Raw genomic sequence first — 57,671 nt, 5'->3', positions numbered from 1 at the left:
AATGACATTGCTGGCCTGCAAAGGTTTCGGCCAGAGTTTTTCGAAAGTAAAAATTATAGACAGTGCCTCCGGCTTGCCCGTTAGTGGGGTAGAGGTGAAAACAGGGGCCAGGTTAATGGCCATTTCTGATCAGGATGGTGTTGCGGTCTTGAATGAAAAACCCGGGATATACAACTTTACTTTTAAATTTTTGGGTTACAAACTCCTGGAGAGGAAAATTGAGCTTCCGTTTGATCAGTTGTTGGTGGTCTCGTTGATTGCGGAGGTGAAGCAGCTTGAGGATATCCAGATTAATACGGGCTACCAGAATTTGCCCAAAGAAAGAGCCACGGGTTCTTTCACCCAGTTGAACAATAAAATCTTAAATCAGCAGGTAGGAAAGGATATTTTAACGCGGCTCGAGGCGGTTGCTTCGGGCCTGATGGTCGATCGGTCGACCAATGCAACCGGCAAAATTATGATCAGGGGGTTAAGTACCATCAGGGGCCCGAAATCTCCGCTGGTTATTTTAGATAATTTCCCCTACGAAGGCGATATCAATAACATTAACCCGAACGATATCCAGGACATCACTATCCTTAAAGATGCTGCGGCATCGAGTATATGGGGAGCAAGGGCTGGCAATGGGGTAATTGTGATCACGTCTAAAAAATCAAAATTCAATAATCCGCTACAGGTTGATTTTAACCTGAATACCTCAATTGCAGATCGGCCCGATCTTTATAAACTCCCGCTGGTTTCGTCTGCTGATTATATCGAAAATGAAGTTTTTTTATTTGATAAGGGATTTTATAATTCGCAGATCAATGCGGTAACCAGGCCGGTATTAACCCCTGTTGTAGAGATTTTGGTGGCCAGGAATAATGGTGCATTATCTGCCGCCCAGGCACAACAACAAATTAATGCCTTAAAGTTGCTCGATGTTAGGGACGATTTTTTGAGGTACAAATATACCAACAGCGTTAATACACAGGGCAGTTTAAGTTTAAGTGCCGGAAACGAAAAACTGGCCTGGATTGCATCTTTAGGTTACGATTACGGCAAATCAGATCTGTCTGCCTTATCTAAGCGCTTTACAAACCGGTACCAGATCACCTTCCGGCCTGTTGCCAGGCTTGAGCTGAGCGGCGGCATAAATTATACCAGGAATAAAAATGCATCAGGCAGGCAGGGATTTGGATCAATTGGTTTTATCGGTAATTCTTTATATCCGTATGCCAGGCTTGCTGATGAAAATGGCAATGCCCTGGTTTTGCAAAAAGAAAGAAGACTGAGCTATCTCCAGGCTGCAGCAGGTGGCCAGCTTCAGGATTGGTCGTATTACCCGCTTAACGATGACCGGCACATTATAGGTAATTCTTCCCTGAATGATATAAACCTGAACGCAGGAATAAAATACAAACTTCCTTATGCTTTTACCGCCGAGGTAAAATACCAGTACGAAAACCAAAGTTTTGAAAATAAAAATTTATATGATAAGGATAGTTACTTTGCCCGGAACCTGGTGAACGATTTTGCCCAATATGTAAATAATGTAGTGATATACAAATTGCCCAAAGGCGGCATACTGGATAACAGCAGCAATAACCTGGAAGTACATAATCTAAGGGGGCAGCTAAACTATAATTTTACGGGGGGCGACCACCAGGTTGATGCTTTTATTGGAGCAGAAGGAAGACACGCAAAACTCTCAGGCAGGTCTTCCAGGTTATATGGGTACAATGAGGAGAACTTATCTTTTGGCTATGTAGATTATACCACCCAGTTTCCTTCTATTATTACAGGGGCCGGTTCATTAATTCCTGACGGAAACAGTATAAACGAAAATACAACACGGTTTGTGTCGCTTTTCGGCAATGCAGGTTATACCTACAAGGGCAGATATACGCTTTCGGCAAGTGCCAGAAAAGATGCTTCTAACAACTTTGGGGTAAACATAAATAACAGGTGGAACCCCTTGTGGTCTTCGGGCATGAGCTGGAACCTAGGCAGCGAGCCTTTTTTTAAATTAAAATGGGTGCCCCAGCTTAAAATCAGGATGACTTATGGCGTTTCGGGCAACATAGACCCTTCTATGACAGCGGTTACCACGATTTTTTATACCGGAACCTCTGCATACCTTCCTGAACCATCGGCCAGGTTCAGCAATTATGCAAATCCGGAGCTGCAATGGGAAAGCCTGGGCATGTTTAATGCCGGGTTAGACTTTGTACTTTTTAATGGGCGCATTTCGGGAACGGTTGAGTATTACAGGAAAAACGGCAAAAAATTGTTTGGCAACTCGCTTTTAGATTATTCTGGTGGCGTTGGCGCATCAATTCTGAAAAATGTGGCCAGTATGAAGGGTACCGGATACGAAATTCAATTGCAGTCGAAGAATATCGACAGGGATTTTAAGTGGGGCACCGATCTGAGTGTGAGTCTCTATCATGATCAGATTACCGGTTATTTTATCTCCAATTTACAGGGAAGCACTTTGGTGGGTAACCCGGGCAGCCCGCCGATATCCGGAATTATCGGGAGCCCGGTATATTCGGTGTTCGGATACAAATGGGCAGGGCTCGATCCTGTAAACGGAGATCCGCAGGGTATTTTGAATAACCAGGTCACCAAAAACTATAGCGCCTTAACAGGTAGTTCTACACAACTGTCCGACCTGGTGTATTTCGGTTCGGCATTGCCTACCGCATTTGGGCTTTTCAGGAATACCTTTTCATACCGGCGTTTTGAGCTGAATATCCAGATGAGTTTTAAGGCCGGTTATTATTTCAGGCGAAACTCAATTACCTACAATACCATGTTTTCTGGCCTGGCTGCCCATAGCGATTTTTCTAAAAGATGGCAAAACCCGGGTGATGAAAACTTTACAAATGTTCCTTCATTGGTATACCCAAACTCAGTGGCGAGAGATAATTTTTATAAAGGTACTGAAGTATTGATCTCAAAAGGCGATCATGTACGATTTCAGTACATCAATTTGAATTACACATTCAAGCTGCCACAGGGATTGATCAGATCGTGCACAATATTTTGTGTTGCATCAAATCTGGGCTTGGTATGGAGGGCAAATAAAGATGGTATTGATCCTGATTATGGAAATAACTTAACAACGGTAGCGCCCGGGAAAACATTTTCTGCCGGTTTTAGGATGGGGCTCTAAAAAATAATAACATGAAAAATATAATAATTATCGGTCTGTTGGCCGTATGCTGCCTGGTTGGCTGTAAAAAATTCCTGGATGAGAAACCGGATAAAAAGCTTTCTGTTCCGCAAAATTTATCCGATCTGCAGGCTTTACTTAACAATGTGAACATCACTGCAGCTGCAGACCCGATTTCCGGTGAAATTAGTGCAGATGATTACTATGTTGCAGATGCTGATTTTAACAGTTTGCTTTACCAGACCGAACAACGGAAATACACCTGGGAAAAAGACCACTTGTTTGAAAAAGGGGCAGATGCTAACGATTGGTCTGTGATTTACAGTTTGATCTACCTGAGTAATACCGTTCTGGAGAAAATTGCAGCGATTGAGCGAACCTCCCAAAACGCGGTAGTTTATGATGATATAATGGGGCAGGCCTATTTTTTTAGGGGAAAATCAGTTTTTAATGCACTACAGATATGGTCGTTGAGTTATCAGGCAGCCACAGCAGAAACAGCCCCCGGGGTTGTATTGAGGGAAAGCACAGATTTCAATGAGCCTTCAGAAAGGAGCAGTGTACAAAAAAGCTACGCGAAGGCAATAGATGATTTAACGAGGTCGGCCAGGCTGCTTTCCCCTAAGTTAATCCACCCGACAAGACCCTGCCAACAGGCGGCTTTCGGTTACCTTGCCAGGGTGTTCTTGTCTATGCGCGAATATGACCGGGCGTTTAATTACTCGGATTCGTGTTTGAAGGTAAAAACGGCATTGATTGATTTTAACAACTTGTTGCCATCAAAGTCTTTCCCTGTAGATCGCTTCTCAAGCGAAGTTATTTATGAGTCTACCTCAAAGATTTTACAGATAATGGGAAATACCAGGGCCAGGATTGTTCCGGAACTCTATAATATGTACGATCCAAATGACCTAAGGAAACAGATCTATTTCCGGAATAACAATAATGGAAGTTTTGGCTGGAAGGGCAGTTTTAGCGGGGCAGCATCCATATCATCAGGAATCACAACCGATGAGCAACTGTTAATCAGGTCAGAGTGTTTAGCCAGGGCGGGCGATCTGGCTGCTGCAATAGATGATTTGAATACGCTGTTGGTTAAAAGATATGTGAAGGGAAGTTTTATCCCCTATACCGTAACATCCGTTCCATCAGTTTTAAAACTCGTGCTGAAGGAAAGAAGAAAAGAATTGTTAATGAGGGGGTTGAGGTGGATTGATTTAAAGAGGTTAAACCTGGAGGGCGAAAACATTTCACTTTCAAGGGTGTTGAACGGTAAAAATTACAGCCTTGCACCAAATGACCCTAAATATGCATTGGAAATTCCTGAAGATATTGTTTCCCTTAGCCAGATACCGCAAAATGTGAGGTAAAAAGGGGGGCATTTTGCTGCCCCCTTTTTTGGGTTAAGGTAGTGGTTGATAATTATGTGCATAATCACCCTGAATTTCCGAGTAAGTTTTGCTTTCCATAAAACTTTCAAGTTCGACGGGTTGATCGATGTCCTGGTCCACTATGATTTCGCAGGGCAAAGCGGCCTCAACTGGTTGACAGTTTTCAGAAGGTGTACCATTAAGCACGTATTTAGTGTAATCGGTTACGTCAGCGGTTGATGACCCGTTAAACCTCCAGGTTTGTGTTCTTTTACCTGTAAACGCACTTGTTGTAAAGATAAGGCCGAACCCCAATACGAGGGCTACAAGGCCTAAATTGATTTTTTTTAACATGGTATTTAGTTTAATTTTCTCCCTTGGTTTTTGGGGAGGTTAAAGTTCTGATCTGGCTCCTGTGGTCGTACGATCGGTTGATTTTTTGTATTGGATGGGACTAGTATCCTGTGGGTTTATCGCTCTTTGTCACGTACCTCCTGTTTTAGGTGAATAGTTAAAGTAGTTATTGTAATTGCGGTGAAGATGACGTTAAAAATGAGGTGCGATTTCCAGCCGAGCAGTTTTAGTACCCCGCCACAGCTGCAGGGTACTTTGCTGAAATAGCCAGCAAGGATGAGTGCGATGTAGATAGTGAAAGCAATGATTAACAGGAGCGATGCGATGATGCCATATAACCTTGTTTTCGAAAAGGCAAGCAAAGCCGCGGTAACAAGTTCTGAGACTGGTACCGCAATAAGTAGAAATGCAGCTAAGTTTTCAGAGAAAACCTGTTTAGCCAGTTCGGTTTTAAATTCGTTAAGGTTGCCAAGTTTACTTGCAGCGGTAGTGCCCCATAAAATAATCAACAGGAGGTAACCTATATGATATGCGCTTTTACTTGAACCTACTTTCATAATAAATTATAAATTTTTAATGGGGATATTTTACAATCGTTAAATCTTGTATAAAGTTCGGTTCAAACTATTCAAAATGCAGGCTATATATATTGCCAAATGGGCAATTGTAGAAAAAAATGAAGTAATAAATATTACCTTTTTACTGATTTTGACCTTAACAGGCTTAAAACTTTTGGATGGATGCCTAAATAATCTGCAATTATTTTGAGTTCGCAGATGTTAAATAGTTCTGGTTTTGATTTCATCAGGTTTTCGAAACGGACCTTGGCATTTAAATGTGCAAGGGATTCTGCATGGAAGATTAATTCAGAGATCTGCTCTTGGTATAGTTTGTTGATAAACTCCCTATAGTCACGGAACAATTTGTTCATGTTGGCCGTATGTATTTCCGGATATCCGATTATAATAGCGTCTTCCAGAAATTCGATATATATTTCTTTTTTTATGTATTTACCCAGCATGAACAGCGGCGGAAGGAACTGGTCTTTTTGCCAGAACAGAATGGTTCTTTCTGTCCCTTCCTTAACAGCATACAGCCTTAATGTGCCTGTACTGATATAGGCCAGGGTGGAGAAATATTCATCAGTGATTTCTATGGTCTGTTTCTTTTTGAATATGCGTTCATGCAGGCTGTAGTTCAGATAACTTTTTAGCCCGGCAGATGGGGTTAGGTAATATTCAATTTTTTTAAAATAGCTTTCTTGTTCCATAACAGATAGTTTTATTATGTAAAGAAAAAAGCTTTTCCGCCGTTGTCAAGTTGCTGATTTGGCAACCATGAGCAACCTTTGTCAAAAAAATATTTTTGTAGAATTGGTCAGTAAATTAAATGGGCTCGTTTTTGAGTTTTATATCAAAAAGTCTTTTACTGTATTTGTAACCAGAATTTAGTCTGTTAAAACGGAATAAAGATGCATGGGTATTTATACAATGAATAAAGAATTAAACATTTTTATAGAAGTAATAATTGATGTAAATAAAACACTTTAGAAAAGCGATTAGGCTGAGTATCGAAAATAATTGTGTCAGTCAAGTTTATTTAGCTACAGCAATATCATAAATTAGCCCTCAGACAGAGGATACACGTTCTTTATGGGTTTGAAAAAATATTTTTCCTATTTTAGATGGATTAAAATTCTGAAAATTATTTTCCTTATGAATAAAAAGCTATTATCTATTTTGATGTTAAGCTTAGTGTTAGGTTTAAAATCTAAAGCACAGCACAAATCGATGATTCCATCTGATGTAATTCCGTTTCAGGTAACTGTCGAAAAATCTGTCTATAAAGGTAAAAATGCCTTAGCCCTGGAAATAAAAGGTCAGACTGATGGAGATAATACACTTGCAATTTTGAAAGATATTGAATTTCATAACGGCGTAATTGAAGCGACAATTAGTGGGCAACCACTTGCAGATGCCGGAGCAACAGCTCGTGGGTTTGTAGGTATTGCGTTCAGGGCGGCTTTAGACGCTTCTAAAATGGAGGTTTTTTATTTACGTCCTACCAATGGTCGGGCAGATGATCAATTACGCAGAAACCACTCCAGCCAGTATATTTCTATTCCGGGATATCCCTGGGAAAAATTAAGAGAAGAAACACCAGGACAGTATGAAGCATATGTTGATATATTGCCTGCAGAATGGATCAAAATAAAGATTGTAGTAAAGGATGAAACTGCCAGGCTATATATTAACGGCGCAGCTCAGCCTACTTTAATTGTAAATGATCTAAAACAGGGTAAAAATATTCGGGGAAGCATTGGGCTGTGGATAGGGCCAGGAACATTAGGACACTTTACTGATGTTAAAGTAACTAAAGAAGATTGATAAATATATAAATCCCAGTTCGAACCTACAATTAAAAATCTCATGAATCTATCCAATATCCAAACACCAGGCGTTTATATTAATGAACTTAATGCTTTTCCTAATTCGGTAGTATCGATTGCAACCGCTGTTCCTGTAAGCGAAGATTTATTAGTTATTGAACCAGGAATTTCGTGTTCGGTTTCTTAAAAAAGGGATAACCAAATTAATGGTTATCCCCAATCTAAATTAACGCTCTCAGGCTTTCACCGGATGTAGGACTCTCACCCCCTACATTACCATATACGCAAAAATATATTGCCTGGTTTTTTTCTTTCTATTTAATCTTTATGTACTAATAATTTTGATACTGTATAAATATCCTTAAATGAAAATCAATTGCGCTCAGGCTTATTTATGCCATCTGAAAAGCGAGAGGACTCATCACTTGTCAAAATTACATCAGCAATTTTGATACTACTAATAGCAAATCCTTTGTTTTGTTATTCTATGTTCATACCGTTATTAGCAACTACTGATTTTTGCTGTTCTTGTCTTCTTACCCAATAAGGATGGTCTTTCCAACGGGTCTCCTTACGGTATAGATCTGCACGTTGCGCTCCATACAAACGGAAGGCGAGTTGAATCTTTTCATCATAATGAGTTCCGGCTGCTGAAATACCCGCTAGTTCATCTTTCGCAGCAAGTCCGGCATCAATGCCACTGCGCAGCGCAAAAGCGATACCATGGGAAGACAATGGGTCGAAAGCACAGGCGGCATCGCCAGTCGCCAACCAACCTTCGCCAGCGTAATACTCCAAATGATGGCTTCCAGCTGAAGTATATTGGAGTGGCAATACATCGCTGTAACGACTTACCGGCAGCCGATGTTTTACAAAGCGCGTTTGCGTACTCTTCCTGCGCCAATATAGGGGATCCAGCCAGTCTACCCGATCATGCAGGTCAGGATCTGTAAAAAAAATGCGGACTACCTTTCCTTCTCCACCCTCCGAAACATACCACCAGCCGTCGGGAACTGCTTCAATAAGACTTTGTTGACTCCTTAAGGGATTAGGGGAGCCCAGCAAGCTAACCACCGCTATCTGATTATCCTTGCGAATGCGTTTTATACCAAGTTGCCTGCTCAGCCAGCTGTTCCTGCCACTGGCATCGATTATTGTAGCAGCGTTGATGTGGGAATGGCCTTCCGTATATTGCCAACGCATCCTTTCCCTTATAAGCCCGAAGGCCCGGTTCGTTTCGATGAACGTGACTCCGGCGGCTACTGCTTTTTGGAGCAACATAGACTGAAAAGCTGTACGATTCACATACCAGCCCTCTCCGAACGATGATTGGATAAAATCATAGAAGAACAGCCGGTCATCTCCCCAGCAAGAGGAATTGCCATAACAGGGTGGGTGCGCTGCAGCTAAAAAGTCATCCCATAAATCAAGTTCGATAAGTGAGTAACGGGCGGAAGCCGCGAGGCTTTCTCCCGCCCGGATAGCATCCACTGCAGGCCGGTGCACCACCGTTACCGATGCACCGTGCTGCCGTAAAGTGATAGCTGAAGCCAAGCCAGCAGGGCCGTTGCCTATAATCAGCACATCTGTTATCATCCTCTTTTTCTCTTTTCAGCCCGCTCTACCATCCACAGGTAACCTGAATCTTCTGCTGGTTGTCCATGCTCTGGCGCAGCCTTCAGCAGTGCGTCTGCAGTAACCTGCTCTTCTCCTATGGTTCGTCCATTCTCTACCCACATCTTATCGGGGAAGTTGGCATCGCCAGTACCTTCTTTCTGGATCAAAATACCTACATCGGGCCATTGGGTGATAAAATCATTAATGCCTTTGGTATAAGGGCTCACCTTTACCGATGGATAACCATACTCATATACCACACCGCGCAGCCACTTCACCCGGTTGCCAAAGGCAGAATTCTTCTCTTCCAGGCTGCTGCTACCACTTATCATCACTTCGTAATCTGCTTCTGTAAGCACATCGTTAGGCACTCTAACCGGCCAGAAAGTTGGCACATACTGACCCATAATTTCTACATAGCCACTTAAGCAGCTGGAAGTATCCGTTTGCCAGGGCACGGCCATCCATTTGGTAATATCGCCGGCAGCGGAGCCATCCAAAGGACCTCCCGGTGCCAGCGCAATTTTAGAATTGAGCACTGGTCCGAAGGTTAGCGGATCATCCAACCTGCGTTTGATCCGAAACGGTGCCGAATACAGGATAGGTTGCCGCATTGGCCAGGTATATTCGCATCCCGGGTGAAAAGGCCCGCCAATGGTTTCATCAAGCGTGGTGCGATCCAGCTGACTGGCCTGTTCGGCAGGAGAAAGGTCATCATAACGAACAGTTCCAGACTTGTCGCTCAACGTAAAGTTACCGTTTGCCCACTGTTGAAGATATTCATACTGGAACGGCATTACAGCCATAAAATTACGCGGATCGGTATCGCTGCTTTTAAAACCCTGAAGCCCATCGCCATAAACCGGCGGGAAAAGCTCTGCCTGCATGGTTGCGTAATCAGGATTACGGAATTGCCGGAAAATGGCTTGCCGCAGTTCAAAGTATTGATCAGATGCATCAGAAAGCTTTGCTACCATTTCAGGAGTGGAAAGATTCCCCGGGCTACCCCAGCCATACTGCTTAAAAATACCCGCATTCACCCACCCGTTGAGTGGCATGCGTTGCAGCATCGGATAGATGTTCGCCCAGAACTCCGGCGTTTCCGGTAAAACAGGCTGTCCCATTTCGCTGGCCGTTTGTGCCAGCAGGTCGTAGCCGGTTACAAATGCCTGTATCCCAGGCGAATAATCTGGTGGAGCAGTGAGTACCCATGCGCCGGTCGCCTCGAGCACTTCTCCTGTATTCAGTTTAATTTTTGCATCAACCGGACCGTCAGAGGTATCATCATGCCAGGTATTGTTATTGGCAAAAGTAGTTGCCATCTTACCATCGTATGATGCAGATAGGCCACGCCCACCAAGGAAAAGCAAACTACCATTTTGGTCTGTACGCAGTTCGCCAAGGTAAACCGGCGTATCCGTACCATGCGGAGAATAAAATGTGCCTTTATCGAAGGCGAATTCGGGATCATTGCCACCAGAATTGGTATTGATGCCGGAAATCGTCACTACACCGCCATCAATCACCAGCCTCGGGCGGTGGGAATCGGCGACGTTAACATTGCGTAACTTGCTTTCTACCGGCGGGTATTTCGGATAAACACCAGTGGCCTGTGGAATATCCAGTGCAAGATCGAAATCGTACCAGGCGGCTTTTTTGTTGGCCACGTGTACGGTCCAGGTGATATCGCCATCTTCCGCAGTAAGTTCCCGGATGATATTGCCTTGCTCATCGGCACCGAAAAGCCGGAAACGGGCCGCCTGACGTTTAATACGCCCCTGGCTATCCCTGAAATTGCCAGGATCGGTTATTGGTTCGTTAATAAGATCAGGCAGGAGAAAATATTCATCCGGACTATTGCCTACCCGGGCAACACCGATGGCCGGGTGAATGATTACTTGTTTAATGTGAGACATATTGTATAGGTTTTGGATTTTATAGTGTATTTATGGAGGATCAATCAATCTGGTAGTTAGCAAGGGACAAAACATCGCCCTGGAAACGTTAGTGTGCCTGAATTTGCGATGGTTACCAAAAAATGCATGTTGTACCAGTTTTGCCGGGGAAATTTATTCCATCAGATAATCGTTTTGCGGCTGCTGAACAAATTGTCAGGATCATTGCAATACGTTTCTTTTATTTCTTTAAGCTGGTCATAACTTTCCTGAAAATAAACACGGGTTGGAATGCTGCTGTCTTTGAAACTGATGAAGGCTCCGTAAGTAGCAGGGATCTCATAATCCCGGCAAGCCTCCAACCAATCCAAAGCCCGGTTTACATAAGGTTGCACTTTCGGGTTTTCGCGACCGTCATTGTTCCACCAGGCCTGATATTGGATCGTGTAAAAAGTTTTTTTGTATGCAAAAGAACTGCCTTGCGGAAACTGGTTGGCATTAAAATCATAATCCCGGTAATAGCTCCCCGTAATAGCGCCCAAAGTAAAATAAGTATTCATGCCTTGATTTTCACCCTCAGTAATTAAAAGGTTTGATTCCAGGCTTTCAATCAGTTTCTTTCTCCGCTCCGAAGCAAGTTTTTCATCATCGGTAACCATGGCAAACCTTGAAGTAATTTTATGAGGGGCAGGTTTGTCTATTTCAGGTGGAATAGCCTGAAAATGAGGAGGCAAACTATCGGTATCGTATATACCTTCCAACAGCGGATGTTTATCTTGTCCGGTATCCCATTTCACAATTCTGTCCCAGGCTGAGAATGTACTCCATTGTCGCCTGTTGTCATCAGGTATCGCCGTCAGTTTACCGGAGCCATTGGTTACATTATTGGATAATACGGCCTCGATACTGTCTTCAAAATTAACATTGTACTGTCCAAACTCATCCTCTGGAAACCAATTTTCTTCAATAATCTTTCTCAGGTTGGCTTCAAAATCCTGCTGATTCAGGAAATTGTCTTTATTACCCATGAAATATCCATAGAAATAGCAATCATGTAAAGATTTATCCACTGGAGTGGTATCCTGTATATCTTTAAATTTGGCAACTATTTTAAGGTTGGTACCCAGCAAGTCAGGATTTTTATTATACCCTATAAGCGCTTCCCAACGTTTAAGTATATCAACAGCTGGAGGAATATCCTGACCAAATTTTTGCTGCCATGCAACAGTGAATTTAGTCGTATAATCGGGCAAAGTGAAAGTTTTATAAATGAGTTCAGTAACAATGCCGTAACTCATGCCGCCGCCACCGCGTAATGCCCACAAAAGTTTGCGGTCTTCTTCGTTAAGGTCTGCCACTGGTTGGCCTCCATACTCCGGGATAAGCTTATTATCTATGATTGTCCGGTATGAGCCATCGCCCAATACAAGGGTTACTCCGGCAAGGCTTTCGCATCCCATTCCCTTTTGACGGGTCCAGGGTCCCCATCCGCCACCAAATGTAAAACCAGCGATGCGTACAGAATAACATGTGCCGTGCGGCAATCCCACATTACTGGCATTCATCTGTTTAATCAGGTCCATAAACATAATGCCGGGCTGGATGGTTGCATAATTGAGTTCTGCCTCAATATCAACCTTTGTCATTTTTGAAAGGTCTATTACAAGGGCATCAGTAGCCGAACATTCTCCTTCATGATCATGGCCACCAGAACGGACGCTCAAGGGGCCTGTGTAATTGTATTTTCTGATACATTTAATCACTTCCGAGACCTGTTCTGTATTGGTACAGAATACAATTGCGGTCGGACGGAATTGGAAATAGGTATTAAATATTTGTCTTTTGTCGTTGTACTCTTTATTTGTTAAAGGCGAATCAAACAATATTTCAGGCATATTATCCTGTGGGAGATGTTTTTTTAATATCTCTACGATATGGAGCAGCGTTACTTTCATAAAATTTGGTTTAATGGTGTTTAGTTATAATGGTGTACGATGGGGGAGATACTGATTACGAAGTATGATCAATCGTAATTCAATCTGAATTTATTAAAGCATTATTTACCCGGAGTCCTTTAAAGAGAAGCAGGAAACGGATGCGAATGGATGAAAAGTGGATCTTTCAGGCAGGAAATTCCAGGAAAGCCCTGTTGGGCCTCGAAAGCTAAGGAGAGCGTTTTTTTGAGCATGGTTTTAATTTTTGATGTTTAAAAATACTAATTTACAGCATATAAAACTACAAAATATATATTTTAAATCATACGTCGACTAAAATCTTATATCAGAGGCTATGAAAGCAGATTGATGTTTTTGCAAGGAGTATAATTAGATATTCCTTTCCTGGATCACCATTAAAATATATTGAAGTAAAGGGGAAGATGAGTGATGCATAATTACAATCCGCTAATAAAAATAAACGGCAGAAATTATGCATAATCTCATGGAAAGATGATTCGATGAGCCACCCTACATCGTTCAGGGGTGGAGATTGGGAAGCCAATACTGAAAGTTGGGTGGCTTTTGACTTATATTATACTTTATATTGGCCAACCTTTGGTTGTCAATGCAATGTCTGGTGAAATCAGCTACCTTGTGGCCCCAAAAAAACTGCACATCGTTGACAGGGCATTGGCATGGTGCATCATTTCCCCGTTTTTCAATGATTCCATCGCCATTTCTGAGGCCCTTTTCCGCATCGCTGTTTCATATGATACAATGGCTTCGTATATAGAAACATGATGGCTGCCTGTCAGGCTTTCACTCAATTCCAGGGCATCAAGCATCGCCATATTAACGCCTTCTCCTGCAAACGGCGGCATTAGATGGGCGGCATCGCCGATCATGGTAGTATCAGGAAGGCTGTTCCAGGTTTGATCTAAGGGCATGCAGTTGATTGGCCTCGGAATAAAAGGAGCCGAAGTATTTTCAAACAGCCCGTACCAAAGGTCACTCCATCCGGTATATTCTTTCTTAAACCATTCCAACACCTGCAACCGGCTCGAAAAATCTAAACCGCTTCTTTCCGCCCAATTTTCTTCAGTTTTAAAACTTGCATAGAATCCGATTTCTCCACCTGCTTTCTGTCCCATTAGAATATTCTTTTCATTTCCGAAGGCCATTAATTTACCGCCACGGAGAAGTCTGGTAATTCCGGGTACCCGTTGGTCAGCATCATCTATATTTCCCTCAAGCATCGTAATACCCGAATAAAACGCCTTAATGCCAGTGATGTAGGGCCTGATTTTTGAGTTGGCACCGTCTGCTCCAATCACCAGGTCAGCATACGTTTCCGATCCATTTTTAAAATGTAACAGCCAGCCATCTTTTTGTTTTTCCATAAAGAGGAATTGGCTGTCCCAAATTATATTTTCAGGATGCAATGAGTCCAGTAATATCTTCCGTAAAGCACCTCTGTCTATTTCAGGACGGAAATGTTCATGCCCGAAATCTTCTTCTTTCATGCGTTCGAGGTCATGGTCGCTAAAAACCACTTCACCGTTTTCATCGGTAATCGTTGTTTTGTCGGCTTCAGGCATATAATTGTTTTTAAATGCATCCAGTAATCCTGCTTTCCGTATGGCGGCCAGCCCCGAATGTTCGTGCAGGTCAAGCGGAGCACCCTGTACCCGTGCACTTCGGTTAGCATCCCTTTCATATACTTTAACATCAATGCCCCTCTGTTGTAAAAGCCTTGCCAGCGTAAGTCCGCCAGGGCCACCGCCTATAATGGCCACCTGCTTGTTTTTTAGTAACATATCTTTAAATTAGACTACAAAATTACTTTTGGTCGTCAACTAAAAATTGTAAAAAACGGTCGTTTTTATTTTTATACAACTCTTTGGGTGAAACCCCCGAAAGGCGTTTAACCTCTTTAATAAAATGAGACTGATCGGTAAAATTAAGTTGGGGATAAAGCGTTCCGGCTTTGATATGGGAGAGGGAAGCCTGAAAACGAAGGATTTTGCAATACGCTTTCAACGGAAGTCCGAACTGTTGATTAAAATACCGGTTAATCTGGCGCGGGCTCCACAAAATCTTTTCACAGAGTTCAGCAACGGAAATCTCGCCGTCCAGCGCAAAAACCAGTTCAAACAATTTACGTTTCCGTACATCCACGTCTTCAGGTAGGAGCGCAGTGATTTTCCTGGTCATCGAATCACAAAAGGCATCAAAATGATCGAGGTCTTCTATTTTCAAACCCCAGAAATCATCAGGCATCAGCCTCCCGCTATTGATGATATCAGCCACCGGAAAGCCGAAAATATATTCTATGGCAAGTGGATTAAAACTGACCGAACAGAAATCCGATATTTCCTGATCCAGATATTTAGGTTGGGTTTCCAGCCCCAGTAATGCAACCTGTATTTTGTTATTATTGGTTTTTGAACAAATCAGGTCAATTCTTCCATTGGGAGTAACTACCGCCTTGTGGTCATTGGAAAAGTTCTGTAGCGAGGAAAAACAATAAACAAAATCTTTTATCGATTCCTCAGGTTGAACGAGTTTAAAATCCAATGTGCCTCCCATGGTTAAAAAATATTTCTGGTAAAACTAAATGTATTATTTCACCCTGCAGCAAAAAACGCGCTCTAATAGCGATTATATTTTTCGCCTGTTTCTGGCTGTTTCCAATGTCCGTTAAGTTAAGCTATTGGTACAGGTAAAAATAATTTAAGCACAGATCTAAAAATCTGTGTAGATCGGTGGTTAAAAACCTTATAACCTTTACTCTTTTATTAACCCGGCTCTTTGGCAAGATCCAAATTATCCCTGTCCGGCAGTTGCCTTTGCTTCCTCTTTAAAAGGTAATGCGCATTGAAAACAACAACCGATATGAAAATGATACTATAGGCCGCCATTTGTAATAGACTAATGGACTCATGGAATACCAAAGCTGCTATCATAAATCCAATAATCGGATTAATATTAAGCAACATTCCCACTGTTGACGAGTTTAACCGCTTTAAAGCATACAAATTCAAAAACAGTGGAATCACTGTAAAACCAACTGCTATCACTTCTATGAGCAACCAAAAAAGCTTTTCTGTAGGTACAGGCCTGCTGTAGGCAGGGTAAAAGGGCAGCAGCAGGAGTGCGGAAAGCGAAATGTGAAAGGTGAGCAGGATGAACTTATCAAACCCAACATTTTTACGCTGGCTTACCAGGTAAGCGGCGTAGCTAAACCCAATCACAATGCCATAAACCATATCCATAATATTGGCATACGATAGCATCAGGCAGCCAAATATACTTAAGCCAACGGCCGTCCATTGTACTTTGTTAAGCTTTTCATGCAAAAGCCAGTAAGCGAGTAAGGTAGTAATAATAGGGCAAACCAGATAGGCAAGGGAGGTAGCCTTAATGCTTACCTGATTAAGCACGTAAATAAAGGAGAACCAGTTGATGTTTAGGAAGATACTCCCTCCAATATTCAGCAAAAGCATATTTCGTCTCTGTTTGGAAGGTAAGGCCTTAATAGTTGAAAAAGTTTTAACTAATTCGGCACGTTTAAACAACGCGGTGATTAAGAGCATCAATATCGCGCAGCTAAAAATGCGGTAAAATAAAATATCTACCGAAGAATATGCGCTTAAAGGTTTTAAAACTAAACTAAAAAAGCCCCAAATCGCATAAGCGAATATAGCGGCTAAGTAATATTTTGCGGTTTTCACAGGTTGTAAGATCTTGATCTGACAAATATCATAAAATCCCGGGGCTTATTAAGCCACACCATTAAAAATACTAAAGCGCCGCCTGTAAAGATAGTGCCAATATAGCTGTTTCGGGTGCTGATGTTTTTGTAGGCCGGTACCGGGATGGGGGATCAGGAACAGCCCAATACTGGAAAAATGGTACGGTTGTACCGCTTACTGATGGATCACGTGCTGCGCTCGTCCACAAAATAGTCGTAGTTAGGAAGTAAGTAGTTAAACCGGTTTTATGGCCCTGTTTGCTGTTCGCATCCTATCTTTTTTCTACCTTTTTTAACATTAGGTTTTTAAACCTTAGAAGAGGGTGTTAATAACCCAACTCAGGTTTAGAAATGCTAATTATCGTTTAGCGTTAATTAGCTTAAAACAACATATTTATAAGGGAAATAGCCTCTTTGCTAAAAGCATCAGGAATTTCACCACAAAGTTATCTACTGTATCTAAAGTGCTGTGTCATTCAAACTATTCGCTGTGTAAAGCAGGATACATTGGGGTAAAAATATCTGCTGAGCACTATGGCCTGCGCTTGTTTCTAAGTTGGACACCTTCAAGTTCCAGCACCTTTAGAAACATAGGATCCTTTTCATATAGGAATTCACGCCCGAAAATATCGTCTGATGAAGTGACCCTTTGGTAAAGTTCCTCTATGGAATAGCTTACCGGATGTTCCACATGATTTTGAAAAGCATCCACAACGGATTTTGCTCCGGTAAAATCAATCTGTGGCTCGATCCTAAAAATAATCTTACTATGAGGCAACTGCAGAATCGAAGGATTCGTCTGAAGTCCGCCCAAAAGATTTGGTGTTTCGCCGATGCTCACCAGCTGATCATTCCTGGCTGCAAGATTGGAAAGGTTGGAGGCAGAGGAATAGATATATCTGTCCTGGAGCACATAAACCTTCCCCTTAAAGCTATAGTTCAGGCTGTCAGGCAGTACAAAGGTAAAGTTCGGAATAGAAATAAAATACATCTTGGGCTGCTTAAGCGTAGCTACATCAACGTTGAAGGAAAACCCCTTTTTACTCTTTACCGAATCTGCATTGACATTAAACTGTTTTTGGTTGTATGGGCTGAAATTCCTCCCAACCACAACATCCTGCTTCAGGGTATCCTTCATAATCCGGCCTAAAAAATTGGCGTAGGTATTGTCGCTTCCACCACCATTCCCCCTTATATCGAGAACTATAGACTTTACAATACTTCTTTCGATAAAAGGCTTTAGCTGCTTTGCCAGTGAATCGCCATAGGCCTCCTCCATCAGCGGCATTTTCGCGTAAAAAATACCTTCCTTTTCAAAGTAATGTGTTGTCAGGGGAGCTGATTCGTTATTGTAGCCAAATGGGTGCAGAATTTTTTTAGCGAAGCTAACCGTGTCTCCCAAGGATACATTTAGTTGCCTCCTGTTGCCCTGTTTATCTTCAAAAACTAACCGGAGACCTCTTCTTTTAAAGAATTCGGCAGATTTATAGAAGGCCTCATGGTAGACCTTTCTGTTGGCTCTATCCCATCTCAGCGGAGAAATATGGGCATATTGCTTTTTCACAAACGCATGTACCTTTAAACCATTGCAGCTCCTGAGCTTCATCGATGCCGGAAATTTAGCCCCTTTGTAGGAGAAGGGCAGCATGTTATAATAATCCCCATTGGTATACACCAGGTTCAGCTCCAGTTTATTAGTAAAATTACGGTTGGCAAACTTTTCGTACGCATGTCCGTACACCATAGAAATGCTGTCAATATGTTTGATGATTCCATTGGGTATCCAATTGGTCCTCATGATATTCAGCTGCCAGCTTCCAAGCCTGCCCGAATGCCCATCCTGTGCCACATTCAGTGTCATGTCTACAATATGCAGAAAATCTGCCATCGTCGTTTTAGGGGTGATGCTCTTCCTTAACCGGCGGGCATAGCGGTCAAAATCTATTCTGCGAACCTCTTTGTTGAAATAAATAACGGGGCTTACCTGATGGATAAGGGAGACTAGTGAATCATGGTCCTCCAGCATCTGCGCGTGGCTTAGCTGAGGAACCGTTTCCAGACCTGCCAAAGGGAAACCTGGTCTGTTAGTATTTCTTAAGGCACACGAAGTGAAAAAGCAGATCGCTGAGAGAATGATAAGTTTGCGCATAAAAATCTTTATTTTGCACAAAGAAATACATTAGTTATACCAAATAATTGTAAAAATCATTCATGTTTGGATTCTTCAAAAATCCAGGCCAGCTGGTCCTGGGCTAACGATATCTTTCCTTGCAACTTCTTTGGAGCCAGCCCGGCAAAAGCCCTGAAATCTTTTATGAAATGTGCCTGATCATAATAATTGTGATCCAGACCAATCTGAGTAAGCGGGGCTTCCTTGCCGAGTAATACTGGCAATGCTCTCCTGAACCGAACGGTCTTAAGAAACTGCTGGGGGTTCTGGCCTAAATGGGTTTTGAAAAGGCGGTACAGCGTAGTGTCACTGATACCCAGCTTCTTGCAGAGCAGTTCGATAATGGTATCCTGACCTGAATAACTGGCCAGTCTGATGTGTTCGAGCGCTTCCCGTAGCCTGTAAGGAATACGGTCGTTAAGCTTTCCAAGCAATGCTTTTTCCAACAGCCTTGCCCTCAAAACCGGATGATGCTCATCAAAAACCTGCTCTAACAGAAAGCCATCTTTAAACTGCAGGAAATCCTCCATGGCCCGATCGGCGGTACCAATCCCATCCAGACTCTCACCTGTAAATGCACCAAGGGCAGCGGCGCGGAATATAATGCAGACCTGGTCAAGTTCCCCTTGTAGATTCACTTTAAAGGGGCTGGTATGAAAACCATATATCCGGCTTGAAAATCTGTTTCCCCCCACAGCTATACTGCAAATATTATTTTTACCATCGTTAACATAGGTTACTTTATTCTGTTTATAGATGGCCAAACAAAGGTTGCTATTGGGAAAAGTGGTGTAGTTGATCAGGTTATGGTCTGATTTTTTCAAAAAAAGAAAATATTCTACATATTTTTTCAGCAGCTCATTTTCAGGTCTTAAAATAATCGTCTCCATTGGCAAATTTTCTAGCGATTCATAACGCTAACAACGACAAAGATAGAATTTGGCCTCACGAATCAATAATACAATCACCTCCAATTAATATTCTTGCCTTAATTTCCCATGGGTAGTTCAACGCTGAATGTGGTTCCTTCGCTGTTACTTTTCTCAACGCTAATCTGGCCATCATGTAGCGCTATAATTTCGCGACAGAGATAAAGACCAATCCCGAAGCCGGCAATTGATCCGATTTGAGGATTTTGGACCCTGTGGTAACGTTCAAAAATAAGGTGCTGGTCTTCGCTTGCAATTCCTATACCTTCATCACTTACGGTTAACTTCAGCCTGTTTTGATCAGGTGCCGAGCAGGCAATGGTAATGCGTGTGCCTATTTCAGAATATTTAACGGCGTTTCCTACCAGGTTATGGATCACCTGCGAGATTTTTTCGCGGTCTGCGTATAATGTTAACGCTTGCACAGGTTCGAACACAATGATATGGGTATGTATAGAGGAAAGCATTTCTTCCTCCAGCTCAGCAACGAGTTGCTGTAGGTCGATTTTTGATTTTTCAATCAGCATTTTTCCAGAATCCAGCCTTGAAATATTCAGAAAGCTATTGATCATGGAATTCATATTGCGCACCTGTTTGATTGATTTGGCCAGTACGTTTTGCTGAGCGGTGTTTTCTGTAAGGTTGGCCTGTCGCTGGAGCACCTGCAGATAGGCCTGCAGGGATGTTAATGGCGTTTTAAGTTCGTGGCTTACCATACCCATAAAATCGTCTTTCCGCTGTTCGTCTTTTTTCTGCTCCGTAATATCTCTTAGTGTACCGTTCAGGGTGGCTGCTTTACCGTTCGGATCATAAAACACTTTTCCCCTTGCCTGTACCAGTCTGGGGCCTGGCTCCTGTGGGTTGTTTATACGGTATTCGATCAAATATTGTCCGTCCGATCCATCCCTTAGCGATTCCTTTATCGCATCAGTTACCCTTTCCCTGTCTTCATCATGGATGGAACTGAGGGCCAGCGAAAGGTCCAGGTGTTCTTCGGCTGAAAGTCCGAACCAGGATTTTAGCAGTGCATTGCCAGAGAAGAGGTTGCTCCCGGGTTCATAGTAGAAGGTAGCCAGTTCGCCCGCATCTATGGCCAGGGTAAGCATCTGCTGGTCTTTCTCATTTTTACGGCGGTCAAGCACCTGCTGGGTAATTTCTTCCAGAATAACCAGTATTCCGGTAACTTTACCCGAAGAGATAATGGGTTGATAGATCGAGTTTACGATGGCCTCCCTCATTCCGCCTTCATCACGGAGCTTTACCAAAAACTCCTTATTAATCTTTGGCTTTCCTGTTGCATATACATCATCCAGCCACACGTTTACCGGCTGGCCTTTGAGCTCCGGCCTGGCTGTATGATGAGCATGCCCTATTACTTCTTTCCCTTCGCGTCCCCAGGTTTTTAGTATCGCCGTATTGGCCATTTCAATAATATGGTCAGGGCCCTGTAGTACCGCAATACCTACCGGTGCCTGTTCGATGATGGTCCTCACATGTTCCCGGCTTTCCTCCAGTAATTTCATAGAAATGTTGAGGTCTTCATTAGTAGAAGTGAGCTCTTCCATGGTGGTAGCCATTTCTTCAATAAGCGCCTGTTCTTTTTCTTCTTTTTGCTGTATCCGCTCCAGATATGCCCTTCTTGATGTAACCTCTTTGGCGGTATTTAAAATGCACCAGGTTTTGTTATCTCCTGCAAGCAAAGCTTTGTATTCATAATCAAAGTAATCCGTTACCGGCATCCCGTTTTTAATCAGCCTGGCAGGGGCGTCAGTTACCGAGTAGCTGATGCCGGTACGCCATACCTGTTCAAGGGTGGGCAGAAAGGGCTGGCCTGCAAGTTCGGGTATTGCCTGTATTAACGGTTTCCCGATCACCGAAATGTCTTTGCCCCATAATGCCAGCATTCCTGCGTTCGCAAAACGGATAATCATTTCTTCACCGGTATATATGGCGGTTGGATCTGGAGAGGACTGGAGAGCCAGGATAATCAGCTCTTCGCTAAAATAGTTGTCGTGCGGTATTTCTTCGGCATTCATCGATAATCCAAAGATAAAAAAAACGGCATATTTTTTCTCCCTTTTCTACTATTGGGTTTAGTGTTGTAACGCAATGAAAATAATGTTTTTAACAGTCACATTGATTTTTTTGTGGTAGGGGCAGGCTTTTCTCAGGAAAATGTCTGGACGAAACAGTGTAAAATTTCTGAGGTGATCGATTTTGAAAGGAAGCTTAATCCGGATGCAAAATTTCTTTCTTACTATGTATCGCTTCTAAAGAGTACGATCCTCTTGAAGACCGTTATCAGACTGTGAATCCTGTTATTGTGCAGTGTAAGGCGGTTGGTGCGCTCCCGGTTTATGCCTACTGTGTGAACACAACTCTGTTAATTTCCATTCATTTTTAGCACATTTGTCCAGGTCGATCGTCATGCTGAATTTATTTTACAAGTAGAAGTAGTGTTTTCAATCGCCTTGTAGCTACTACGTGGTCAGCATCTTTCCAGCTAATAAAAGACATTTATTTTAAAAAAAAATTAATTGTGCAAACATTGTCTTTTCCGCTCTATGCCGCGGCGGCATGGTACTTTGGAGCGCCAAAGTACCCAAAACGCTTTGTCAATCCAGCAATGGGCCCTTTACACAATCTCACGCACATCAAAAAAACAGCGGCACTTTGTTTTGTGTTCAATTCCCCTTTGAACTTTTAATTCAGTACTTACGAACACAAAACCACTGCGTTTAGGTTTGGCAGTACTACTTATTCTTTCCTACAACTGTTTTTTTGATTTCTCTGGCCCTTGGTATTGACGGCGTTCTTCGGTTAAAACATGTGTATTATTAAAGCAAGTCAGCATACTGCATAAAAACCCATACATCAAAAATGTGTCCACACGATAGGGGTTTATGCAGAATATTTTTATACGGCAAATGATTCGCTACTGCGCCTGGTCGCATCTGTTTCCTTATACGTTAGTGAAGATTTTATTTGGTTGTATTTATTTAGGTGCTTAATGTCCATTTCACCACGGTAACCAACGGTTTTACCACGCTAATCCTCGGGGTTTAATGGCGTGCCTAATTGATCCTCTTACAATGAAGCGCAAACATTTCGGGTCTCACGCCCTTGCAGGTTACAGGACTCATGGTTAAAATATCTTTTGTAAACCCATTCCAGACTTCCGACCCTGGACTGATCAACCGGCCAGGCACTTAAATGAGCTTGTATTTTATATGGTAAAAACTCAAAAACGGCTCAATCTTTGCTCCAACCGAAGCTTAAATTTAATAAGGAAAACCATTCAGATCATGAACAATTTACAAGCACTATCCCAAAAATCAAGATTCGCTATTTTAGTCCTCCTCACTCTTTTTGTCTCCGCCTGCTCCGAAACCCCTGAACGTTTCTTCGACATCGCCATCCTGAACACCAATATGATCAACGATTTTGCCAGCGAAGATCTGGCCCGTCATATTAACGATGAAACTAAAGAATATCCTGATATTCCATCCAGTAAAAAGAAGGGTGACGAAGCTGCAGTTAGCCTCAATAACAAAATATTATACCTAGAACAATCGCTCGAAAAAGTGAAAAAACTTTCAGCTTCAGGAGAAGAAGAAAAAGAAATTAAAGCCCTTTCCCAGCAATTATATGAGCTCGTTATCCCTGTTTATAAAAACGAATATCTTACTTACGCTAAATTGTGCGATAGTAAAGGCAGCCAAAGTGCCAAAGATGAAATTATTAACAGCATCGACCAGAAATATGGCGCCCGTTTTGAGCAAAACTTTAATGCCTTAATGGAAAAAGGAAAGGCTTATGCGCAAAAAAACAACATCCAGGTAAACTGGGGCCAATAAAATAAGAGCCTGTTTAAAAAATAAATAAAATTAATTCGTATGTCAGTCTGAGGGATAATTTATTATATAAAAATCAATATGATTGACAGATAAAATTTAATTAGGTAATATCCCTCGAGAAATCGTCATTCCCAACTTGATTGGGAATCTTAAAACGCTTGCATTAAGATTCCCGCATGCGCGAGAATGACGACCGAACTAGTGGGTTCTGTCAATGGTAGCGTAGTCGAAGACCCTTTCAACGCATTAATAAAAGCAATCCATTACGCTTAGCGTGACAGCAAAGTGCTTTGTAATATTTAATATAAAAATTTAAACAGGCTCTAAGTAATGGTTTAAATCAGGTGCGATGCATTTGGGTTAAACCATGGCTTATCTTACAAACCATGAAGATTTTGTGAAGTTGCATCTATTTCGGTGCTTAATGTGCATTTCACCACGGTAACCAACAGTTTCACCACGTTAATGCCGGGGTTTAAAAAAATAAAAGAGAATATCACACCTATGAATAAACTGATTCCTGTTATCATACCATTTAAAGCCTTAGCTGAAGATTTAAGAATCAAGGTATTTTGATGCAATGTCATCAAAGGCCAGCGCTAAACTTTCAGGCTGACTCAACATTACCGTATGTCCCGATTCGATTGAAATTACTTCCGCATTAAGATAAGAAGCAATTTCTGATTGTTTTTCCGGACTGAGTGTACCCTTATCCTTTAACAATCGTATATATGTAGCAGATCTTTTAGGTGTAGCGCTAAAATTGATTTTCTCCAGAAGTATAGGTGGCTCCGGGTGAATACAAGAAATGACCTTAGCAGTCATTGCAGTATCGAGGTCGTTACACATCTTTTTTTTGACGTACTGTTCCATATGCTTAGGATCAATTTTAACGTTTAATTTCTCCAGTAATAAACCAAAATAAAAGTTTAATCTGTCAGAAAACTTAAATGTAGAAAGCGAATTCTTTCCGTTCTTAGGTATCGGACTTCCTATATAAACCTGATGCACGATCCTGTCGGGAAGCATTTGCGTAATTTGAGGAATCAAAAGTCCTCCCATAGAATGCCCTGCAAGAATTATTTTTTTTGCCGGTAGCTCTTCGATCTGAGCAGATACATATCGGGCACATGCTAAGATGGTTAATTTTTTTAAATCGATACCGGGTGGAATCCTTTCTGCGGCAAACGCCGGGCATTTCATTTTATCAATCACACCTTGCCATATCTCAGGATTAAGCGATCCACCGTAAAGCAAAACAAAACAAATATTTTTCATTATCTGGTTTTTTAATTGAAATTTTATTGATAGCATTATGGTTCGATTTCCCGAATAATGCAATTTTTTAAAAATATCTCTGCTGAAAATGCAAAAGCCAAATATAGATTTTTTTCTATTTTCTTAAAAAATCAGTTTCTTTAATGCCGGGCATGGAAGATATTGCCTGATCTTAGTTTTTATCCCTCCTAACCTGGAGCCGTAAAGATTTTTTTGCCGTCAGCCAAAACATTTTGATAAATTTTACCAACGGCAGCTTAATTATGATTTGGCATCATATCCAAAAAGTAACGAAGAACCTCTTTTAGGTATTCAGTAAACCCGACCAATTAAAGTGCGGATGATCAGCTTTTTATTTGGCTTTACTAACTTCTTTATTAGTTTTTGCGGTACGATCTGTGCAATGGGGCAAAATATCAGGTTCCGATATTGTGAAAATCGTGTCCAAGGGGTTATGGTTAATGTTTGTGGTTGCTTAAGGAAAAAGAGGATAAAGAAGGACTTTGAGAATTTATCTGGTGGAAGGATAGGGGGGCAATGTCATTATCTAAACCATTCACACACGTTAAATAATTTAACCACAGATAAAAAGGATGCACCCAGATGTAAAATCTGTGTTTATCTGTGGTTAAAAACCTTAAATAATGACATTGGGATAGGGGCTTGTGAGAGCAGCCGATTTTGGTTCTAAAAAAAAGGGATAACCAAATTAATGGTTACCCCCAATCTAAATTAACGCGCTCAGGCTTTCGCCGGATGTAGGACTCTCACCCCCTACATTGCAATTATACGCAAAAATCTATTGTTTGGTTTTTTCTTTCTATAAATATGAAAAATACCTGTTTACCCAATAGCTATTCTGATTTCGGGCTGCGTAAAAGGAATTCGCTGCGTGAGCGCTTCACTATTTATTGGTCACATTCGTTAGTTAAAACTATGCACTTTAGTGCAAGACTTTCAGTTTCTAAAAATTTCATCATTCTAGTATAATGACATCACTATCATTATTTTCTGGTGCTCTGTGATGCTCCAAGTATTGTTGAACCATTTCGTCCGTTATATTTCCCGTGCTCCAGGCACCATATCCGATAGCCCAAAAATGTCTTCCCCAATACCTTTTGCTAATATGTGGGAACTCTTCTTGGATACGTCTTGATGTCCTCCCTTTAAGTTTTTTAACTATATCACTTATTGTTTTGCTGGGCAGGTATTCTATATGCAGGTGTACGTGGTCCGAACTTACGACGCCAGATAATATAACTACATCTTCCGCTTCGCAAATTTGCTTTATCAAAGTTCTGCATCTAATCTTTAACTCCCCCTCAAGAACTTTGTATCGATACTTTGTAACCCAGACAATGTGTGCTGTAAGTCTGGAAACAGTATGTCCATTATGTCTTTGTTTGTTCTCCACAAGTTAAAATTACGTTTTTGCACCTTGAGGAAAGAATTCCATTCTTTCTTTACCCAAACCTATGCACTTTCAGTGCATAGTGGTTTAGTTTACGGTTCTTGTCCGATTTTATTTAAAATTCCTGCCTACATGAAAAGCATCTTTAGCTTCCTTGTTTACCTCTTCCTGTACCTGCGATCGTTTATTTTGTGCCGGGTAAGGCGCAGTTTTTTCATCACTTCGCGATAAGGTCAATATAGGCAGATCATCCGCCTCACGCTGCAATAACTTGCCCAGCATTTTGGTAAAATCAAAACACTTGCTCACAATCACATGCACCACCTGACCTTCACGTTGCAAACGCCCTTCTACCATCAACAGCCGTGAATGCAGAATCTCCTTACGGTAAGTCTCAAAAAGCTTTTCAAATACCACCAGATTAGAATAACCCGTTTCATCTTCAATCGTGATAAAACATACCCCGCCGGCGGTACCCGGTCGTTGCCGTACCAGCACCAATCCTGCAACTTTTACCAGTTGCCCCTCAGTTGCCTCATGGTTAATTGCATGGCAGGAACGGATGCGTAACATATCTAACTGATCCCGTACAAAACTTACCGGATGCGCCTTTAAGGATAATCCAACCGTAGCATAATCCTGTACAACATGTTCACCTTTTCCCATCAGTGGCAATTCTACCTGTGTTTCCAGGGCTGTTTCAGAGGGTTGGCCCTTAAACAGTTCTGTTGGCATGTCCTGCAAAGCAGAAACTTCCCATAGTGCTTTTCTACGGTCAAGCCCCATCGACCGGAAAGCATCTGCATCGGCCAGGCGTTCGAGCGTAGCAAGTGAAACACCTGCATCTCTAAGTCCGGTAATATTGCGGTAACCATTGCCCCGGCACGAAACCAAAACTTCCATTTCTTCTTCTCTGATGCCTTTAATCTGGCGAAACCCCAATCTGATTGCAAAATACCTGGCCATTTTTTCCTCCAAAATGTTATTCCAGGAAGAATAATTTACATCCACCTCCCGTACTTCAACACCGTGTTTCTGCGCATCGATCACAATTTGTGCAGGCTGGTAAAACCCCATGGGCATACTGTTTAGTAAAGCAGCCGCAAAGGCATCAGGATAATAGTGCTTTAACCAGCAAGATACATATACCAGTAGTGCAAAACTCGCTGCATGGCTTTCCGGAAAGCCATAGCTGCCAAATCCCTCTAACTGCTTAAAAATCCTTTTGGCAAAATCCAAAGAATAACCTTTGGCCAGCATCCCGTTAACGAGTTTCTCTTCATACTGGTTTACCAGCCCCTTAAATTTAAAAGTGGCCATGCTTCGCCTCAAGCCATCTGCTTCAGCAGGGGTAAAGCCTGCCGCCACAATGGCAATCTTCATGGCCTGTTCCTGGAACAGCGGTACCCCCAACGTCCGGCCTAATATTTCTTCCAGTTCGGGCGAAGGGTACACCACCGGCTCTTCGCCATTCCGCCTGCGTAAATACGGGTGCACCATATCACCCTGTATGGGTCCGGGCCTTACAATGGCCACCTCTATCACCAGGTCGTAAAAACACTTTGGCCGTAACCTGGGCAACATCGACATCTGGGCACGGCTTTCAATCTGGAATACCCCTAAAGTATCGGCTACACTGATCATGTTATACACCTCAGGATCATCCTCCGGAATATTGGCCAAAGTAAGTTCTCTGCCATAATGCTCCCGGCATAAATCAAATGCCTTGCGGATACAGGTTAACATCCCCAAAGCCAGAACGTCCACTTTTAAAAAGCCCAAAACATCAATATCATCTTTATTCCATTCAATGTTGGTTCGGTTTTCCATCCGGGCATTCAAAATAGGGCAGAGGTCGGTTAACTTACCCTGCGTTACCACAAATCCCCCGGTATGTTGTCCTAACTGCCTGGGGAATCCCATCATCTGCGCGGTTAGCTCTAGTGTCTTTTTCAGGTGCGGGTCGTCCGGGTTCAGTCCCTGTTCAACTACGCGTTTACCCTCAAACCATTCGTTGGTATATTCCCACAACGAGCCCGAAAGCCTGTTGATCGTATCTACCGATAAACCCATTGCCTTACCCACATCTCGCACCGCACCCTTTTGGTGCTGCTGGGTAACCGTGGCCACAATGGCCGCCCGGTCTCGCCCGTACTTGTTATAGATATACTGGATAATTTCTTCCCTGCGTTCGTGTTCAAAATCAACATCAATATCGGGTGGTTCGTTACGGTCAGATGAAATAAAGCGCTCAAAAAGCAGCTCAAACTTCATGGGGTTTACCGAAGTAATGCCTAAACAATAACAGATGGCCGAATTGGCCGCAGAACCACGTCCCTGGCATAAAATGCCCCGGCTGCGGGCTTCCCGTACAATGTCTTCCACAAAAAGGAAATAGTTGGCGTAATCCATCTTTTTAACGAATTCCATTTCATAGCGTACGGTATTCACCACTTTTTCAGGGATCACCTCACCATACAACGCATGCGCCCCTTTCCAGGTCAGGTATTCCAGCTCCTCCAGTGGCGGTCTGCCACTTTTGTTAATTTCTTCGGGATAAACGTATTTCAGCTCATCAAGCGAAAAAGTACAGGCTTCAGCAATAGCCAGCGTATTTTTTATCGCCTCAGGGTACCGTCTAAAAAGCCGTTTCATTTCATCTACGGGCTTCATGTAGCGTTCGGCATTCTGGTGCAGCCTGAATCCGGCTTCCTCAATCGTGCACTTTTCACGCACGCAGGTTAATACATCCTGTAGTTCCCTGCGCGAAGCATCATGGTAATGTACATCACCTGTTGCTACCACCTTAAGCCCATACCTCGAAGAAAGCTGTGCAATCCTGAAGATCAGTTTATCATCATTCCCTGAATAAGTTCTTGTGGCGCCTGCATAAAGCTGGTTGCCCAAAGCCTCGCGGTATTCTGCTACCGCAGCAATAAAACTATCCTCAAAAGCAAACTGCCTGTTCAAAACACCAGGCATTACTATCGTAAAAATTAATCCCTTCGAATGTGCATACACATCTGCACGAGAGAGATGGCATGAACCTTTTTCTGCCCGTATATTGCCCAAAGTAAGCAGTGCAGATAATCGCCCGTAAGCTTCCCGGTCAGTCGGGTAAGCGAGTAAACTCGGGCCATCCAGTAAATCAAGCCTGCAGGCCGGAATAATCGAAATGTCTTTTTCCCGCGCTGCGGCATGTGCACGTACAATACCTGCCAATGTATTCCGGTCGGTAATGGCAATCTTTTCATAACCAAAAGCAGCTGCCTGCTCTACCAGTTCGTGCGGGTGCGATGCCCCGCGCAGAAAGCTAAAATTAGAAGTTACCTGTAACTCACTATATCCCATAAATATTTTTTAGGCAAAAAATCCATGTATAAACCATTTAAACTGCTTTTCACTGTCATAATGTCCCGATCTGAACAACCAGTACCTGCGACCCTGTTCATCCTCAACCTGGTAATAATCACGGTGTTCTCCCTCATCCAGCCACCACTCGCGCTCAATCCGCTCGGGGCCATCTGCTTTTACCACCTGGTGCTGAACGCCCTTATATATAAAAAACCTTGGCGGATGATCGGGGATAAGCGCCATTACTTCAATTGGGGCAGGGGCATGGAGCAACTCGGTTGGCCTGGGCATATCTAAACGCCAATCGGCAGCCGGCTTTTCAGTAAGCAAAAAAGTGTTTTTTACCGATCGCTCCGGCCAGTAATGTGTAGCAGGCAGGTAGCGGTGAATCACCTGCGGGCCAACCTTTCCGGCCACCCGGTCCAGTAACCTGATCACGCTCTGGTCATCCAATCCGGGTTTTGCGGTCCAGATGGCTTCCTGCTCCGGTGTTACATCATCTACTTTAGGTACGTCTAAAATAAACAGCTCTATCCCCAGGCCCGGGCGCAGCTGGTCTATCTTCAGCTTAAAAAGCTTTAGTAAATGGCTTACACTATGGCTTGCTGCATTGGTGCCGATAGCGATCTGTACCAATTGCCCATCCAACCGGTAACCCGTTAAAATACCTTTACGAAGGCCTTTACCCTCTGCCTGCAGTTTAGCGCAAAGACGCTCCAATAACTTTGCAATCGCAATCTCAATCGCCGTACGTGTTCTTATCGGTTCTAAACAGGGCAATCTTTCCTGGAAAGCCACCGGCACCTGCACAGGTATCAAAGTTTCCTGTTCGGTGCCAAGCGCCTGGGCCAGGCGCAATAAAAACCCTTCACCAAAACGCCTGCGCAAAACAGACCGTGGCATCCCGATAAAACTCTTGATCTGGTAAAACCCAAGCTTGCGCAGTTTAGCCAGTACCGTTTCTTCTAACCGCAAAGCTTCTGGTACTAAAGGGAGTAAAGCCTCTGCATGTGTACCGCTTGCCACCAAAGGTGTAACTTTTCCAAACCTCGATACTGCCCAGGCAGCACCAGGCGTATCGGCAATGGCTAGCCTTACGGTATAACCCTTACTTTTTAACCTCGAAACAATTTCTTTTATATACTCGCACTCGCCGCCCCAAAGGTGCGGACAGCCGCTTACCTCTAACAGCAATCCATCCTTTCCAAATTCATCTATAGCAACAATAGGCGCGTAGCGGATACACCATTCTGCAAGTCCGCGTAATAGTTTTTCACACCTGTCTGGCTTATCATCAAGCATCTCCAAACCCGGGCAGATTGCTCTGGCATCTGCTGCACGCATGCCCTGCTCAATTCCGGCTTCTGCTGCCAAATAGCTTACCGCCGTGATCATCATCCTGCCATGATCGGGCGCCGCAAATACAAAGGGAACTGCTGAGAGTTCAGGACGGCGGATCAGCTGCCAATCGGCCAAAAGCCGGCGAAACCATATAGACATAAAACGCCTTTGCATATCTTTTACCCGATCTGTCTGTTTTCATCTGTGCTCCAGCCATCTTGCTGCAATACCCGTTTTACTTCTAAAAAGCCTGTGTCAGCCCATTCCATTATCCAGCTCCCTGGCAACCCGTTTCTTACTTTCAGCAGGTTTACCTGCCAGCGCGGAAAACCAAGGCCTGGCATGCCTTCTTCCAAAACACTCGGCAAAGGGCTAATCTGCCAACGGGCAGTAGCAATGGTACTAGCCATCCTTCGCGCATCTTTGCGCAGGATAAATCCGGTAACGCCACTTTCTTCTACTGCAAGTTGCAATCTTCTCGATTCGATGATGCTCAAGGCATCAACCTCAGCCACCACAGCAGCTAAGCCTTCACATCGCAATGCTTCCTCCATAATCCAGAGGGCATCCTTTTCGGTGCTCACATCCATAAAAATGATCCGTTCAGGCGCTACATTAAAAGCACTGAGCGCTGCAGGGAACAAACGCCTGGCCGTACTAATCCATACGCAGGCCGCTCCATCTTTCATTAAAGCAGCAAGCAGCCCGGCAATAAAACCATCGCTGGCAGCGGCATCTTCAGGGAAAATAGTAATAAACTCGTGAATAGCCCGTTTTGGAAATACCCCGCCAGGAAAAGCATCTTCAATCGCACCAAGGCCAATCCGCTCCGCGCATGCCGCAGAAGCGGGCTGTAAACCCTGCCACATCAGGATATCCTGTTGCAGTTTGCGTACCAATTCGCTTTTCGTTTCCATCTTAATCACTAAAATTATTAGCTATTTTAATCTGCTAGTATCATTTAATAACAAACATAATACTAAAAATGTTAGTAAAAAATGAAATGTGGAAAAGATTGTTATTTTGGTGGAGAATTAAGATAAGAGAAGGTTACGAGACGTCCAGAAATACGGTTTACATCTTTCTCATTCCTATAATAATGAATTTCATCCGAATAAAAATATAAGCTTCTAATGCCGCTTTCCTAAATTAAGCCTGGTCATCCCCTTTCCAATGCCAAAGACGAATCGGATAACCGTGTCCCCATGCAAATTACCGAGCGCAATATCTTGCTTCTGGATGATACTGCTTATCCTAAACAGAAGAACCTATTGTAAATGGCATTTTGGTGCAAGGGGTATTTAGCCCTATAAATGCTATTGCAATGATGCCGATGCCGGATGCTTCGAGGGGAATGCACGATATACCGTCACGCCGAAAGATTTTTTGTATCGATCCGCCACAAGGCAGAAGCAAAGAGGGCAGGGGAAGCCAACGTGATAAAAAAACAATCCGGCAGCGAGGAATAGTAATTAAAAAAATAAAAGCCGCTGGCCCATGATGGACCAGAGGCTTCTTTCCTGATGTATACTTGACTTCAGCCGCGATACCGCACCCGCTACTTCCTTGTGGAGGTGAGGTTATAGGTTAGTCCGATAAAAAAGCTGGATTTCAAGCGCTCATAGGTCGGAATGGCCGTCGAAGCTGCGGGAAGATAATGGCCCTGGGCATCCTGCTTGACCTGGTCTGAGAGCAGTTTGGATTTGGCCCATGCCCAGCCTCCGATAATACCGATCATCTTTTCCCGGCCTAGCAGAAAGCCTCCTCCGACAAGGTACCTGGTCTTTCCGTCAAAGGGCGAGACCGAAAGGCCGATGCCTGGTCCGAAGCGCACAACCGGGGTGAACTTGTAATAGAGCTGACCGAAAGCGCCCACCGACACGTCCGACACCATGGGCCTGTCATGAAGTACCGCCATGTTCCCGTCAGCACGGGCCTGCAGGTAATACGGCTTTTCTGAGATCGCCTCACTGTAGATGAAGCCCGTGGAAAAACTCAGCCCGAATCCGCCGAAATTATACAGCGTCTCGGTCGCCTTATACAGGGTATCCTTCGCATAACTGTCAAAAAGGATCATCCTGAGCTCAGTGAGGTCCTTTTCTGATTTAAAAGGCTTTGTGGTGATCGAGCCTTTGGCTTTCTCCGAGCGGATCAGGTAACGGGCAAATGAGAGGTAATCATTTTTCTTTAGGTCATCCGCCCTAGCGCTCGCGATGGCAAGGTTCTTCACCAGCTCAGGATCATAACGCCTGGAATTTGCAACAGCACCCTGGAGTGATTCGGCCACCGCATTGAGCAGATAAATATCAGCGCTGACCAGCTCTAGCAGTTTGGGGCCGACCCCCGAAGCGTAGGTGTTTTGCAATGGTGTGTTCACCTTTGACTGGAAAAGCGATGCAGAAAGTGGCGCATGCTCTGAGTTTTCGTAAAGCGCATCGGCAATTATTTTCAGATCAATGAGTCTCTGCATCCTGACCTGCAGATCGGCCTCCATGGCCTTTGTATCCATATTTGCCGACCTTAAACTCCCCGAAAGACCGGAGAGCAATGGCTTAAGTGCCTCCGGCAGGGGCGAATACAGCTCGAAAGACTTTGCCTCAAGCTTGAACTGGTGATGAGCGGTGTTGATCCCGGAAAGGGTCACCACATACTGTTCCCCTTTTCTGATGCCTTTCTTCAAGGCTTTCACCTCCATCTCATCCTGCGCATTGAGGATAATCGGGAGGGTATTGGATGTCTGGCACATCGCCTCCGGGGCAATTACCGCGGAAAGGGGTATGCTAAGTAAAAAAGTCAGCTGTTTAATGTATCGGGTTCTCATGAAGCTCATATTTAGGTTAACTGTATTTTTTGATGGTATCAGTAATGAAATTGAGATGGCTGTCCACCCGGCTGTAAATCCCACCGTCCCCGCAATCTGACATCGAGTCTAGCGAAGATCTGGAGGTTGTTCCGGCCAGCTTGAGTTTTCCCCCAACATTGATATAGGCCGGTCCACCGCTGTCACCCGTGCAGGAATCATAACCATCCCCGCCGGCAACGAACTCAATATCAGACTCGTATCCATACAGGTATTCCTGCTGCTGGAGATCTTGGGTGGGGGAGGTACGGATACTTTTGATGGGAACGCTGACCTCCCGCTTGATCCCGAAACCTATCGTGCCCAGCGGATCGGTATTGCCGAATCCCACCAGCCTTACTTCTACTGCCCCGTTGAGCTCCGTACGGCTGGCCAGCTCAATAGGTACCGTCTTAGCTGCATGATCGAGCATCAGCACGGTCAGATCATTGAAATGCGTGTTTACATTATAGCCAGGGTGGAGAACTGCCTTTTTCACCCCGATCCGTTCAGCCTTGGAAAGGCTGTCGATCCTTGTGGTCTTCAGGGCAACCTCATATGTTGCCCCCGGAACAAAACAATGCCCGGCGGTCAGTACTGCGTTAGGGGCAATGAGGATTCCCGTGCATGTCCAATGAAAGGAGCTGCCCTGCCGATACCCCACCAGACAGCACTCAGGATAGACGCCCTCGGGTACTTCTTTTCCGCCGATGATCCAGTTCAGTTTTTTCAGCATAACGCCACTCTGCGCATTTTCCTGAAATCCCGAAGATTTCTCCTGCATTTCCAAAAGCACATTGGCTAGTGCGGTATACTTTCTGCTCAGCGCACGGAAGGCCGCCTCCGAATCAAATTCATGATTGGAACAGCCGCATTTTTTTTTAGAGCTCATAGTTGTATATTTTAATAGTGAAATTGGATGAAAAAAACCGATAAAACAATACTTAATTCTGGGTATTATACTGATCGTGAATTTGTTACGGAGAGGGAAAGATCCGGATTATTCCTACCGGGCAGGTGCCTTTGCTTTCTTTAAAAAGATAATGCACATTAAAAACAACAACCTATATGAAAATGATACTGTATGCCACCGTTTGTAATGGACTAATGCGCTCATGAAATACCAAAACTTCTATACAAATCCAATAATTGGGATAATATCGAGCAACATACCCACTGTTGATAAGTTTTACCCAACGTAAAACACTAAAGAGCCGAATATTAAAACAGAAAAAAGAGAGGTTGCACAAAAGACTTTGAAAATCACTGCTAGCTTCAAGTCTACAAAATTTAAAGAATTTAATCAATGGTTTAAAAAAGAAGAATTTAATTTAGGTTGCCATATTGCGGCATAACGAATGAAGACAGTCTTAGGCTTTATAATATGCAACTTGCAGGGGTAAAGCCCGATGCAACACGTGGCTTTCATTGGATGCTTGACCCTCAATCGCAATAGGGTTATTATGCAAAAATAATGATTGGTTAAAGTTCTAAAATAATTTATCTTTATTGTTTAATTTACTTATGGCTCTCATTTTTAATCTTACTCATGCTGAACCCTCAATTCATGCTTTTATCATTGGGATTGGTGCTTACCCTTACTTGGCTGGGGGCGCTACCCCTAGAAACCAAATTTTGGACGGTGTATCCAAAATCGATCAATTAATTAGTCCTCCACTGTCGGCAGTGGGATTTTACAATACTTTGATAGATCTTAATAACAGTGGTAACCTTTCGTTTCCTTTAGGAAGTGTTGAGTTCTTTGCTTCAGAAATACCTGGAAGTAATTTAATTCCTGCTGAGCTACAAAGCGATGAACCAAACCGCCTGAATATTGCAAATGCATTTGACGCTTGGGTTAATCGCTGTGAATCTAATTCTAAAAATTTGGCCGTATTTTATTTTTGTGGTCATGGTATCCAAGACGGCGACCATTATCTTTTGACCTCTGATTTTGGTCAAAGGCCAAATTATCCATTCGAAGGGAGCTTCAATTTTGACCAAACCATGATGGCCTTAAATCAGCTCAAAATCGATCACCAAATATTTTTTGTTGACGCCTGTCGGTATATTCTACCCGGGATGTTAAAAGCGCCACAGACCGTTCAACCTCTTTTATTTCCTAACAGATTAAAGAAAGATAGTGAATTTTGCGCTGTTTATAAGGGTGCAGCCGCTAATAATGGTGCATTTGCAATTCCAAATCAGGTATCCTTTTTTACCAAGGCAATCATTAACGGCTTAAACGGAGCGGCATCAAAACTTACTAACGGACGCTGGGTAGTCTCGACATCAAATTTAGCGGACAATCTTGAATCATTGATGAACATTGAAAAGGATATAGATGGAGATATGTTAAGGTCGGATAAGTATTATAGCAAGTCATTTCCTTTAACCACTTGGAATGACCCGACCAATAGGACGGTGATTTTAACTTGTAATCCCGATCATGCATTGCCTGTTGCGAACCTCCATTGCGTTGATGTGGACGGAATTATCAATCATACTAGGGGGCCAGAAAATGAAAAGTGGAAATTTGAAACTCCAGCTGGTTTTTATCGTATTAACGCCACATTTCCTGGGGGATATGATACGAAAAATAGAAATATAAATGTCGAAAAACCAATAAATGAGGAAACAATATGGTGCAACGTAATTTAGAACGAGAAAGAAAATGCATTGTGGTTATTTCTCTTCAATCGCACTTGGAAGGAATAAGTATTCCAAAGCTTGTACAGTTATTAACTCCTAAACGAAGTATTTTATATCAAGAGTGGGTGACAGGAATAAATCAGGAACTTGGAAGTTATTATCCAGGTATTTACTTGCTGAGGATTACTTTGCCATCTGGGATAAGCAAGGATAGGGTTATTAAGCTAGAGAGTAACAAGACTGTAAAATTTGATTTTGATTTAAGGCTAAATGATGTATCTGCCGACCTAGAGTGGGCTTATTATGCAAAACCTAATATAAATAGACCAAATCCCGACCGGAAGGATTTCAAGGATAATCCCTTATTTACAGAAATAAGAGTCCTTACCAATCAAAATGGCACTTGGCGTATTGAAGAAACTTTATCTGATAGATACCTTTCTGTTCCTATAGATGAATTGGGCAGAGTATTCAAAGTTAAAACCAATAGTTTTTATCAGATGCTTGAAATCCGTCCCGTTGAACAGTTGCCCATATATGTCAGACTTCCTCCAAATAATAGAATCAAAATATTAATTCGCGCTCAGGTGAGTAGTCAACCCTTACGGCACCCTATAGAAGTTGTAGTGTCAACAGAGAACTGGAAAATGGAGACTGTTTTACAGGTAATAAAAAAAGGTGCCCTTAAACTAGCGGAAGATTTCTTGGAACAACAAAGTGCTGAAAATTTGCTTCGAGAAAAATATGTTGACGCTACTGCTGCGGCAATTGGTGCCTATTATCTTTATCTAACTGGTACTTATAAAAAGAACGTCGAATGGTTTAAGAATCTGGCCAATGATTTTCCGTATCTTCCTGATGGTCCCGTTATTTATGCCTCCCAGCTTATCAATAAGGAAAACCCGTCCAAAGCAAGTATCAATCTCTGTCGACAGTATTTGTTATTAGCAGTTGAACGAGGACTTCCTGTTTACACTATCGGTTTCAAGATGCTTAGAGAGGGGCTCATCAAAATGTCGGGATATTTTGATAGTCAGGATTTTAAGGTTAATAGAGCCCTTCGGATGACTGATCATTATCATCGAATGATAGACTATACCAAAGATTTAACCACTTTGATACCAGTGACTGCTCCCAGCTCAAATGACCAACTTTATGAATTATATTCTGTGGTTCCAGGAGGAGCGGGGAACTCCGACTATATATGGACATCAACGGCGGACTTTGTTTTTAGCGACAGTAAAGATGATACTGAGGAAGAGGCAGTACATGAGGAGGAGCAATGTGAAACAATATTTTAGTAATGATATGGAACAGATAGATAATCCTGTTTTGGAAGCCCCTGGATATATTTTTCAATTAACTTCTTTTCCCGCAACTTGTGGAGACTCCTTTTGGTTGACCTATGGTACGTTAGATGATCAGCATCACGTCTTAATTGACGGAGGCACTGCAAGCGGGGATGCCAATATCGGAAAACATATTGAAAAGTTACCGAATAATTCTGAACTGGAATTAATGATTGTTACACATTATGATTCAGACCATATTGAAGGAATCCGTAAACTATTACTTGCTGATAGCTTACCTATCCATATCAAAGAGATCTGGTTTAACGACTACGATAGATTGGATACCTCTATTGAGCTCGAAACATTTGGCGCCAGAATGGGAGAAGAGCTCGCTATCTTGATTAACAAACATGATATACCCTGGAATATTTCTTTCAACGAAAAGGCCGTTGTTATTTCTTCGGAAAATCCTAAATCTCTGCCAATAGTTACTCTTCCGGGAGGCCTGAAGCTTACTTTACTTTCACCCTATCAAAAACAGCTCAGTGAACTAAAGCCAGTCTGGGAGCAACAAATTCTCAATCTGGATAAGGAAGCTGGCTATGGAGCAAAGATTGGAAAGAGGAAACTTGAAAATTTTGGCTCAACAGCCCCAGAATTTGAAAAACTATGGAAAAATACGTTTTCAGGAGACAACGATGAAGGAAATGGTAGTAGCATTGCGGTGCTGGCGGAGTTCAACGGCAAAAGTATCCTATTCTCTGCTGATGCTTTCTCAGAGGTAATCATGAAGTCTCTGGATATATTGGAAAGAAAAAAAATTACTCTACTAAAGGTCTCTCATCATGGTGGTTCTAGGAACACAGACCCTAAATTAATTGACCAAATAGATTGTAGGCATTTTCTGTTTTCAACTAACAAAGGTAGCAAACCCACCGAACAGACTTTAGCTTATATCCTCAAATCTACCCAGAATCCAACTTTCTATTTTAATTATAAAAGCCAGAATACCAAGGATTGGGAAAATGATATTTCTAAAATGGAATATGGTTATCATACGCAATACCCATCTGAGGAGGCCCTTTCAATTGATGTCCATAAAATTACTGAAGATTGATAACCTAGAAATATTAGCCCTTCATATCATTGTCAAAAAATACTCTGTCATGCTGTAAGGTGCTATTAATCAGTTCCTGCATAATTGTACCGGTTGATATGTTAATAAATAGTCCGCCTAGCTAAGAAAATATGTAATATCTTTATCCTATCCTATTAATTTATTAGGCAATAATAAGTCAAATTGAAAGGCTTAAGTTTTTACTATCGCAAAATCTTGAGGCTTTTATTTTTCTAAAATATATGGCTTTAGATATAAAATTCCTCTTAGAAGAAATTACCGATCAATATTTAAGTGATGAAAACCCACGCCCATGGATTCTTGGGTTTTCTGGAGGTAAGGATTCTACTATGCTCTTACAGCTTGTTTGGTACGCGTTACGAAAAATTGACCCGATTTTAAGAAATCGGCATGTTTATGTTGTCTGTAACGATACCTTAGTAGAAAATCCCCGTATAGCCAAATTTATCCATGTCACCCTTGAACGTATTCAAAACGCGGCTGCAAAAGAGGGAATGCCAATCAGCGTTCATGAAACAAGCCCGAGATTGGAGGATACATTCTGGGTGAATCTTCTAGGGAAAGGTTATCCTGCTCCCAACAATTCTTTCAGGTGGTGTACAGATAGGCTTAAGATTGATCCAACTACCCATTTTATCCAATCTAAAATATCGGAAGTGGGTGAGGTTATCATTCTCTTAGGTACACGCAAAAATGAAAGCTCAAATAGAGCCAGGAGCATGCAAAAAAGCAAGATACACATTGACGGAGAGCGCTTAAGGAAGAATACCAATTTATTGAACTCTTATATTTTTGCACCTATTAGTGATGTTTTAACTGATGAGGTATGGATGTATCTCCTTCAGGTCGATCCCCCTTGGGGCGGCACCCATAAGGAGCTTATTACACTTTATAGAAATGCATCAGGAGGTGACTGTCCGTTGGTGATGGACACCACCACGCCATCATGCGGGAAAAGCAGGTTCGGTTGCTGGGTTTGCAGTGTTGTTAAAAGGGACAAGTCAATGGAGGGGCTGGTAGATAATGGTGAGGAATGGATGGAGCCGCTGATCGAATTTAGAGATATGCTTGTAGATTACCGGAATGACCGTACTTGGCGGCAGATGTGGAGAAGGAATCAGGATCAAGATGATGCTGATCCTGAAAACTGGGGACCTTATTTACCTGAAAAGCGTGCGTTTATGTTAGCTGAGTTGCTTAAGGCACAGAAGATGGTGCAGGAGGAGGATCCAAATCTGATTTTAATAAATTATCAGGAGCTGGTCGCCATACAAGTCACTTGGCATAGGGATTCGATTTTTGATTTCAATGTAGCTGAAATCTATAATGAGATTTACGGAACTCAAATTAAGAAAGAGGAATTTTCTGATGATCAGGTCTTCGAAAAAGATTTGCTCAAAGAGGTTTGTGCGAGCAATGATGATTTTAGATTGATTAATGAACTTTTGGAAATTCAAAAATCAAAAATCATCCTGGTAAACCGCTACGGTATACAGAATGATCTTGAGAATCATATCATTTTTGATAATAACAGAAGAACAGCATGCTAATTGATAAAATAATACTCTCAAACTTTAGGGCTTATCAGGGCAGGCAGGAGCTTTCACTTTCATTGAGCCCTGAAAAACATGTTACTGTGATATCGGGTCAGAACGGATTCGGAAAAACGTCACTGCTAACAGGCTTGGTGTGGGTACTCTACGGGAAATTGATGATAGATGTTGATGAGCGATATCGCAAAGAGATTCAGGAAAGTGGGGGATACGGTAAGTATTCGAACAAGCTGATGAACAGGAATGCCCTGGTAATCGCACATGAAAGCGAAAAAGTTTTACTGGAGCAAATCGACCTTAGCGAAAGCATCCTCCAGAAGCGAAGACTAAAAGAGAATATTGATGGGCTTTACAGTTTCTCCGTTAGCATCAAACTAACCAATATCATGATCCCGCATTTGACCTGTAATGATGTAACCATTATTAGAAGTTACAATACGAGAAGCCAAAAGGAAGATCTTCAGATTTTAATAGATGGAAAGGAGAATGAACTCACCCAGACCATAGGGCTGGAAATTTTTATAAACGATTTCATATTGCCAAAGGAAATTGCAAAATTTTTCTTCTTTGACGCTGAAAAAATTACCGCGCTGGCGGAAGTAAAAAGCCTTGATGAAAAGCTCTATTTCAGTAAGGCTTACAACGAGGTTTTAGGTATCAAAAAATATACAGATTTAAAGACAAATCTTGAAAACCTGAAGATTAAAATAAGCAAGAAATCTGCTTCGAAAGGAGATCTCAAAAAGATTGATGACCTTCAGCATATCTTAAACGACAAAAGTCAACTGCTTGAACTTACCAAGGAAGAACTGCTACAGAAAGAGCAGGAATGGACTGTCAAGAAAACTGATCTCGCCGAAATTCAGGAGCGACTGGTTAGACTGGGAAGCGCTATGACCAATCGGGAGATTCTCGAATTTAGAAAACTTAAATCTGAACTTGCTGAGTCCATTGCTAAGAATAAGAACAGGTTTAATGAGCTACTGGAACTTGCTCCTTTTGCGATGGTGGCATCAAAAATGGAAAAAGTAAATCAACAGCTTCAATTGGAGCAACGCAATCAGCATACTGACCTGATCAATAATCTTCTTTCAGATAAAAAAAGGTTACTGATTGGAGCTTTGTCTGAGCTAAAGCATATCAATGCAGATGAAGTGAAGCAGGTTGTTGATGAGATTCTTTCTCCTGAGCAGGCAGAATCGGCAAATCTACTTTTAAGTTTTAACACAGATCAATACAAACAGTTCTCAGCAATACATAATAACCTGAAAGAGGCCTATGCGCGTTCGCTGAGGTTGCTAATTGCTGATGGAAAGAAATATACCAGTACCTATAATATTACTCAGAAAAAATTAAAGGATGCCGATCTGAAGGCAGGTGACCCCATAATAGGAAAGCTCAAGACCAGGCAAGAGGAACTTCATAATGCCGTAGAACTACTTTGGGAAAAAATTATTGAGCTTAAAATAGATACTGGTATTCTGGAAAAAGACATCTCGACGGTTCGAAAACAGCTCTCAGAGCATACTAAGCATATCAAAATTGAGCAGCATGACCAAGTTAAAGCCCAAACTTCTGAACGACTAATCAAACAACTGGCTGATTTTATCCTTCAGCTTAAACTAAAGAAAAAAGCTAGCTTGGAGAAGAACATTAAGAAAGAGCTTAATCTTCTCATGCACAAGAGTAATTTTGTAGATATGGTTGAGGTGAGAATTGATGGAGATTTAATCGATATAGAACTATATGATCGGATTGGTAATATTATTAACAAGGATGGCCTTTCGAAGGGAGAGCAGCAGCTCTATGCAACTGCTTTATTGAAAGCCCTTGTTACGGAGTCTAATATTAATTTTCCGGTTTTTATAGATAGTCCATTACAAAAACTCGATAAACGTCATGCCTCAAATATTTTGAGACACTTCTATCCGAATGTTTCCAGCCAGGTAGTATTATTCCCTTTGCTGGCAAAAGAATTATCCGAAGAAGAATATGAGATCCTTTTGCCAAAGGTTGGCAAAAGTTACTTAATTAGGCAAGACGAACAGCAGTCCTCTACTTTCAGTGATCTTTACCCTAGTGATCTTTTCAGTCAATTCAATTCAACTCAAGCAGCCTATGTTCAGTAATATTAGAACATCAAGAGCAAATAAGGAACTCGTGACCCAGCTCACCAATAAGCTAAATTTGGGAGCAGAGAATACAATAGCGAGATTAGCATTTAGCTATTCGTTAGCGAAAGAGCAATATTTGGATTTGACGAAAATTGAGGATTCCGCGGGGAAGGAATATAGCACAAAAGTATTATTTGGCAATTATACTGATATCTACGTAGCGCTGATATGTGTGCATTATAATATCCAGAAAGAAGACAAGGATGTTGGTCGCTACATCAAGATGCATATAGATGATGGCTTAAAACTTATTGAGAAGGATGTTGATGCGAAAAACCATATCACTGGAAACGACTTCTTAATCAACGAAATTGAAAAGGGATTAGACCTCGCAAAATAATTCTTCCATTTCTTCAAAGTTTATGAGCTAATTTGGGATTACAAATAAGTTAAGTATTTTTAGTAATGCCTAAATCGACAATCAATGACGCAATCAGAGAAGTTTTCAAGAGAGAAAACAGGCCATTACGTGTCAAAGAAGTTTTCTTAAGAATTCAAGAAGACAATCTTTACGAGTTTAAAACAGAAACTCCTGAGCATGTTGTTAGAACGGCTTTAAGAAGGCATAACGAGAATCTTGATTTAGCTTCTGGTAGACCAGATAAACTTTACGTTACTTTAAATGATGGAACCTATTGGCTTAAGGATGCAAAACTGCCAACATCAACCGTTGCAGTGGTTGAGCAGAAAGATGAAAAGCTTAAAAGCACTCGTGACAATCTGCTGAAATTACAGCAAGAACATATAGCAACCTTCAAAGACGCTTTACTCAAAAGGTTAAAAAATTTAACGCCTAGCGCTTTTGAGTTCTTTTGCAAAGAACTTTTAAAAGCTTATGGTTTTGATGACCTTGTAGTTACAAAAGCGTCTAGGGATGGCGGGATAGATGGGTATGGACAACTTAAAATAGGCCTATCGCATTTGAGTGTAGCTTTTCAATGTAAAAGATGGAATAAGTCCCATATTGGACGTAAAGAGATACAATCTTTCCGAGGAGCTACAGTTACACGCTATCAGCAGGCGCTATTCTTTACCACATCTGTGTTTACCGCAGATGCAAAAAAGGAAGCTCATGGAGAGCCTCTCGGTATTCCTATGGTATTATTTGATGGAAAAGAGATAGTTGATATAATGATCGAACGTCAATTTGGAGTGGAAGTTCAAGATTTGAAAATTTATGTTGATGCGTTAGATGGGGTTGTAGATAAAGGAGAGTAAATATTTTTTCAGATTAGCAGTCAATACGTGGATGGATTGTAATAACCCAATAATTTGTAGTAAACACGGTACTTTGGTATCTTTAAGTGAACATTGTAATAACTTATTTAGGTTTTTTCGGTCAGAGCACCCTTATGATGATGATCCGGTCCGAAATTGGTTTAAGGTATCTTCAGGTATAAAAGGAATCGATTACGACGAAGGGATGTTTGATATTACTGGTAGTTGGTGTCAGCCTGCATTTGCGTATGATGAAGCAATGACAAAACACCTCAGTGACCTTATTTATCAGTTGACAAATTTTTCGCTGATATGGGGTGGTTTTGAATCATTTGTCGAAAATTTGGACTTACCAGATTGTCCTCATCAACGAGGTAAAATTAATAAGGCATCATACTTTTTAAAAGAAAAGTATGATTCAAATTTTAAATTGCCTGAGTACTATAAAAATCTGGTCACAATGCTTGAGAATTATTTGAAATTATCAGCTTCCTTTACACCAGATCCGACTTACTTCACCCGTAGTGATTGTGCAGGCAGCTCAGGGGCGGGGATTACCATAGTAAAAAAAATCCGCAACAAATTTGCTCACGGGATATTTGATTTTGGAGAACCTGCTCAATACGAATCAACGGGGATATATCACGGCAGAATAATCCACATCAGTTGCCGGATTGTGTTGATTACAATTCAGATGATATTGGTAGCCGTATATAAACAAAATCATTTTAATGTAGAGAAACGCAATGAGCAGTTCGAAGAAGGAACATTAAATTCTCAGGATTTTCTATTTAATTTACATCTGCGAAACTATAACAGTTAATTTAGTATAAACAGATTCTTTTGACTTAACTAATTCGTTAATTATAAATTTTTCAATTCGGCATATAACTTCACTTGTTCTATTCTGTTTTCGACATTTCATTCAAAAAGGCATATACGTTGTCTGCATTCGCATGAACTCCTGGAATTTGTCCATGTTCTTTAGGGAAACAAGGCAACTTATCGGTTTCTAAAATTTTAAAAATATTACCTCGCACAGTTTGAATTAGGTCCCTGATTTCTTCCATGGTTTTGTCTTGATTTAAGAATTGAAACCTGAAAAATCTTGCAAAACCACAAAAATGTTCTTCAGTTATCATTGCGCTTTCTGAATTTGCAATCCAATCTTTTACAAAGGTTCGTTTTACATATCCAAAAAACCATTCCACAAATTTGACGCTGCTTTTTAGTATTTCTGCATCATTGACCAATTCTAATTCATACCTTTTTTTAATCTGTTCGGTATTTAATACCAGTCCATCTGTTCCTTCTCCGCGCAACAAAGGAATTAGTTCTTGTTCTATGATTTTAATTATATGTATGCAGGGTTTATTCAAATTACTATTATGTTGCAAAGTATTAGTGGCGAAGATGGTATTCAATACTTTCCCTTTGTCTAAGCTCAATATTAATTTTCCTGCCATGGCTCCTAAATCTCGATCCCCGAGAAGATCATATTTTATAAGATACAGCAGGTCTTGACTTACAGTAGCTTGAGTTGAATTAATCTCACAGAAAACTTTAGCTGCGTGTTTGGTTACTTCACCACTTTCAACATCACGAAATTTTATTGCGGTTGCTAAAATTTCTGCTTCTTCTCTTATTACGTCTGTGACCTCTGGGTGTGTGTATGCAAATAGGCGATGTTGTCCATCGATAATATCTATAGAGCTAAATTTTTTAGGAATTGTAAGCTTTCCATCTGCTGTTTCCTTGCATTCTTCTGAAATGGAAAGGGTTATAGTATTAGGAAAGGTCTTTTTTTTATTTCCTTTTATAAAATGCTCTGAAATGTTCGCCAGTTTTTCATCGATTAGCAGACGTTGATAGTTACCTGTTTTTTCTTTGGTCTCCATACTAAATGGCAAGCCTTCATATCTGGATACCCGGGCAATTTTTAATAACTGGTTTATTTTAAACTTGATCAGGTAGACATCTGCCTTATTTGTTTCACTTCCAGAGATATATTTCCCGTTTGCTTTTATGTACTCAACTGAAAACTTTTCATCTGCGTCGCCGAGATCTACAGGAGTAAAATCAAGTAATGACAAAAACTCATTTTTAGCGAAAGGCCCAATTGAATTGGTCAATTGCCGAAGGTACTCCAATTGTGTTGGTTTAATAAAATATAGATTCGGAAAGATTTCCGGGTAGTCTGCGAAGTCAGCTCCGCTATAACTTCTTAATTCGAAATCCGGTTGGATATTGATAAAGACGAATTTAAAGCTGTTAACTTCTTCATAATCATCAATTTTGTCTTCTGATACACCAAATAATAAAAATTTCTCTTTTAAAGAAAGGTGTTTATTTATGGTGAAGATTTGAACATTCTTTAAAAATTTTCTGATTTTCTCTCTGTATTCATTTTTCTCGCTAGTAATTTCAAAAAAAACAGCTGTTTTATTAATCCTTAATACGCCGTCAATTTCCAGGTTGTGGCCATTGCCTAGCGCGGGGTCAATTTGTTCTAAGCCGATTTGCCCCATTGTTGGAAAATATTCCGCTAGGCCAAGAGAGCTTTTTATAAATGTTTCAAGCCACTGTTCCAATTGTGGCCCTGTGAGTTCGTTAAAAGTTGGTAGCGCCATCAGTTCAGAGATTTACCTTCCGCAATTTCTTTGAGGAGAATAGTGAATGCGAATGAATCATTGAAAAAATAAGGATTAGAATCAAATTTTTCTTGTATCAAGCTAAATCCTCCATTTGCATATTCTTCCATAATGTCAATTAGCTTATTGAATTTTTTCTTCACTTCATCATCACTTTCATGTTCCATTAGCTGGAAGTCTAAATCAATCTCTTCGATTGTAGTTGAATGAGAAAGTAATAACATCAGGATATAGTTTACTATTCCATCACCATTCCATTTCTCCAATGGAGCGAAATCGCTTTTTTCAGAGCTTGAGTCTGGTAGTGGAATTCGAAGCCTCCTGTGAAACCCAAGCATAAATGCGTATTCGAATAACTGATAAATTGGTCCAAATTGAACAAAGTCACTTTTTCTTGCTCCCTTGTTAGCAAATCTTTCAATCAGCGTGGTTCTGTTGGAAGCGTAGCGTGGTTTTCTTTTCCTGATATAGGATAGCCATTCATTGCCATTCATATTAAAATCTTTTAATAATGGTTTCTCTAAATATTTGTGGTAATTTTTCGTTAACGAGGTTCATATGCAAACTCCCCGAACCGGATCTTATTTTCATTAATACCTCTTCGCCAATTTCACTTAGCTTATTTGGTTGTGAATCATCATATAAATCTTTGACCATAATTATAGTTTGGTTAAAGACATCTGGCACATGTTCGAAAAAACCCTGTATAAAACCTCTGCCGAATGATGAAAGTGGTGCATCGGCAATCAAAGGGTAGTCTAACAAGCCCCGGTCACTAATCGCAATTATTGCCATGATTACCGCAAGCTTTTTCATTCTTTGAAAACCTTCAGACAAGCCATACATTCTATTATTTTGGTCATCTCTGATATCAATTGAATATTTATCCTCGGATGAGGGAAAAATCTTTATGTTTCCGCCATCTCCAGTATTTGAAATAGTTAATGAACGATAGAATTCGTTTGACTTATTTTCCAGATCTTGAATAATTCGTGAATACATAATCTTTTTGGTTGATTTGGAAATTTCAAAAACATCATCCATTACACTGTTCCTATCAATAAAACCTTTTTTTGTCTTTCCTTCTGTAAGGTTCTCCAAATCCTTTTCAAGTTTCTGAATCAGAATATTCAAAGCCTCTACTTCCTCTTCACAATTTTTGATCGACGCTTCGTTTTTTTCAATTCGGCGCTCTGCTTGCCCATAGATATTAACAACGAATTTGTCTTCTTCAGTTTCTTTTCCCCCAAGGCCAATTAAGTCTTTCAGCATTTCTTCAGAGCTTTTTCTCAACCTAAGCTTTTCTTCCCTAAAATTTTTATCCCTTGCCCTTTGATTGATTAAATCCCCAGGAATAGAAATTAGCTGGTTGTAATAGGCGCTAGAAGTTTGCATCAGTTCATCAAATATCCTTGAGAAATTCTGCTTACTCACCTGTGTTTTCTTTGGCGTATGTTGTTCTAATACCTGCTGCATGTGATTCCATGGGGCAGAATCCTTCTTTGCGTCTCTTCCGCAAACGAAACAACTCTCTTCTGCGAGCATCTTTCTTAAAGAATATGAATCAGGTGACCCCTCTGGAAGCTTACTTAGAAAAACTTTTGGGTTTTCACTAAAGTCTTTAATAATCTGTTTTTCTTTCTGATAATCGAGGTATCTGTCTCTGAGTATGTGAAAACTTTTTTCATAATGGGCGGTGTTATAAAAAAGCCAGATGTTCTGATTGTCAAAGAACTTATCATTTAATGTATTAAGAAATGAGGAATGTTCCTTGTCTAATAATTCTATCTGTTTCTCTACCTGCCGCTGATCAGAACGTATTTGTTCTCTTTTTTGGGCTCCGGCGAGTAAATTGAATGCTCTATCCCGCTCTTTTTTTGCCTTTAGTAGTTCTTCATTATACCTGAATAGCTCCTTTTGTATTCTATCTAATTTCGATTTGTTATTGTCTCGTTCAGCAACTTTTGCGTTGAATTCCTGTCCTTTCCCTGCAGCTTCTCTGTTTGCAGATGTAAGCTCCTTGTAGCCCTTACTATGTAGATTTCTAGAAATTGTGATTAACCTTTCTATCTTTGACGCATTTGTTATTGTATTTATTGCCGCCTCAAGGCTGTCTGAATCTTCAAAATCGATTATCGCGTCAACCTCTTCCCCTTTAAGCAAGGCATATTGCAAAAATTCTGGTCTAAGAATTTTATTTATTATATTTTTTATTTCATCAGCATCATTTACAAGCCTATAATCCAATAATGCTAAATCCATTTTTGAAACTTTTCGTTCAATTGCACTGCAATACCAGGTTTCAGGATCTGTAGGACTATTGTCATTAATTCTTTTAGCCCAGAAGTATTTTTCAACTTCATATTGAATATTTTCTTCAGTAAAATTAATTTTAATTCCACATTTTATTTCGTTCTCAACTAATGTTTCATTTTTAGCCTTATCTGAGACTACGTGGGCTTTAAAATTGTCGATTGATACATCTTTATCTTCAGTTGCATCAGAATTGATGACTTTATCTTTTAGGATCCAGCAAAAAGCACTGAATAACTTTGTTTTTCCAGCACCATTATCAGCAATTATGACATTCAGTCCGGGATTGAACTCATAAAGGTTGTCTTCGTATTCACCATAGTAATTGAAAAAATTACTCATGGATATTGAATTTATAATACTAGGCATATTATATTTTAAAAAGTGAGCGAATTTGAGAGTTTACCGTAGTTTCCGGTGTTTCGTTTTCTATTCCAATAACGACGAGTTTTATAGCCTCAATGATCTCATATTCTGTTGGGATAGATAAACTCATTTGGCTTAGTTGCTCTTCGGTTAGCCCATATTTAGTTGTCAATATGGGATTCTCTAACATCACCTTAAATATTTCATTTGCTGTCATTCTTCTAATTCAGTTATAATGGTATCTAAATCGAGTTGATAATAATCACATATGGGTGCTAATGCTTCTTTTGCATCATAAAAATTTTCAGATAGTTTGGCGAAATAGCCAACTCGTGTAAGTTCTGTTTTAACCAAATTTCTTTCTATTTTAAAAAAGGATTTGTCTTCGCCTGAGAGTATTTTTGGTATAACAACCATGTCGTAGATAAGGGCTCTGGACTTATCTTTGTGGTTTCTTAAAAGTCGCCCTCTCCTTTGAATAAATTGTCTTGGGTTGCCGGTACTTGCTGTAAAAATCCCTATAGCCGTTCTAGGGATATCTATTCCCTCGTCAAGGCAGTTTATAGCCAGCAGTACATCAATTTCCCCCTTTGCATATCCATCCAGCACTAGCTCTCTGTCTTCTGTTTCCCCTAAGTAGGCATGCGTTCTGGTTTCGGGAGATTCCTGATTGAAGATCTTTTGCATTTGACGGATCATACGTACATTATCCTGTTCATCTTCATTTGCACTGGTTTGATAATCTCCTGCCGGTGCATATGTGAAACAATATCGCAATGGCTCCCGCTGTTTGATTTTTTTTATAATGCCAGATAGCGCATCAAGTTTATTTATTGCTTTATTGATGATCCGCTTTCTCTTTAATAATAAAAGTTCAGTCTGTGAATCGGTACCATTGTCCTGTGAACTTCGGGCTATATGCAACGCAAGTTTTTTCGAAATTTGAATATACTCCTTCATTTCTAAAGTGTTTAGCTCCACGACCACTGGATAATATTCATACTTGCAGAGAAAACCTAAATCAATTGCTTTGTCCATGAATAGACTGAAGCAATAAGGTGACTTATCATTAAAAAAGGCTTCCATGGCCATACTACCTTCCTCATCATATTGCCGCTTTGGTGTTGCTGATAATCCAATTCTCTTTTTTAACCCGGTAATTTTATCTAGGTGCGATTTAATCTGCTTTTGTCCAAGAGTGTGGGCTTCGTCGGCAATTAATATAGTGTCTTCTGGTAAACTGTTTAAGGTGCTAACAAAACCATGGTTAGTCAAGGAACGGTAAGTTGATATAATAACAAAATTACTGTCGAGACCAAATCTAAAGTCGTTTGATAATTCCTGAATACCCTGTTTCCAGTTGTATTCAGAACTTATAAGGTAGTGGGCATCGAAACCCCAAAACTTTGTTTCTTTTGCCCATTGTTCCAACAGCGGCTGTGTGGGAACAAGAATAATCATATGGTAATTGCTTCCCCCATGTTTGATTGTCTCCAAATATTCACGGTAAGCGCAATAAAGGGAAGTCATGGTCTTTCCTGTACCTGTAGCCATAGCAAAAATGCCAGAGCAATTCCTTGAAAGCCAGTTTTCATAGGCGGTCTTTTGGTAATCTCGTATGCTTACCCCTGTTGGAATTGTTAATTTAGGCTTGTTCAATTTTTATAGTTATTTCTTTTAATTTAAATTTATGCTAAACTGAGAAGTGAGGTCGTTGCTCCTTATTATAAGGAATGAATCATATATATACTCTTAATTTTTAGTTCTCATTTAATAGCTCTGTTAATTTTGCTATTCTCTCATCATCTTGGTTTATTGCAGGCCAAATTTTTAATGACATATCAAAATATAATACTCTTTTACTTCGTCCCGTATATGGATAACGCCTAGCATCTGCAAAATTTAGATGTTTAGCTCTAATTAAATATCCTTTATAAATAGATATTTTATCTCTTTGGTTATCATCTTTGACTTCCTTTAAAATGTCTACCATAATTGATATTAATGCTTGATATCCTACTGTTGTATGTAAAATATTTTCTGGCTTAGTCGAATTCTCATCTAAATCCCAAATACTTATCTCATCAGAAACAAACACCTGTCTAACAGCTGCGAAAAATGAAAATAAAATATCTAATATATAATTGTCTCTGTTATTAGCGTAATATTTCCTGAATGGAAGATCGTCATTACAACCTTTTTTAAGGTCTTGCCTCGGTTTAAAGCGATCTCGTTCCGACTCTGTTAAGTTAGCACTTATTAAATCAATAATTGATTTGACCATACCAGCCTGAGTCAAAGGTGGACTTTGATTCCTATCATATTTTCCACCATACAATTTTATTCGATTGTAGAAAGGGGATTTTTCAAAACTATTAAGGGTCAAAACTGTTTGTAATGCGGTTTTTTGGGGCGAGTCCTCACTAGTTAAGCCAAATAAGCTGTAAACTAGACTTTGCGGAACGGATTTTTGAGTCCTATTTATTGTTGAAAAAATCATCGCTTGGAACTCTAAAGTAGGATCAATAAAAAATGTAACAGGCAATTGAATATTTTGAAGATTCTTAAGGAGCTTTGTTTTTGCCTCAAGGTTTTTTTGTAATAAAACGTTATTTGAGGTAGACACAATTTTGCTAATGTCACTAATTTCTTTTGTTAATCTAGCAAATGCAGCTTCAATGCCATTTATCCTATGTTGTCCGTCTATTATTGTTAGAAAAACATCACCTTCATCCTTCGTTAATTCAGAGGACACTTTTGGACTTAAAGTAATATGAGTATTATTGGAATTAGCATCTTCCTCGAATAATTCTATAACCGCATTTGGAAGCGCGATTACCAAATTTGTTGGGAATATTGCATCGGGGTCATCTAATAAAAAATTGACGATTTTTTCTACACGTGATTTGTCAACCTTTCTTTGAATTTGTTTATTGTAGATAGGTTTGTTATTTTCATCATAATTAACGATAAGCCTTTCAGTATACTTTGTAAATGAAAGTATATGTTTAATCGTAAAAATACCTAAGTAGAATTCCTGGTTATTTTGAATAACCTTTTTTGCATTAATTAAAATACTCCCTGTAGAGTTTTGGTTATTATTCTCCATACTTTTCAGATAAGTGTTTTTTATTTTCCTTGGTCTCATCATTCATTACCTTATCAAATGTTTTGTCGAGAAAATTTTCTTGTAAGAGAAATAATCTTCTAGATATATATGATGATGCAAATATTAATGAAGACGAAATGATAATTAAAACTGCCAGGGCTACCCAATTAGAAAAAGGATTATTTATTACTTGCACGGCAAATAATATAACACCTAAAACAAGAACTGCAAGAGAATACCAGAATAACTTGGTTCTAAGCATGAAGGTGTTATTACCAAATCTCTTTTCTTGTTCTTTATTATATTTAAAAAGATGCGTACCAGTAGAACTGATTTGATTAATTGCAATAAGCGGAAGGCTTCCGTTGATAATTAAGTTAAAATAACTGATAATGTTTGCTCTATCGTTACTAAATGACACGAAGCAAATAATAGCTAACAGTATAGTAGCAAAGGGAACAATTAGATTGGGAACTTTCCAAAGGCTATTTTCTTCTTTATTACCATCCTCTATTGTGTCTAATAATTCTTTTTCAGAACTATTAATAATGGCAATTTTAATGTTTTTAAACATGTATGTTAGTCTTATTAAAATAATCTACCTTACTCACCTAGCTTTAAATCTGTTAAAGGATATGTTTCTATGCCTTTGCCGTATCTTTCAAAATCACTATAGCCACAAACAGCATAACCATTCTTAATTTCTAAGACAGCCATTACTCCTTTGATTTTATCGATTTCTTTATCTTTGTGTCTTACCCTACTTCCTTTTGCTATCATTATAATTTTTATAAAGTTTATTTAATCTATTATATACAGGTTTTGTCTTCGACCCTTTCTTGCTGTATGTTTTCTATCCGTCTTTTCAATGTCTTACCTAAATATTTATTTGAAACGATTTATTATTTCACCTGCAAAAAAGCTTTCTCTTTATTTTTCAAGACTGCTTATCGCAATTTCCTCAATAGAGAATCCATTATGTCCTTCAAAAATGATAGCCTCCCATAAAAGCCTCAATCATGCATTAATGCTCAGAGTTAAAACAATAGGGGGGAGCTTGTTTTTCCATTCATATTTCTCAACCGCTCAAACAAACTCCCTATTTCTTTCACCATGCCTATGTTCTTTATTTTTCCTTAATTCCATCAACTCTTGTTGATGTAGCGTAAATTTAAATATTACACTAATGTTGTTTATATTTATATAGTCTAATCTACACTACTAACGATGGAGAATTTAAGAAAAGGCCTTTCAGACATGCTATCTCTAATTATTCCGAAAGAAAACGATCAATGCTATTCCTGGGGCGAAATTGCCCTTGGTATGTTACTTTTATCGATTTTTCTTGCAGCTTGTTTTCTTGCTTCTATTGCCAGATAAAGACTTAGTTATCTTTCTTTATCGGCACAAATAATTTCTTCACATCCACATTCAATCCCTCTGCAATATCTAATAAAGTTGAAAACATAAAATCTTCCTTTCCGTGTTCAATATCACTTATTTTTGAGCGATCACCAGAAAATTTATCAGCTAATTCTTGTTGAGTTAAACCAGCCTTCTTTCTATAAGCTTTTACGTTTAAACCGATAATTTTAAATATATCTGTATGCTTCTCCACTTTTTATTAAAAATATTTTGTGGTTTTATTGCCACGTATAGTATTTATTATTATATTTGTTATCAGTTATTTATAGCGACAAATAGAGTTGGGGTATAACCTGGCTTTAACGATGTCACTCATGAGTGAAAACCGTCAAATTTTCTGCATGAGATGATCGTGAGTTCGCCGTATCTATTGAGTTTTGCTATCTTCGCGATATCTTATATTCAATAGGGCGGACTTCATGTTAGTCTTTTGCAGAACTTAGGCCTAGGCTTAAGCGGTTCTTGACGGTACCACACTCAAAAGCATTGAGGTTCGCCCTATTGGTTTAACCAATCTGGTTTCCTCCTGCTTTTATTGAGTCCGCATCGTTTTACATAAAAACAACCGTTTATGAAAACGACAAAATTAACCGCCATCAAATTGTATCACTTCCAGGAAGTGGTACCAAAGTTTTCCCTTAAACTCTTATTAAAGAACGTTATTTGTTCACCATCGTAAAACGCGTGCCGGAATTCCAGGTATAAACTAGCCCAATAAAAAACAGGGGTTGGTGTGAGAGAGCGCACTGATTCCTGGCGGGTTAATTTAGCTTGGTACCAGCCCTTATTGCTATTAGGCAAGGTGCAGTACTATGGTTATTCGCATTCCCAAGGTAGGTATCTTTTTTCTAATTACCAATACGGTTAACCGTATCTGCATGTTTTTATGCGGAGGGGCTGGTTTTTGCCTGTTTTTTATAGGTGAATAGGGGCGCTTCGCCTATTCAATTTCCAATTTAGCATTTCTGATCCTGTACCATGAACACCAATAACCGTTATCTGCCGCTTTTTTTTCTCTGCTGGGCTTTTCTGTATACGCCATTGGCTTTATTGGGTGTTTTGCCTCTAGGCTGTAGCGGGGATAATGTAGCTGCAGGGCCGAAGCCTGGTTCAGGGCAGGTTTTGCAAAGGGCAGGCGGGGAGCTGGTGAAGAACAGTAATTTTGGTTGTTTACTATCTGTTTATGATCCTGTTCCCGGTATTTGGGAGTGCGGGGAAGACCATGTTGTTCCTTTTTGTTTAACGGATACTCCCCCCCGGTATGGCACGAAGTAATTATTATGGTTTCGATCGGCTGTATGCCTTAAAACCGAAGAACCCGGTGTAGCGTGCTTTAGCCCTGCTTTTCTGGTTCTTAACCGAAACAGGTTCTTTAATAACGGGCCGGCTTGGCAGGGATTATCGCTATTTATATTTCAACTAACCAATACTAACCATCAGCTATTTTTGGTATGGCGTTTTTATGCCAAAAATTCTAAACAGTTTAAGGTAATCCATGCCGGTTCCGCCTGGTCCGCAAAGCAGGTACGGCAGGCTTTAGTTCGGTTTTTATGCCGGCTAAAGCTTTTAAGGTGCTAGCTGCTGCTGATATAAACCAAAATTTATGAAACAATTTATTTTAACGGGCTTTATGCTGTTGTATTCCTTATACTCGTTCCCGCAGGCGGGCAATTTTGCTTTTAAGGTTGGCGATACTTTACCTGGTTCTTTCTGGTCGGGTTCCCGGCAATTTCTGGAGCGTGGGCATTTAGTATCAAAAAACCTGGAGGCATTTAGAGGGAAGCCGCTGGTGCTGGATTTTTGGGCAACCTGGTGTGCACCGTGCCTTGCGGGGATGTTCCATCAGCATGAGTTGCTAAAAAAATCCGGGAACGGGTTCAATCTTATCAGGGTAACCAAAGAAAATGATGCGGTTGTTTCCCGCTTTTTTAAAACTGGTAAGAATCCACTCGGGGCAGAATTTAGTTCGGTTATCGGCGATCTTGATCTTAATGGCAGGTTCTTGCATAACGGTATCCCGCACCTGGTGTGGATTGATGGTGATGGTGTGTTTTTGGGTGCCTCGGGTGGCGATTTTTTTATAGAAGAAAATATTACGGCTTTGCTGGCTGGGCGGTTTTTGCCCCCGCTTTCTACTTATGTTTTCCCAAATACGGGATTGTACTTAAACAAGAACCCTAAGGGTATGGTGGCTTTTAATGTATTAAGCCGGGGTGCGGTTAGCGGGTTAAGTGGTACACAGGTAAGGAGTTTTGAGGGGAATACGGGGAAGGTCATTTTTAACAGTTCGCTGCGGTGGATTTACAACGTGCTTGCCCGGAAGCAGTTTGACTGGTTTACTGCGCAGCGGATCTTTCTTGATTTCCACGACCAGGCTGCATTCAATAACTATGGCAAAGACCCCGCAAATCTTTTTAATGTAGATTTCTGGTTACCCTCGGCAAAGCTCCGGGAGCTGCCGGGGCTGATGATGGAATTTATGAATACCAGTTCAGGATATTGCGCCAGGCCTGGTATCCGGTTTACACGCTGTTATGTAATGCGCTTTCAGCCTTCAAAAGTGGATGTGCCGTTATCTACAAAGGGTGGCGCTGTTGTTAATGATGGATTTCAGGCAGGGGGGCGCTTTATCAATCAGCCGGTAAAAAACCTTGTTTTAAAAATAATGGATTTGCCATGGGTAAAGCTGCCGGTGGTGGATGAAACAGGGTTTTCTTCCAATATCGATATGGAGCTATCTGTAGCCGGCAATTTGAAAGCGCTTAACGAGCAAATGGGCAGGTACGGTATCAGAATTTCGGAAGAAGGCAGGGAATTAAAAATGCTTGTAATAACAAAAGATAAATAGTCGAATAATGAGATACATATATATATTGCTATTGTTGTTCCTGTGCTCTGTAAATAAATTATCTGCCAGGTCTTGGAATATCTTTGTTTTGGATGAAGAGGGGCAAAAACCTTTGAGGGGAGCTAAATTGCATACCGTAGAAACGGGTAATGATTTGTATACTGCCGAAGATGGGGCCCTTAAAATAGACCTTCCTGCCGGAGAATATAATTTCGTTATCAGCTTTACCGGGTATGAAGACAGGCATTTAAAACTGGCATTCCCCTTAAAGGCTGATGTGAAGATATTGCTGCAGGCCAGGGTAAACATTCTTTTGGATGTAGAGGTTAATACTGGCTATCAAACACTGCCTAAAGAGCGGGCAACCGGATCTTTTACAAATTTGGATAACAGGCTTTTATCGCAACAGGTGGGGCCGGGCATACTCACAAGGTTAGAGGCGGTTTCTTCGGGGCTTATTGCAGATCGTTCTACAAATGCGGGCGGGCGGCTTTTGGTTCGCGGTTTAAGTAGTATCCAGGGGCCGCGCACGCCGCTCATTGTCTTAGATAACTTCCCGTATGAGGGCGATATCAATAATATTAATCCGAACGATATTGAAAGCGTTACCATATTAAAGGATGCGGCTGCTTCGAGTATATGGGGAGCCAGGGCCGGGAACGGCGTTATCGTGATCACTTCAAAATCAGGAAAGTACAATTCAAGGATCAAAGCAGATTTTACGCTGAACTCGAGCTATGCCGCAAAACCAGATTTAAAGCGTTTACCGGTGATGGGTTCTGGCGATTATATTGATACGGAGCTTATGCTTTATGCCAGGGGGTTTTATACTTCACAGATCAATAATGCAACTAAACCTGCGCTAAGCCCTGTAATAGAACTTTTGTTGAAAAGGGATAACGGTGCGATTTCAATCGATGCGGCCAATCTGGAGATTGATAGGTTAAGGCATATTGATGTGAGGGATCAGTATACCAAATATTTCTATACAAACATGTGGAATAATCAGGCATCTTTAAATCTCTCTGGCGGGAACGAAGCATTGAAGTGGATTGCCGCAGCCGCTGCTGATAGGAACAGGTCGGATCTTCATGTTCCGTTCAATAAGGTAAATTCCAGGTTACAGCTAAATTTCAGGCCGTTAAAAAAGCTGGAATTGTGGGGTGGGTTTAATTATGCAAAAAGTGAAACCGCGAATGGCCTGCCCGGTTATGGAGATGTGAGCTTTAGTTCCGGGAATCTGTATCCATATGCAGAATTTGCAGATGCATCTGGCA

45 protein-coding genes (2 of these 45 running past the window's edge) are annotated in these 57,671 nt (G+C 41.0%); 16 read left to right on the top strand and 29 right to left on the bottom strand.

The window, feature by feature from the left end; genetic code table 11:
- Both IM793_RS12935 and IM793_RS12930 read left to right on the top strand, forming a co-directional pair.
- On the top strand, nucleotides 1-3,160 hold the 3' portion of the coding sequence (locus IM793_RS12935; RefSeq protein WP_193421970.1) for a SusC/RagA family TonB-linked outer membrane protein. Its footprint begins 23 nt before the window's first position; only the last 3,160 of its 3,183 coding nucleotides appear in the window; its start codon lies off the left edge, out of view; its stop codon occupies nucleotides 3,158-3,160.
- Nucleotides 3,161-3,171: 11 nt separating this feature from the next.
- Nucleotides 3,172-4,530 (top strand): RagB/SusD family nutrient uptake outer membrane protein, encoded by a 1,359-nt coding sequence (locus IM793_RS12930; protein WP_193421968.1) that lies wholly within the window; start codon nucleotides 3,172-3,174, stop codon nucleotides 4,528-4,530.
- A gap of 33 nt (nucleotides 4,531-4,563) precedes the next feature.
- On the opposite strand, the gene IM793_RS12925 is transcribed toward IM793_RS12930, so the two are convergent.
- The 3 genes from IM793_RS12925 to IM793_RS12915 all read right to left on the bottom strand — a co-directional run bounded on the left by IM793_RS12925 (nucleotide 4,564) and on the right by IM793_RS12915 (nucleotide 6,154).
- Complete coding sequence (locus IM793_RS12925; RefSeq protein ID WP_193421964.1) at nucleotides 4,564-4,884, bottom strand: hypothetical protein; 321 nt, start codon at nucleotides 4,882-4,884, stop codon at nucleotides 4,564-4,566.
- A gap of 116 nt (nucleotides 4,885-5,000) precedes the next feature.
- Nucleotides 5,001-5,441, bottom strand: coding sequence for a MauE/DoxX family redox-associated membrane protein (locus IM793_RS12920; protein WP_193421962.1), 441 nt, complete (start codon nucleotides 5,439-5,441; stop codon nucleotides 5,001-5,003).
- A 134-nt stretch (nucleotides 5,442-5,575) separates the two neighbouring features.
- The gene (locus tag IM793_RS12915; RefSeq protein ID WP_193421960.1) at nucleotides 5,576-6,154 is read right to left on the bottom strand and encodes a Crp/Fnr family transcriptional regulator; all 579 of its coding nucleotides are present in this window, start codon (nucleotides 6,152-6,154) and stop codon (nucleotides 5,576-5,578) included.
- A 445-nt stretch (nucleotides 6,155-6,599) separates the two neighbouring features.
- On the opposite strand from IM793_RS12915, the gene IM793_RS12910 reads away from it, so the two are divergent.
- Entirely contained in the window at nucleotides 6,600-7,271 is a 672-nt protein-coding gene (locus tag IM793_RS12910; protein WP_193421958.1) for a hypothetical protein, read from the top strand.
- A 42-nt stretch (nucleotides 7,272-7,313) separates the two neighbouring features.
- Complete coding sequence (locus IM793_RS12905) at nucleotides 7,314-7,460, top strand: hypothetical protein (RefSeq protein ID WP_193422039.1); 147 nt, start codon at nucleotides 7,314-7,316, stop codon at nucleotides 7,458-7,460.
- A 293-nt stretch (nucleotides 7,461-7,753) separates the two neighbouring features.
- On the opposite strand, the gene IM793_RS12900 is transcribed toward IM793_RS12905, so the two are convergent.
- The 10 genes from IM793_RS12900 to IM793_RS12855 form a co-directional block, all read right to left on the bottom strand.
- Complete coding sequence (locus IM793_RS12900) at nucleotides 7,754-8,869, bottom strand: NAD(P)/FAD-dependent oxidoreductase (RefSeq protein ID WP_193421956.1); 1,116 nt, start codon at nucleotides 8,867-8,869, stop codon at nucleotides 7,754-7,756.
- Nucleotides 8,866-10,806 carry a LodA/GoxA family CTQ-dependent oxidase gene (locus IM793_RS12895; RefSeq protein WP_193421954.1) on the bottom strand — a complete coding sequence of 647 codons (1,941 nt, stop codon included), beginning with the start codon at nucleotides 10,804-10,806 and terminating at the stop codon, nucleotides 8,866-8,868. Before IM793_RS12895 ends, IM793_RS12900 begins: the two co-directional genes overlap by 4 nt.
- 161 nt (nucleotides 10,807-10,967) lie before the next feature.
- Entirely contained in the window at nucleotides 10,968-12,740 is a 1,773-nt protein-coding gene (locus IM793_RS12890; protein ID WP_193421952.1) for an FAD-dependent oxidoreductase, read from the bottom strand.
- Between the two features lie 629 nt (nucleotides 12,741-13,369).
- Nucleotides 13,370-14,539 carry an NAD(P)/FAD-dependent oxidoreductase gene (locus IM793_RS12885; RefSeq protein WP_193421950.1) on the bottom strand — a complete coding sequence of 390 codons (1,170 nt, stop codon included), beginning with the start codon at nucleotides 14,537-14,539 and terminating at the stop codon, nucleotides 13,370-13,372.
- Between the two features lie 22 nt (nucleotides 14,540-14,561).
- Complete coding sequence (locus IM793_RS12880) at nucleotides 14,562-15,311, bottom strand: AraC family transcriptional regulator (protein ID WP_193421948.1); 750 nt, start codon at nucleotides 15,309-15,311, stop codon at nucleotides 14,562-14,564.
- A gap of 209 nt (nucleotides 15,312-15,520) precedes the next feature.
- The gene (locus IM793_RS25145) at nucleotides 15,521-16,456 is read right to left on the bottom strand and encodes an EamA family transporter (protein WP_193421946.1); all 936 of its coding nucleotides are present in this window, start codon (nucleotides 16,454-16,456) and stop codon (nucleotides 15,521-15,523) included.
- 70 nt (nucleotides 16,457-16,526) lie between these two features.
- Nucleotides 16,527-16,685 carry a hypothetical protein gene (locus tag IM793_RS12870; RefSeq protein WP_193421943.1) on the bottom strand — a complete coding sequence of 53 codons (159 nt, stop codon included), beginning with the start codon at nucleotides 16,683-16,685 and terminating at the stop codon, nucleotides 16,527-16,529.
- Between the two features lie 323 nt (nucleotides 16,686-17,008).
- Nucleotides 17,009-18,625, bottom strand: coding sequence for a S41 family peptidase (locus IM793_RS12865; RefSeq protein WP_193421941.1), 1,617 nt, complete (start codon nucleotides 18,623-18,625; stop codon nucleotides 17,009-17,011).
- A 56-nt stretch (nucleotides 18,626-18,681) separates the two neighbouring features.
- A complete protein-coding gene (locus IM793_RS12860; protein ID WP_193421939.1) occupies nucleotides 18,682-19,536 on the bottom strand; it encodes an AraC family transcriptional regulator in 855 nt (284 codons plus the stop codon).
- A gap of 98 nt (nucleotides 19,537-19,634) precedes the next feature.
- Nucleotides 19,635-21,611, bottom strand: a complete 1,977-nt coding sequence (locus IM793_RS12855) for an ATP-binding protein (protein ID WP_193421937.1) — start codon at nucleotides 21,609-21,611, stop codon at nucleotides 19,635-19,637.
- Nucleotides 21,612-22,880: 1,269 nt separating this feature from the next.
- Here IM793_RS12855 and IM793_RS12850 point away from each other — a divergent pair.
- Nucleotides 22,881-23,432, top strand: coding sequence for a hypothetical protein (locus tag IM793_RS12850; protein WP_193421934.1), 552 nt, complete (start codon nucleotides 22,881-22,883; stop codon nucleotides 23,430-23,432).
- 555 nt (nucleotides 23,433-23,987) lie between these two features.
- Here IM793_RS12850 and IM793_RS12845 read toward each other — a convergent pair.
- The 7 genes from IM793_RS12845 to IM793_RS12815 form a co-directional block, all read right to left on the bottom strand.
- Nucleotides 23,988-24,710 carry an alpha/beta hydrolase gene (locus IM793_RS12845; protein WP_193421932.1) on the bottom strand — a complete coding sequence of 241 codons (723 nt, stop codon included), beginning with the start codon at nucleotides 24,708-24,710 and terminating at the stop codon, nucleotides 23,988-23,990.
- A gap of 976 nt (nucleotides 24,711-25,686) precedes the next feature.
- Nucleotides 25,687-26,124 (bottom strand): IS200/IS605 family transposase, encoded by a 438-nt coding sequence (gene tnpA, locus IM793_RS12840; protein ID WP_193421930.1) that lies wholly within the window; start codon nucleotides 26,122-26,124, stop codon nucleotides 25,687-25,689.
- Between the two features lie 108 nt (nucleotides 26,125-26,232).
- A complete protein-coding gene (locus IM793_RS12835; protein ID WP_193421928.1) occupies nucleotides 26,233-29,472 on the bottom strand; it encodes an error-prone DNA polymerase in 3,240 nt (1,079 codons plus the stop codon).
- Nucleotides 29,473-29,481: 9 nt separating this feature from the next.
- On the bottom strand, nucleotides 29,482-30,975 hold the full coding sequence (locus IM793_RS12830) for a DNA polymerase Y family protein (protein ID WP_227256240.1): 1,494 nt from the start codon (nucleotides 30,973-30,975) through the stop codon (nucleotides 29,482-29,484).
- A 20-nt stretch (nucleotides 30,976-30,995) separates the two neighbouring features.
- A complete protein-coding gene (locus tag IM793_RS12825) occupies nucleotides 30,996-31,733 on the bottom strand; it encodes an ImuA family protein (RefSeq protein WP_193421924.1) in 738 nt (245 codons plus the stop codon).
- A 641-nt stretch (nucleotides 31,734-32,374) separates the two neighbouring features.
- Entirely contained in the window at nucleotides 32,375-33,637 is a 1,263-nt protein-coding gene (locus tag IM793_RS12820) for a hypothetical protein (protein WP_193421922.1), read from the bottom strand.
- Nucleotides 33,638-33,653: 16 nt separating this feature from the next.
- Nucleotides 33,654-34,547 (bottom strand): trypsin-like serine protease, encoded by an 894-nt coding sequence (locus tag IM793_RS12815; RefSeq protein WP_193421920.1) that lies wholly within the window; start codon nucleotides 34,545-34,547, stop codon nucleotides 33,654-33,656.
- A 632-nt stretch (nucleotides 34,548-35,179) separates the two neighbouring features.
- Between IM793_RS12815 and IM793_RS12810 the strand changes: the two genes are divergently transcribed.
- The 8 genes from IM793_RS12810 (at nucleotide 35,180) to IM793_RS12775 (ending at nucleotide 44,505) form a co-directional block, all read left to right on the top strand.
- Nucleotides 35,180-36,316, top strand: a complete 1,137-nt coding sequence (locus tag IM793_RS12810) for a caspase family protein (protein WP_193421918.1) — start codon at nucleotides 35,180-35,182, stop codon at nucleotides 36,314-36,316.
- Complete coding sequence (locus IM793_RS12805) at nucleotides 36,298-37,608, top strand: hypothetical protein (RefSeq protein ID WP_193421916.1); 1,311 nt, start codon at nucleotides 36,298-36,300, stop codon at nucleotides 37,606-37,608. Before IM793_RS12810 ends, IM793_RS12805 begins: the two co-directional genes overlap by 19 nt.
- Before the next feature lie 7 nt (nucleotides 37,609-37,615).
- Nucleotides 37,616-38,716, top strand: a complete 1,101-nt coding sequence (locus tag IM793_RS12800; RefSeq protein ID WP_193421914.1) for a ComEC/Rec2 family competence protein — start codon at nucleotides 37,616-37,618, stop codon at nucleotides 38,714-38,716.
- A 242-nt stretch (nucleotides 38,717-38,958) separates the two neighbouring features.
- Entirely contained in the window at nucleotides 38,959-40,287 is a 1,329-nt protein-coding gene (dndC, locus tag IM793_RS12795; protein WP_193421911.1) for a DNA phosphorothioation system sulfurtransferase DndC, read from the top strand.
- A complete protein-coding gene (locus IM793_RS12790) occupies nucleotides 40,281-42,419 on the top strand; it encodes an AAA family ATPase (protein WP_193421909.1) in 2,139 nt (712 codons plus the stop codon). The genes dndC and IM793_RS12790 overlap by 7 nt, the downstream gene beginning before the upstream one ends.
- A complete protein-coding gene (locus tag IM793_RS12785) occupies nucleotides 42,409-42,804 on the top strand; it encodes a DndE family protein (RefSeq protein WP_193421907.1) in 396 nt (131 codons plus the stop codon). Before IM793_RS12790 ends, IM793_RS12785 begins: the two co-directional genes overlap by 11 nt.
- A 65-nt stretch (nucleotides 42,805-42,869) precedes the next feature.
- Nucleotides 42,870-43,682, top strand: a complete 813-nt coding sequence (locus IM793_RS12780) for a restriction endonuclease (RefSeq protein ID WP_193421904.1) — start codon at nucleotides 42,870-42,872, stop codon at nucleotides 43,680-43,682.
- A 31-nt stretch (nucleotides 43,683-43,713) separates the two neighbouring features.
- Nucleotides 43,714-44,505 (top strand): hypothetical protein, encoded by a 792-nt coding sequence (locus tag IM793_RS12775; protein ID WP_193421902.1) that lies wholly within the window; start codon nucleotides 43,714-43,716, stop codon nucleotides 44,503-44,505.
- 79 nt (nucleotides 44,506-44,584) lie between these two features.
- Here IM793_RS12775 and IM793_RS12770 read toward each other — a convergent pair whose 3' ends face one another.
- From IM793_RS12770 to IM793_RS12730, 9 genes are all read right to left on the bottom strand, one after another.
- A complete protein-coding gene (locus tag IM793_RS12770; protein ID WP_193421900.1) occupies nucleotides 44,585-46,312 on the bottom strand; it encodes a DGQHR domain-containing protein in 1,728 nt (575 codons plus the stop codon).
- Nucleotides 46,312-46,827, bottom strand: coding sequence for a hypothetical protein (locus tag IM793_RS12765; protein ID WP_193421898.1), 516 nt, complete (start codon nucleotides 46,825-46,827; stop codon nucleotides 46,312-46,314). The genes IM793_RS12770 and IM793_RS12765 overlap by 1 nt, the downstream gene beginning before the upstream one ends.
- Before the next feature lies 1 nt (nucleotide 46,828).
- A complete protein-coding gene (locus IM793_RS12760) occupies nucleotides 46,829-48,988 on the bottom strand; it encodes an AAA family ATPase (protein ID WP_193421896.1) in 2,160 nt (719 codons plus the stop codon).
- 28 nt (nucleotides 48,989-49,016) lie between these two features.
- Nucleotides 49,017-49,229 carry a hypothetical protein gene (locus IM793_RS12755; protein WP_193421894.1) on the bottom strand — a complete coding sequence of 71 codons (213 nt, stop codon included), beginning with the start codon at nucleotides 49,227-49,229 and terminating at the stop codon, nucleotides 49,017-49,019.
- Nucleotides 49,226-50,671: a DEAD/DEAH box helicase family protein gene (locus IM793_RS12750; RefSeq protein ID WP_193421893.1), complete on the bottom strand. Its 1,446-nt coding sequence runs from the start codon at nucleotides 50,669-50,671 to the stop codon at nucleotides 49,226-49,228. Before IM793_RS12750 ends, IM793_RS12755 begins: the two co-directional genes overlap by 4 nt.
- A gap of 100 nt (nucleotides 50,672-50,771) precedes the next feature.
- Nucleotides 50,772-52,121 carry a DGQHR domain-containing protein gene (locus tag IM793_RS12745; RefSeq protein WP_193421891.1) on the bottom strand — a complete coding sequence of 450 codons (1,350 nt, stop codon included), beginning with the start codon at nucleotides 52,119-52,121 and terminating at the stop codon, nucleotides 50,772-50,774.
- Entirely contained in the window at nucleotides 52,111-52,695 is a 585-nt protein-coding gene (locus IM793_RS12740) for a hypothetical protein (RefSeq protein ID WP_193421888.1), read from the bottom strand. The genes IM793_RS12745 and IM793_RS12740 overlap by 11 nt, the downstream gene beginning before the upstream one ends.
- Before the next feature lie 29 nt (nucleotides 52,696-52,724).
- On the bottom strand, nucleotides 52,725-52,901 hold the full coding sequence (locus tag IM793_RS12735) for a hypothetical protein (RefSeq protein ID WP_193421886.1): 177 nt from the start codon (nucleotides 52,899-52,901) through the stop codon (nucleotides 52,725-52,727).
- A 604-nt stretch (nucleotides 52,902-53,505) separates the two neighbouring features.
- Nucleotides 53,506-53,739: a helix-turn-helix transcriptional regulator gene (locus tag IM793_RS12730; RefSeq protein WP_193421884.1), complete on the bottom strand. Its 234-nt coding sequence runs from the start codon at nucleotides 53,737-53,739 to the stop codon at nucleotides 53,506-53,508.
- Nucleotides 53,740-54,524: 785 nt separating this feature from the next.
- On the opposite strand from IM793_RS12730, the gene IM793_RS12725 reads away from it, so the two are divergent.
- The 3 genes from IM793_RS12725 to IM793_RS12715 all read left to right on the top strand — a co-directional run.
- Nucleotides 54,525-54,821, top strand: coding sequence for a hypothetical protein (locus tag IM793_RS12725; protein WP_193421882.1), 297 nt, complete (start codon nucleotides 54,525-54,527; stop codon nucleotides 54,819-54,821).
- A gap of 328 nt (nucleotides 54,822-55,149) precedes the next feature.
- Nucleotides 55,150-56,394: a TlpA disulfide reductase family protein gene (locus IM793_RS12720; RefSeq protein ID WP_193421880.1), complete on the top strand. Its 1,245-nt coding sequence runs from the start codon at nucleotides 55,150-55,152 to the stop codon at nucleotides 56,392-56,394.
- Nucleotides 56,395-56,401: 7 nt separating this feature from the next.
- Nucleotides 56,402-57,671, top strand: the 5' end (the start) of a protein-coding gene (locus IM793_RS12715; RefSeq protein WP_193421878.1) for a SusC/RagA family TonB-linked outer membrane protein. The gene runs 1,919 nt beyond the window's last position; 1,270 of the gene's 3,189 nt are visible here — the first part of the coding sequence; the start codon lies at nucleotides 56,402-56,404; the stop codon falls past the right edge of the window.

This window comes from Pedobacter sp. MR2016-19 (assembly GCF_014947265.1).
Taxonomy (GTDB): Bacteria; Bacteroidota; Bacteroidia; order Sphingobacteriales; family Sphingobacteriaceae; genus Pedobacter.
Note: the sequence above shows the minus strand (reverse complement) of the source record. Positions and strands in the feature narration are given on the sequence as shown.

Excerpts from the sequence above, each read along its gene's own strand:
- IM793_RS12930 (WP_193421968.1), top strand. The coding sequence starts at position 3,172 with ATGAAAAATATAATAATTATCGGTCTGTTGGCCGTATGCTGCCTGGTT.
- IM793_RS12925 (WP_193421964.1), bottom strand. The coding sequence starts at position 4,884 with ATGTTAAAAAAAATCAATTTAGGCCTTGTAGCCCTCGTATTGGGGTTC.
- IM793_RS12920 (WP_193421962.1), bottom strand. The coding sequence starts at position 5,441 with ATGAAAGTAGGTTCAAGTAAAAGCGCATATCATATAGGTTACCTCCTG.
- IM793_RS12915 (WP_193421960.1), bottom strand. The coding sequence starts at position 6,154 with ATGGAACAAGAAAGCTATTTTAAAAAAATTGAATATTACCTAACCCCA.
- IM793_RS12910 (WP_193421958.1), top strand. The coding sequence starts at position 6,600 with ATGAATAAAAAGCTATTATCTATTTTGATGTTAAGCTTAGTGTTAGGT.
- IM793_RS12905 (WP_193422039.1), top strand. The coding sequence starts at position 7,314 with ATGAATCTATCCAATATCCAAACACCAGGCGTTTATATTAATGAACTT.
- IM793_RS12900 (WP_193421956.1), bottom strand. The coding sequence starts at position 8,869 with ATGATAACAGATGTGCTGATTATAGGCAACGGCCCTGCTGGCTTGGCT.
- IM793_RS12895 (WP_193421954.1), bottom strand. The coding sequence starts at position 10,806 with ATGTCTCACATTAAACAAGTAATCATTCACCCGGCCATCGGTGTTGCC.
- IM793_RS12890 (WP_193421952.1), bottom strand. The coding sequence starts at position 12,740 with ATGAAAGTAACGCTGCTCCATATCGTAGAGATATTAAAAAAACATCTC.
- IM793_RS12885 (WP_193421950.1), bottom strand. The coding sequence starts at position 14,539 with ATGTTACTAAAAAACAAGCAGGTGGCCATTATAGGCGGTGGCCCTGGC.
- IM793_RS12880 (WP_193421948.1), bottom strand. The coding sequence starts at position 15,311 with ATGGGAGGCACATTGGATTTTAAACTCGTTCAACCTGAGGAATCGATA.
- IM793_RS12865 (WP_193421941.1), bottom strand. The coding sequence starts at position 18,625 with ATGCGCAAACTTATCATTCTCTCAGCGATCTGCTTTTTCACTTCGTGT.
- IM793_RS12860 (WP_193421939.1), bottom strand. The coding sequence starts at position 19,536 with ATGGAGACGATTATTTTAAGACCTGAAAATGAGCTGCTGAAAAAATAT.
- IM793_RS12855 (WP_193421937.1), bottom strand. The coding sequence starts at position 21,611 with ATGAATGCCGAAGAAATACCGCACGACAACTATTTTAGCGAAGAGCTG.
- IM793_RS12850 (WP_193421934.1), top strand. The coding sequence starts at position 22,881 with ATGAACAATTTACAAGCACTATCCCAAAAATCAAGATTCGCTATTTTA.
- IM793_RS12845 (WP_193421932.1), bottom strand. The coding sequence starts at position 24,710 with ATGAAAAATATTTGTTTTGTTTTGCTTTACGGTGGATCGCTTAATCCT.
- IM793_RS12835 (WP_193421928.1), bottom strand. The coding sequence starts at position 29,472 with ATGGGATATAGTGAGTTACAGGTAACTTCTAATTTTAGCTTTCTGCGC.
- IM793_RS12830 (WP_227256240.1), bottom strand. The coding sequence starts at position 30,975 with ATGTCTATATGGTTTCGCCGGCTTTTGGCCGATTGGCAGCTGATCCGC.
- IM793_RS12825 (WP_193421924.1), bottom strand. The coding sequence starts at position 31,733 with ATGGAAACGAAAAGCGAATTGGTACGCAAACTGCAACAGGATATCCTG.
- IM793_RS12820 (WP_193421922.1), bottom strand. The coding sequence starts at position 33,637 with ATGAGAACCCGATACATTAAACAGCTGACTTTTTTACTTAGCATACCC.
- IM793_RS12815 (WP_193421920.1), bottom strand. The coding sequence starts at position 34,547 with ATGAGCTCTAAAAAAAAATGCGGCTGTTCCAATCATGAATTTGATTCG.
- IM793_RS12810 (WP_193421918.1), top strand. The coding sequence starts at position 35,180 with ATGGCTCTCATTTTTAATCTTACTCATGCTGAACCCTCAATTCATGCT.
- IM793_RS12805 (WP_193421916.1), top strand. The coding sequence starts at position 36,298 with ATGGTGCAACGTAATTTAGAACGAGAAAGAAAATGCATTGTGGTTATT.
- IM793_RS12800 (WP_193421914.1), top strand. The coding sequence starts at position 37,616 with ATGGAACAGATAGATAATCCTGTTTTGGAAGCCCCTGGATATATTTTT.
- dndC (WP_193421911.1), top strand. The coding sequence starts at position 38,959 with ATGGCTTTAGATATAAAATTCCTCTTAGAAGAAATTACCGATCAATAT.
- IM793_RS12790 (WP_193421909.1), top strand. The coding sequence starts at position 40,281 with ATGCTAATTGATAAAATAATACTCTCAAACTTTAGGGCTTATCAGGGC.
- IM793_RS12785 (WP_193421907.1), top strand. The coding sequence starts at position 42,409 with ATGTTCAGTAATATTAGAACATCAAGAGCAAATAAGGAACTCGTGACC.
- IM793_RS12780 (WP_193421904.1), top strand. The coding sequence starts at position 42,870 with ATGCCTAAATCGACAATCAATGACGCAATCAGAGAAGTTTTCAAGAGA.
- IM793_RS12775 (WP_193421902.1), top strand. The coding sequence starts at position 43,714 with ATGGATTGTAATAACCCAATAATTTGTAGTAAACACGGTACTTTGGTA.
- IM793_RS12770 (WP_193421900.1), bottom strand. The coding sequence starts at position 46,312 with ATGGCGCTACCAACTTTTAACGAACTCACAGGGCCACAATTGGAACAG.
- IM793_RS12765 (WP_193421898.1), bottom strand. The coding sequence starts at position 46,827 with ATGAATGGCAATGAATGGCTATCCTATATCAGGAAAAGAAAACCACGC.
- IM793_RS12760 (WP_193421896.1), bottom strand. The coding sequence starts at position 48,988 with ATGAGTAATTTTTTCAATTACTATGGTGAATACGAAGACAACCTTTAT.
- IM793_RS12755 (WP_193421894.1), bottom strand. The coding sequence starts at position 49,229 with ATGACAGCAAATGAAATATTTAAGGTGATGTTAGAGAATCCCATATTG.
- IM793_RS12745 (WP_193421891.1), bottom strand. The coding sequence starts at position 52,121 with ATGGAGAATAATAACCAAAACTCTACAGGGAGTATTTTAATTAATGCA.
- IM793_RS12740 (WP_193421888.1), bottom strand. The coding sequence starts at position 52,695 with ATGTTTAAAAACATTAAAATTGCCATTATTAATAGTTCTGAAAAAGAA.
- IM793_RS12735 (WP_193421886.1), bottom strand. The coding sequence starts at position 52,901 with ATGATAGCAAAAGGAAGTAGGGTAAGACACAAAGATAAAGAAATCGAT.
- IM793_RS12725 (WP_193421882.1), top strand. The coding sequence starts at position 54,525 with ATGAACACCAATAACCGTTATCTGCCGCTTTTTTTTCTCTGCTGGGCT.
- IM793_RS12720 (WP_193421880.1), top strand. The coding sequence starts at position 55,150 with ATGAAACAATTTATTTTAACGGGCTTTATGCTGTTGTATTCCTTATAC.